At 59.0% G+C, this 57,671-nt stretch carries 46 protein-coding genes and 1 rRNA gene (1 of these 47 running past the window's edge); 23 read left to right on the top strand and 24 right to left on the bottom strand.

Annotated elements, in window-relative coordinates; all coding sequences use genetic code 11:
• Together QW379_06010 and QW379_06015 are read left to right on the top strand one after the other, a co-directional pair.
• Positions 1-531 (top strand): zinc ribbon domain-containing protein (locus QW379_06010; GenBank protein ID MEM2869956.1); only part of this gene is annotated, 531 nt, incomplete at its 5' end.
• 65 nt (positions 532-596) lie between these two features.
• Positions 597-1,202: an NTP transferase domain-containing protein gene (locus QW379_06015; protein MEM2869957.1), complete on the top strand. Its 606-nt coding sequence runs from the start codon at positions 597-599 to the stop codon at positions 1,200-1,202.
• A gap of 18 nt (positions 1,203-1,220) precedes the next feature.
• Here the strand turns inward: QW379_06015 and QW379_06020 are convergent, their stop codons facing one another.
• Both QW379_06020 and QW379_06025 read right to left on the bottom strand, forming a co-directional pair.
• Positions 1,221-4,913 (bottom strand): chitobiase/beta-hexosaminidase C-terminal domain-containing protein, encoded by a 3,693-nt coding sequence (locus tag QW379_06020; protein MEM2869958.1) that lies wholly within the window; start codon positions 4,911-4,913, stop codon positions 1,221-1,223.
• A gap of 68 nt (positions 4,914-4,981) precedes the next feature.
• Entirely contained in the window at positions 4,982-5,989 is a 1,008-nt protein-coding gene (locus QW379_06025) for a phosphate uptake regulator PhoU (protein ID MEM2869959.1), read from the bottom strand.
• Positions 5,990-6,356: 367 nt separating this feature from the next.
• Between QW379_06025 and QW379_06030 the strand changes: the two genes are divergently transcribed.
• Genes QW379_06030 through QW379_06050 form a run of 5 tightly spaced genes read left to right on the top strand, consistent with a single transcriptional unit; the run spans position 6,357 to position 11,364 of the window.
• Positions 6,357-7,202: a phosphate ABC transporter substrate-binding protein gene (locus tag QW379_06030; protein ID MEM2869960.1), complete on the top strand. Its 846-nt coding sequence runs from the start codon at positions 6,357-6,359 to the stop codon at positions 7,200-7,202.
• Positions 7,199-9,262 (top strand): phosphate ABC transporter permease PstA, encoded by a 2,064-nt coding sequence (pstA, locus tag QW379_06035; protein ID MEM2869961.1) that lies wholly within the window; start codon positions 7,199-7,201, stop codon positions 9,260-9,262. Before QW379_06030 ends, pstA begins: the two co-directional genes overlap by 4 nt.
• A gap of 6 nt (positions 9,263-9,268) precedes the next feature.
• Complete coding sequence (gene pstB, locus QW379_06040) at positions 9,269-10,105, top strand: phosphate ABC transporter ATP-binding protein PstB (GenBank protein ID MEM2869962.1); 837 nt, start codon at positions 9,269-9,271, stop codon at positions 10,103-10,105.
• 24 nt (positions 10,106-10,129) lie between these two features.
• Positions 10,130-10,780: a phosphate signaling complex protein PhoU gene (phoU, locus tag QW379_06045; GenBank protein MEM2869963.1), complete on the top strand. Its 651-nt coding sequence runs from the start codon at positions 10,130-10,132 to the stop codon at positions 10,778-10,780.
• 35 nt (positions 10,781-10,815) lie between these two features.
• Positions 10,816-11,364 (top strand): arsenate reductase ArsC, encoded by a 549-nt coding sequence (locus tag QW379_06050; GenBank protein MEM2869964.1) that lies wholly within the window; start codon positions 10,816-10,818, stop codon positions 11,362-11,364.
• 127 nt (positions 11,365-11,491) lie between these two features.
• Here QW379_06050 and QW379_06055 read toward each other — a convergent pair.
• From QW379_06055 to QW379_06070, 4 genes are all read right to left on the bottom strand, one after another.
• Positions 11,492-14,418: ribosomal RNA gene (locus QW379_06055) — 23S ribosomal RNA — on the bottom strand.
• 262 nt (positions 14,419-14,680) lie between these two features.
• Positions 14,681-16,564 carry a glycine--tRNA ligase gene (glyS, locus tag QW379_06060; GenBank protein ID MEM2869965.1) on the bottom strand — a complete coding sequence of 628 codons (1,884 nt, stop codon included), beginning with the start codon at positions 16,562-16,564 and terminating at the stop codon, positions 14,681-14,683.
• Positions 16,565-16,568: 4 nt separating this feature from the next.
• Positions 16,569-17,420 carry a CBS domain-containing protein gene (locus QW379_06065; protein MEM2869966.1) on the bottom strand — a complete coding sequence of 284 codons (852 nt, stop codon included), beginning with the start codon at positions 17,418-17,420 and terminating at the stop codon, positions 16,569-16,571.
• On the bottom strand, positions 17,417-18,526 hold the full coding sequence (locus tag QW379_06070; GenBank protein ID MEM2869967.1) for an amidohydrolase family protein: 1,110 nt from the start codon (positions 18,524-18,526) through the stop codon (positions 17,417-17,419). Before QW379_06070 ends, QW379_06065 begins: the two co-directional genes overlap by 4 nt.
• A gap of 179 nt (positions 18,527-18,705) precedes the next feature.
• Between QW379_06070 and QW379_06075 the strand changes: the two genes are divergently transcribed.
• Both QW379_06075 and meaB read left to right on the top strand, forming a co-directional pair.
• A complete protein-coding gene (locus QW379_06075) occupies positions 18,706-19,119 on the top strand; it encodes a cobalamin B12-binding domain-containing protein (protein MEM2869968.1) in 414 nt (137 codons plus the stop codon).
• Position 19,120: 1 nt separating this feature from the next.
• On the top strand, positions 19,121-20,068 hold the full coding sequence (meaB, locus tag QW379_06080) for a methylmalonyl Co-A mutase-associated GTPase MeaB (protein ID MEM2869969.1): 948 nt from the start codon (positions 19,121-19,123) through the stop codon (positions 20,066-20,068).
• 128 nt (positions 20,069-20,196) lie between these two features.
• On the opposite strand, the gene QW379_06085 is transcribed toward meaB, so the two are convergent.
• The 4 genes from QW379_06085 to QW379_06100 all read right to left on the bottom strand — a co-directional run bounded on the left by QW379_06085 (position 20,197) and on the right by QW379_06100 (position 27,667).
• Positions 20,197-21,156: a site-specific DNA-methyltransferase gene (locus QW379_06085; GenBank protein ID MEM2869970.1), complete on the bottom strand. Its 960-nt coding sequence runs from the start codon at positions 21,154-21,156 to the stop codon at positions 20,197-20,199.
• A gap of 43 nt (positions 21,157-21,199) precedes the next feature.
• Complete coding sequence (locus QW379_06090; GenBank protein MEM2869971.1) at positions 21,200-23,476, bottom strand: hypothetical protein; 2,277 nt, start codon at positions 23,474-23,476, stop codon at positions 21,200-21,202.
• A 4-nt stretch (positions 23,477-23,480) separates the two neighbouring features.
• A complete protein-coding gene (locus QW379_06095; GenBank protein MEM2869972.1) occupies positions 23,481-26,234 on the bottom strand; it encodes a tandem-95 repeat protein in 2,754 nt (917 codons plus the stop codon).
• A 248-nt stretch (positions 26,235-26,482) separates the two neighbouring features.
• A complete protein-coding gene (locus tag QW379_06100; protein MEM2869973.1) occupies positions 26,483-27,667 on the bottom strand; it encodes a DUF973 family protein in 1,185 nt (394 codons plus the stop codon).
• A 230-nt stretch (positions 27,668-27,897) separates the two neighbouring features.
• On the opposite strand from QW379_06100, the gene QW379_06105 reads away from it, so the two are divergent.
• The 4 genes from QW379_06105 to QW379_06120 all read left to right on the top strand — a co-directional run bounded on the left by QW379_06105 (position 27,898) and on the right by QW379_06120 (position 30,473).
• Positions 27,898-28,326: a hypothetical protein gene (locus tag QW379_06105; protein ID MEM2869974.1), complete on the top strand. Its 429-nt coding sequence runs from the start codon at positions 27,898-27,900 to the stop codon at positions 28,324-28,326.
• 205 nt (positions 28,327-28,531) lie between these two features.
• The gene (locus QW379_06110) at positions 28,532-28,942 is read left to right on the top strand and encodes a zinc ribbon domain-containing protein (protein MEM2869975.1); all 411 of its coding nucleotides are present in this window, start codon (positions 28,532-28,534) and stop codon (positions 28,940-28,942) included.
• 150 nt (positions 28,943-29,092) lie between these two features.
• Positions 29,093-29,404: a hypothetical protein gene (locus QW379_06115; GenBank protein ID MEM2869976.1), complete on the top strand. Its 312-nt coding sequence runs from the start codon at positions 29,093-29,095 to the stop codon at positions 29,402-29,404.
• A 1-nt stretch (position 29,405) separates the two neighbouring features.
• Positions 29,406-30,473, top strand: a complete 1,068-nt coding sequence (locus QW379_06120; GenBank protein MEM2869977.1) for a radical SAM protein — start codon at positions 29,406-29,408, stop codon at positions 30,471-30,473.
• A gap of 110 nt (positions 30,474-30,583) precedes the next feature.
• On the opposite strand, the gene QW379_06125 is transcribed toward QW379_06120, so the two are convergent.
• Positions 30,584-33,856 carry a TIGR03790 family protein gene (locus tag QW379_06125; GenBank protein ID MEM2869978.1) on the bottom strand — a complete coding sequence of 1,091 codons (3,273 nt, stop codon included), beginning with the start codon at positions 33,854-33,856 and terminating at the stop codon, positions 30,584-30,586.
• Positions 33,857-34,153: 297 nt separating this feature from the next.
• Positions 34,154-34,525 (bottom strand): hypothetical protein, encoded by a 372-nt coding sequence (locus QW379_06130; GenBank protein ID MEM2869979.1) that lies wholly within the window; start codon positions 34,523-34,525, stop codon positions 34,154-34,156.
• Between the two features lie 16 nt (positions 34,526-34,541).
• Between QW379_06130 and QW379_06135 the strand changes: the two genes are divergently transcribed.
• Positions 34,542-34,721 (top strand): hypothetical protein, encoded by a 180-nt coding sequence (locus tag QW379_06135; GenBank protein ID MEM2869980.1) that lies wholly within the window; start codon positions 34,542-34,544, stop codon positions 34,719-34,721.
• A 228-nt stretch (positions 34,722-34,949) separates the two neighbouring features.
• On the opposite strand, the gene QW379_06140 is transcribed toward QW379_06135, so the two are convergent.
• The 3 genes from QW379_06140 to QW379_06150 are packed head-to-tail and all read right to left on the bottom strand — an operon-like array spanning position 34,950 to position 38,350.
• Positions 34,950-35,855, bottom strand: a complete 906-nt coding sequence (locus QW379_06140) for a hypothetical protein (GenBank protein ID MEM2869981.1) — start codon at positions 35,853-35,855, stop codon at positions 34,950-34,952.
• A gap of 50 nt (positions 35,856-35,905) precedes the next feature.
• Positions 35,906-36,406 (bottom strand): nitroreductase family protein, encoded by a 501-nt coding sequence (locus tag QW379_06145; GenBank protein ID MEM2869982.1) that lies wholly within the window; start codon positions 36,404-36,406, stop codon positions 35,906-35,908.
• Positions 36,407-36,457: 51 nt separating this feature from the next.
• A complete protein-coding gene (locus QW379_06150) occupies positions 36,458-38,350 on the bottom strand; it encodes a PKD domain-containing protein (GenBank protein ID MEM2869983.1) in 1,893 nt (630 codons plus the stop codon).
• 99 nt (positions 38,351-38,449) lie between these two features.
• Here QW379_06150 and QW379_06155 point away from each other — a divergent pair, with 99 nt between their 5' ends.
• Positions 38,450-39,145, top strand: coding sequence for a hypothetical protein (locus tag QW379_06155; GenBank protein ID MEM2869984.1), 696 nt, complete (start codon positions 38,450-38,452; stop codon positions 39,143-39,145).
• Positions 39,146-39,150: 5 nt separating this feature from the next.
• On the opposite strand, the gene pheT is transcribed toward QW379_06155, so the two are convergent.
• The gene (pheT, locus tag QW379_06160; protein ID MEM2869985.1) at positions 39,151-40,785 is read right to left on the bottom strand and encodes a phenylalanine--tRNA ligase subunit beta; all 1,635 of its coding nucleotides are present in this window, start codon (positions 40,783-40,785) and stop codon (positions 39,151-39,153) included.
• 229 nt (positions 40,786-41,014) lie between these two features.
• Between pheT and QW379_06165 the strand changes: the two genes are divergently transcribed.
• From QW379_06165 to QW379_06180, 4 genes are read left to right on the top strand one after another with little or no spacing between them, the layout of a single operon-like run.
• Entirely contained in the window at positions 41,015-43,114 is a 2,100-nt protein-coding gene (locus tag QW379_06165) for a phosphoadenosine phosphosulfate reductase family protein (protein ID MEM2869986.1), read from the top strand.
• 33 nt (positions 43,115-43,147) lie between these two features.
• Positions 43,148-44,359, top strand: coding sequence for a sugar phosphate nucleotidyltransferase (locus QW379_06170; GenBank protein ID MEM2869987.1), 1,212 nt, complete (start codon positions 43,148-43,150; stop codon positions 44,357-44,359).
• A gap of 2 nt (positions 44,360-44,361) precedes the next feature.
• The gene (gene glmS / locus QW379_06175) at positions 44,362-46,164 is read left to right on the top strand and encodes a glutamine--fructose-6-phosphate transaminase (isomerizing) (GenBank protein MEM2869988.1); all 1,803 of its coding nucleotides are present in this window, start codon (positions 44,362-44,364) and stop codon (positions 46,162-46,164) included.
• Between the two features lie 41 nt (positions 46,165-46,205).
• Entirely contained in the window at positions 46,206-46,724 is a 519-nt protein-coding gene (locus tag QW379_06180; GenBank protein ID MEM2869989.1) for a hypothetical protein, read from the top strand.
• A gap of 17 nt (positions 46,725-46,741) precedes the next feature.
• Here QW379_06180 and QW379_06185 read toward each other — a convergent pair whose 3' ends face one another.
• The 3 genes from QW379_06185 to QW379_06195 all read right to left on the bottom strand — a co-directional run bounded on the left by QW379_06185 (position 46,742) and on the right by QW379_06195 (position 48,238).
• Positions 46,742-47,272, bottom strand: coding sequence for a hypothetical protein (locus QW379_06185; protein ID MEM2869990.1), 531 nt, complete (start codon positions 47,270-47,272; stop codon positions 46,742-46,744).
• Positions 47,273-47,442: 170 nt separating this feature from the next.
• On the bottom strand, positions 47,443-47,574 hold the full coding sequence (locus QW379_06190; GenBank protein ID MEM2869991.1) for a hypothetical protein: 132 nt from the start codon (positions 47,572-47,574) through the stop codon (positions 47,443-47,445).
• Between the two features lie 121 nt (positions 47,575-47,695).
• Positions 47,696-48,238, bottom strand: a complete 543-nt coding sequence (locus QW379_06195) for a hypothetical protein (protein MEM2869992.1) — start codon at positions 48,236-48,238, stop codon at positions 47,696-47,698.
• Positions 48,239-48,296: 58 nt separating this feature from the next.
• On the opposite strand from QW379_06195, the gene QW379_06200 reads away from it, so the two are divergent.
• The 3 genes from QW379_06200 to QW379_06210 all read left to right on the top strand — a co-directional run bounded on the left by QW379_06200 (position 48,297) and on the right by QW379_06210 (position 51,792).
• Positions 48,297-49,607: an acyl-CoA dehydrogenase family protein gene (locus QW379_06200; protein MEM2869993.1), complete on the top strand. Its 1,311-nt coding sequence runs from the start codon at positions 48,297-48,299 to the stop codon at positions 49,605-49,607.
• Between the two features lie 186 nt (positions 49,608-49,793).
• The gene (locus QW379_06205) at positions 49,794-50,582 is read left to right on the top strand and encodes an electron transfer flavoprotein subunit beta/FixA family protein (protein ID MEM2869994.1); all 789 of its coding nucleotides are present in this window, start codon (positions 49,794-49,796) and stop codon (positions 50,580-50,582) included.
• A gap of 13 nt (positions 50,583-50,595) precedes the next feature.
• Positions 50,596-51,792, top strand: a complete 1,197-nt coding sequence (locus QW379_06210) for an FAD-binding protein (protein MEM2869995.1) — start codon at positions 50,596-50,598, stop codon at positions 51,790-51,792.
• Between the two features lie 35 nt (positions 51,793-51,827).
• Here the strand turns inward: QW379_06210 and QW379_06215 are convergent, their stop codons facing one another.
• Positions 51,828-52,373 carry a V4R domain-containing protein gene (locus tag QW379_06215; GenBank protein ID MEM2869996.1) on the bottom strand — a complete coding sequence of 182 codons (546 nt, stop codon included), beginning with the start codon at positions 52,371-52,373 and terminating at the stop codon, positions 51,828-51,830.
• A 58-nt stretch (positions 52,374-52,431) separates the two neighbouring features.
• A complete protein-coding gene (locus QW379_06220; GenBank protein MEM2869997.1) occupies positions 52,432-53,736 on the bottom strand; it encodes a DUF116 domain-containing protein in 1,305 nt (434 codons plus the stop codon).
• A 195-nt stretch (positions 53,737-53,931) separates the two neighbouring features.
• On the opposite strand from QW379_06220, the gene thiD reads away from it, so the two are divergent.
• Positions 53,932-55,293 (top strand): bifunctional hydroxymethylpyrimidine kinase/phosphomethylpyrimidine kinase, encoded by a 1,362-nt coding sequence (gene thiD / locus QW379_06225; GenBank protein ID MEM2869998.1) that lies wholly within the window; start codon positions 53,932-53,934, stop codon positions 55,291-55,293.
• A gap of 58 nt (positions 55,294-55,351) precedes the next feature.
• Here thiD and QW379_06230 read toward each other — a convergent pair whose 3' ends face one another.
• The 3 genes from QW379_06230 to rnz form a co-directional block, all read right to left on the bottom strand.
• A complete protein-coding gene (locus tag QW379_06230) occupies positions 55,352-55,849 on the bottom strand; it encodes a DUF4443 domain-containing protein (protein ID MEM2869999.1) in 498 nt (165 codons plus the stop codon).
• Between the two features lie 97 nt (positions 55,850-55,946).
• Positions 55,947-56,801 (bottom strand): DNA integrity scanning protein DisA nucleotide-binding domain protein, encoded by an 855-nt coding sequence (locus QW379_06235; protein MEM2870000.1) that lies wholly within the window; start codon positions 56,799-56,801, stop codon positions 55,947-55,949.
• A gap of 44 nt (positions 56,802-56,845) precedes the next feature.
• A protein-coding gene (gene rnz / locus QW379_06240) for a ribonuclease Z (protein MEM2870001.1) crosses the window boundary here: on the bottom strand, positions 56,846-57,671 show its 3' portion. It continues 113 nt past the right edge of the window; the window shows 826 of its 939 coding nt (coding positions 114-939); its start codon lies beyond the right edge, outside the window; its stop codon occupies positions 56,846-56,848.

A 57,671-nucleotide genomic window follows, 5' to 3' on the forward strand; every position in this document is an offset into this window, starting at 1 on the left:
GGCATCGTTATCCTGCTGGTCGTTCTTGCCGCTGTCTTTGTGGCGGTCTCGAGGAGGCGCAGGAGGGCTGGCGAGGAGGCGGGCGCGGCCGGGGCCGGTGCCGCGGGAGCCGCTGCGGCCGCTGCAGGGATTGCGGCGGCTGCGGGCGCCGCTGCGGGGGCCGGTGCAGCTGTGGCAGCCGCGAGGCCTTCTGAAAGGGATGAGGTCCTTGAAGACGCGAAGAAGCTCGTCGCTGAGGTCGAGGACGCGCTTGCGGAGCATCTCGAGAGGCATCCAGAGGGTGCAGCGCAGGTCTCGGCCGCAATGGAGAAGCTCGAGCTTGCGCGCGATTTCATAAAGGAGGGGGATGGAGAGGCTGCGCTCCAGTTTGCGATAGAGGCAAGGGCTGCCCTGGGCGTCTCGAGGGCCGCACCCCCCATGGCTGAAAAAAGGCCTGTGGAGCAGCCCGGCGGCCTGAAGTGCCCCTCGTGCGGGGAAGCTCTGGAGCCAGAGTGGCCCATGTGCCCAGCGTGCGGGCATGGGACGCGATGACGAGCTCCCGGCCCATCCAGTCTCCCGGGAACCATTATTAACCCTCACAGTAATTACATCAAGGAATGAATCTCTCTATGGTTATTCTCGCTGGCGGCACCCTCAGGAAGCCCGGTTCAGTGAGGCTCAGGGCGCTGCTCCCGCTCAAAGAGAAGCCCATCATTCTCTGGACTCTGGAGGCGCTCTCCAGATTCCCGGACGAAATTATTGTAGCGACCGCCCATGGATGGGTTGATGAACTCAAACGCAGGCTGCCCCGGCGCGTCAGGGTAGTCGAGGACGAGCTCGTCGGCTTCGGAGCCCTCGGAGGGATGCACGTAGGCGCTAGGGCAGCGCGGGGCCGGTGGATGGCGGTATCTCCTTCAGAGGCACCCTTCTCATCTCCCGAAATTTACAAGCTTCTGCTCAGGGAGGCCCGAGGAAAAAAGGGCGCTGTGCCTCATTCCGGGGGGGTCAGGAGATACCTACACGCTGTCTATGCCCGCGACGCTCTCTTAGCCCGAATTGAGAAGGCATTTCTAAAGGGCGAGAGCGAGGTGTCGGCCGCTCTCAAAGGTATGGGCTTAGCGGTTGTCGGACCCCGCAAGCTCGCCAGAGTTGACAATTGGGCAAGGAGCTTTGTTGTTCTTAAATCAATGGATGCGATAAGAGCCGTGGAGGCCCGTTTATGAAAGTAGCGCTCCTCTAGCCTACTTTCCTTCCCGAATTTTTCTCAGAACGGCCTCTAGCTCGTCGTAGCCATCACCGGGCGCGCTGCGAGCGGCTGCGTCCACCTCGGGTCTAGTGCGACCGGCCGGAGATGGGAGCCTAGCTTCAGCGGGGTCCGGAGGAGCAGGGTGGTGTGTTGCGGCGGGAGCGGCTCGCGTATGAACGGATGCCTGTGCCGGCTGACGGGGGCTCCAGCCGATGGGCTGGAGGGCTGGGATGCTCGGCCTCCGGTCCTCCAAAGAGACCCACGCGGGGCCCTGTGTACGAACCTGAGGAGGAGGAGTGGGCTGGCGCGGCGCTGCCACCGGCCAGGGCTCTATTGGCTCTGCAGGAGCTTCGGGAATCTCTTCATCGAGCAGGCTCCGAGGCCGGCTTTGCGCCCCTGTTGTGGGTCTGGGGATGCGGCCCGCCGGGCCTCTGGCCTCGTGAGCAGGGACAGTGGTCATCTGGCCCCAGAGCTTCACCCCCCTGAAGTCCGGCTCCGTGGAATACTCCGGTTCGGGGCGCGGGGGCGGGGCGCTCTCCTCCCACCTAACGACGGCTCCTCCGGGCGCGATATCATATGTGTAGGCTACCGACCCGGGTGGTCCAGCCGGAGCGCCGAATGGGTCGGCGGCGATCTCCTTCCTCAGGCTGGTCGCCTCGAGCTCGTCGAGTTCCATCGTGTGCCTGCGCTCCCTCTCCTCCTCTGCCCTCTCCACCTCTTTGTAGAGCCTCCTGCGGCGTCTCTCCTTAAGAACCCTTCTCACGAGAATTCCGGCGATCACGAGCGCCACTAGCCCGGCTATTAAATAGTAAAGCGCCGGGGGCAGTCCTGATAGGAAGCCGAGAATGTCGGGACCCCCTGTGCCAGGAGAGCGCGCGGGGGGAGCTGTGATGGTGAGCTCGAGCTCCTTCGAGACACTCTCGAGCCCGGAGCCATCCCTGACCCTGACCTTGATCAAGTACGTACCGGGATATGGGAAGCGCTGGATCCGTCTGCTCTCGTTTGTCCAGCCGCTCGTGCTTCCGTCGCCGAAATCGTACATATACTCCTGAATTCCATTGTCGTCTTCGGCTGTGACCGATATTTCAATATAGTCAAGCGTTGTCGCCCTTGTCCTGCTGATATTAAACAGCAAGATCGCGGGCGGGAGCGTGTCTACTCTGAAAGTCCGTTCGGAGCGCGGCTCCACATTCCCTGCAGCGTCAGTCGCAAAGAATGAGAGGGTGTGCCTGCCCTCAGGAATCTCGATAGGCTTCATGTAGCGGAGGAGTGCCCCGCTGTCCAAGCTGTACTGAATCACAGCCCCTTCCTCGGAAGAGAGAGTCACCTTCGGCCTCACATGGAACCAACCCGTACCGACGTCCCTCGGCACCACACTCGCGACCGTCAGTGGAGGGACGGAATCGAGCCTGAAGGCCCTCGAGAAATCAGGCCCTTTGTTGCCAGCCTCGTCTATCCCGTACCAGCCCAATGTGTGGGTGCCCTCGGGCATTGGGAAGGGCTCTGCGTACTGAACCATCGGGCCGCCATCCCATCTGTAAAATATCGTCACATTTCCGGTCTCATTTGCAATGAGTGTGATGTTGAAGGGAGTGATGTACCAGCCGTTGAGCCCATCGGGCTCCGAAATATCGGGCAGGGCCTCGACACCCGGAGGGCTTCCATCAACTTTTATGACGGTCGAAAACGCAGGTCCGCGATTGCCCGCGGCGTCAACGGCGTAATATGTCAGCGTGTGGGCACCGGCGGGGGCTTTCAAATCCCTCGCGTACTGCTCTAGAGGGCCATCGTCCCAGCGATAATAGATTCGGGGGTCCGCAGGGTCGCTGGAGCTCAGGTTTATCCAGGGAGTCCTAAGGTACCAGCCCATTAGTCCGTCGGGCTTCTCTGGCCTAACAATGATGTCAACGGTCGGTGGAGTGGTATCCATTCTTGTCTCGAGAGTCCTCACGGTCTCGAGGTTCCCTGCCTGGTCCTCCGAGCGATAGTTGAATCTATGGTATCCCTCAAGTATCTCCACCGGGCCGTCGTAGCTACTGAATGGTTCATTGTCCCAGGACCAAAGGGTCCTGGCTTCTGGGGTGTCGCAGGTGAGCGATACTGCGGCGGAGCTATTGTACCAGCCATTCTGCCCAGTGGGCTCGGGGGGATTTATCGACGCGGTGGTCACGGGCGCGATTGTGTCGACGAGGAAGCACTTGCTCTTCTCCTGCTCGACGTTTCCCGCTCTGTCTACTGAGTGATATCGAAGTGTGTGGTTGCCTTCGGGCGGTCTGAGGCTCTTGTTGTACCTCTCAAAAGGGCTCGCGTCCCAGGCAAAGTATATCGCAGAGCCGGGTTCGTTGACGCTCAGAGTTATGGTGGGCGGTGTTGTGTACCACCCATTCTTGCCGTTAGGCGATGATGGAACCACAGATATTCTCGTCGAGGGTGGTGTAATGTCCACGACCCGGGCCTCGTATGTGTAGCCCACCGGACCCGAGAGCCCGCTGATGGCGATGCACGCGACAGCGTAGTCGCCCCCGAGATTCGGGACGAGCGCTGTGGCCCTACCTCCGGAGATCGCGGGCACCTCGACTCTGTCGGGCACGCTCCCGCCCACCTTCCCCACCATCGCCACGGCGCAGTACCCCGTCCCACCTGTGAATGTGAGGTTAATCTCGAGGTCGCCCATCAGCTGGTTCCAGACCGTGGGCTCGAATCGGATGTAGTCCGCGCTCCACCCCTCCTCCACTCGAGAGGAGCAGAAGAGCGGATAGCTCTTTTCAAGGAACGTGTGGCCCACGTAATTGAACACTCCCCTGTAGCCCCACTCCCCACTGTCCACGCTGGCGTTGTTGAGCCAATTGGCCATTACCCATTTCTTAAACACCGACTCGAAGCTCTCTCCCTTCGGAGCCAGACGGTTGTTGTAGCTCTGAACTCCATCCGCGGTGTCGGCAACGAGGGCCCGGGTGAAGTCATTGCCACCGAAGCGCTCGTAGCAATAAATCGTGTAGAGCGCTGCACCGCCGTAGTCGCTGACGGTGTTCCAATCGATAAAGGAGTTGTCGGTGCCGGAGCCATATGCCGAGAAATGTGATGTTAGGCCGGGCCTCCCTCCGCCGTAGCAAACGTAGATACCGCACTCGGAGCACCCCTCGTTCAGCCATATCGCCTCGCTCGGGTCTTTAGAGTAGTGAATTAGGTGCTGGAACTCGTGGGCCGTTACGTCGAGGTCGACGTGTAGGTCATCGTAATCGAGGTATATCGCGTCCGGGTCGGATGAGCTGAAGTAGCCCGCAACGCCGCCCATGCCATCGTGGGACACAATGATGATGTCGATTTTCGAGAAGGGGGGGGTGCCGAAGGCCGCGGTGTCGTTTGGCCAGATGGTCTGAGTGAAGTTCTCATCTAGGCTGCGCACGGTCTCATAAGGGATGTTTCGGCCGCTGTTGTTTATTATATTGCAGTAGGGGCCACGGGCCAGATTCGATTTCTCCGCGCTGGAGAGCTCTGGCAACGAAAAGTCCACAGGTGTGGAGTACAGAGCACCATCCGGGGAAAACCTGAGGGCGCAAGAGAAACCTGGCGATGGCTCATCAACCGGGGCGGCCGGAAACACCGGCATGGCGGCTAGGAGCAGGATACCGAGCACTGAAAGGGCGGCAGGCCTCAGCCCCCGTCCATCACCATCGACTGCTCCCATATGAATTAATTCATTGCATTTTAAAATATATAATTATTGGTCTTTTTGGCGCTAAGGCGCGCTATCGCTCACTTCTCCTTTAGCACCAGGTTGTTTATCACGAGCTCGGCGATGTCGGCAGCGTACTCGCCAGTCCTTCTGACGCTCTCGCCTATATCCGTTACCGGAATGGAGGTGGCGCTCTTAACATGCTGCGCCGCCTGATTGAGTTGCTCCACTTTCGAAATTAGGACCGGCAGGAGGTCGAGGCTCTCGTTTGCCCTCCGGATGTCCTGGGCAAACCAGCTCTCCAGGCTCGAGTTGAGTAGCTCGAGAGAATCTTTGCTGGCCTGCTTCAGGGACCCATAAAGCTCCTTCTCAAGCTTTTTGTCGAGGAGTTGGGTTACTGCGCGGGAGATTCTCACGCCATGGTCGCCGATGCGCTCCAGTATGCGGGCAATGAGGAAGTAGTGGGAGGCGTCCTCGAGCGTTATTCCCATCCGGCGCGCTAGTGTAACGTCAGATAGCATAATGCTGTGCTGGCGGGCTGCCAGCCAGTTCAACCGGTTGATTTCCATATCCCGGCGTTGTACGTCCTCCGCTAGGGCCCGTTCCCGCTTCTCAAGAGCTGTGAAGGCGTCCTCGTGCATGGTGCGGACAAGGATGTACATCCTCCGGATGGTCTTGTCAAAAGGCATTTCGGCGGGGTTGAGAAGATCCTTTATTGTGATGGATGATGGGCTCTCTTCCATGACCTCCGGACCGATTGTCATCTGAGAGAACTTCATTACTGTTTCGCGCACCTGTGCTGGCATGCGCCCGGAGGAGCGCAAAGTGATTGTTGTGTAGCCCATGATATAGGCAGCAATGAGTACGCGGAAAAGGTGTGTCTGGTCCCGGAGCTCCTCGACCTTTATGTCCTTGTTCCTCTGGGGACGGACCTCGGTTGTGCGCGTCGTCACGAGCAGCGTGCCGTCAGGCTGGGTGATGAGGCCAAGAGGATCGTTCTTCTTGACGTTAAGGGCTTTGATCCACTCTTTGGGGAGCGTGAGCACATAGGACGAGCCTCCCGTGAGCTGGACCTTGCGTATCTCCATATTGTTCCCTGAATGACCTATTGCTATTGTGTTTAATATTATTTTCTATAGTATATAAGTTGTCATATATATCGCTATATTCATATTGTATCTTACTATATTCCATATATATTTGAGCGGCAGGACCGCCGGTCTTTATCGGGATGCCATCTGAATGAAAAACGGGTCAATCTTTTATCGTCCACGGTTCTGAGCGGGAGCCCGCGCCCTGCGCCTGCGTGCCGTCGATAGGAGATGGAGGGTGCCAATAGATATGATAGATATTATAGAGGCCTATGTATACACCATTTCTCCAGATATATGACAATAGTTTCTTTCGGACAGGTTAATCAGCCGGAGCGCCGGTCGGGCCCATGGTGAAATCAATATGGTGGGTGAAAAAATGAGAATCGGGGGCGCGGCGGCGGCCCTTGTGCTTGCGGCCGTGCTGCTCGGGGGGTGCGTGAGCCAGCCATCGGACGGAAAGAGAGAGACGCTGAGGATAGAGGGTTCAACGACCGTGTTCCCGATAGCCCAGAAGGCTGCCGAGGCCTACATGAACAAGAACAGGAACGCGGACATTCAGGTGAGCGCAACGGGCTCGGGCGCCGGGATAACCGCGGTCGGGCAGGGCCGGGCGGGGATAGGGATGTCCTCCCGGGACATCAAGAGTTCCGAGATGACGACATATCCCGACCTGCGGCCGGTGACCGTGGCGAAGGACGGCATCGCGCTCATCGTGCACAAGAGCAACCCCGTGTCGGCGCTGAACCTGTCCCAGATACGCGGCATTTACAACGGCACGATAAAGAACTGGAATCAGGTCGGCGGGGCCGACGCATCCATCGTGGTCATCGGCCGGGACGCGGCGTCCGGGACGCGGGAGTTCTTCTGGGAGCACGTGATGGCCAAGGAGAACTTCACGGAGGGCATGCTGGAGAAAAACTCCAACGCCGCCATCAAGGAGTCGGTGATCTCGACGCCGGGTGCGATAGGCTATGTCGGCCTGGGGTACGTTGACAGCTCGGTCAAGGCGCTGAAGATATCCACCTCAGCCGGGGATGTCGAGGCCAGCGTGGCCAACGTGCTGAACGGGACCTACCCGATCTCGAGAAGCCTCTATTTCATAACGAAGGGCGAGCCCAAGGGCCTCGCGAAGAAGTTCATAGACTTCCTGCTGAGCGCGCAGGGGCAGAAGATAGTGCAGGACGAGGGCTTCGTACCGATAAAGTGAGGAAGGCTGAGAGGAAAGGAAGCTGTACGAGCGGAAGCAGAAAAAGAAACGAGAATAAGAGCCGGGGCCCCCTCATCAGGGGGTCCCGGACCAGATGGGGCGAGCTCGGCATCCGCTCCGCCCTTTTTGTTTCGGCAATTCTGGCCATCGTCATCGTGTTCTTCATCATCGTGTTTCTTTTCCGGGAGGCCTATCCGGCCTTCACCGGCATAGGAGCGGGCGAGGTTGTCGCGGGTGACAAGTGGAACCCGACCGGTGAGCCACCGGCATACGGCGCCCGCCCGCTCATCGCCGGCACACTCCTGGTCACGCTGGGGGCAATGGTCTTCTCCGTGCCAATAGGAATCGGCTCGGCCATATTTATCGCGGAGCTGGCCCCGCCGCGCCTCCGCCAAGTCCTGAAATCCGTCTCCGAGATACTCTCGGGGATACCGTCTGTGGTTTATGGCTTCTTTGGGCTCGTGGTGCTCACGGACTTTTTACGCGTGAGCTCTGGCCAGCCGACGGGGGAGAGCTGGCTGGCCGGCTCCCTTATTCTGGGCATCATGGCTCTGCCCATGATAGTGAGCGTCTCGGAGGATGCGATAAGCTCCGTGCCGAGGGAATATGTGGAGGCGTCGCTCGCGTCTGGCGCCACGCGCTGGCAGACCGTGAGCCGCGTCGTTCTCCCGGCCGCGATGTCCGGCATCGCCGCGGCCATCATACTGGGTATGGGCCGCGCGATAGGCGAGACCATGGCGGTCATGATGGTGTGCGGCAACTCGCCCCTCATCCCCCAGCCCATCACCAATGTCTTTTCACCCATACGGACCATAACCAGCACGCTGGGAATCGAGATGGGCGAGGTCGCCTGGGGCGGCGACCACTACAGCGCCCTTTTCGCGCTGGCGGTCATCCTGTTCATCATTACGATAGTGATGAACAGCATCGCCAACTACATACTAGGCCGGCTCAAGCAGAAGTTCAGACCGTCGGCGCGCACCGGCGCCCGCGGAACCGCTTTCTGGCGGCCCCGCCTTCCCGTCCTGGCCCGGACGGTTGACCGCGTCTGGAAGAAACTGGCGCCGCGCCTCCCGACCCTCAGACTGTGGGCCGGCCGGGCGTTCAAGGCGCTGGGGGCGCTCGTCCTTGCGTGGCTCCTCGTCTCATGGTTCGGCTGGCTCTACGCCCCCGGGCTCATCGCCCTTCTGGTGCTCATGACCTTCCTCTGGAGGAGGGCAAGCGAGAGGCTCAAGCAGCTGGTGGCATTCGGCATGGTCACGGCGGCGGTTCTGACGCTCCTCTTCCTTCTTGGCATTATCTTGTGTTATATAATTATCAACGGCGCCCCGGCGCTGAGCGCGGAGTTCCTGACGACGCCGCCGCGCGACATCGGCCGCGCGGGAGGCATATTCCCAGCCATAGTCGGGACACTGTACCTGGTTGCTGGGGCCCTTCTCCTCGCGGTCCCTGTGGGCATCGGGGCTGGAATCTACCTTAACGAATACGCCCAAACCGGAAAGCTCACAAAGTTCATCCGGGCCGGAATAGACAACCTCAACGGCACGCCTTCCATCGTGTTCGGGCTTTTCGGCCTGTCCTTCCTGGTGCTCTACCTGAAGCTCGGCGTGTCCATGCTCGCCGGCCAGCTCACGCTAGGCTTCATGATTCTCCCCACCGTAATACGAACCACGGAAGAGGCGCTCAAGACGGTCCCTCAGCCCATACGCGAGGGGAGCCTCGCAACGGGCGCGACCAAGTGGCAGACCATCCGTAAGGTAGTGCTGCCCAACTCGGCCCCGGGCATCCTGACGGGCATTGTGCTCGCGATGGGTCGCGCCGCCGGCGAGACGGCTCCTATAATGTTCACGGCGGTGGTGTTCAGCACCCGCTTCCTTCCCGAGTCTCTGCTGGACCCGGTGATGGCCCTTCCGTATCACCTCTTCGCGCTGGCCACCAGCGTGCCCGGCGCAAAAACCAACGCCTACGGTACGGCGCTCGTGCTGCTCCTGGTGGTGCTGCCGATGTACGCAGCAGCCACAATTCTCAGGCTAAAATATGTGAAGAATGTCAGGTGGTGAGAGGAGATGGGCGAAGCTGGGGTTGACGGTCGGGGGGGGCTGGTGGGCGCAGCCGGTGTCGCGAGAAGAAAGAGGGGCTGCGGCACCAACGGCGTGGCCATCGAGTGCCGGAAGGTGAATCTGTGGTACGGGGACACGCAGGCGCTGTTCGACATAGACCTCAAGATTGTGAGGAACGCCGTTACGGCGCTCATAGGCCCCTCGGGATGCGGAAAGTCCACGCTCATCAGGACCCTGAACCGGATGAACGACGTAATCGAGGGCTGCAGGACCACGGGAGAGATTCTGTTCTGCGGTGCCAATATACTGGACAGGGAGACCGAAGTCACGGAACTCAGGAGGAGAATAGGCATGGTATTCCAGAAGCCCAACCCCTTCCCGATGTCGGTCTACGACAACGTGGCCTATGGACCGCGCGTCCACGGCCTCCGGAACCGGAAAGAGCTTGACGCCGTCGTGGAGAGGAGCCTGAAAGAGGCCGCGCTGTGGGAGGAGGTCAGGGACAGGCTCAACGAGAGCGCACTCGGCCTCTCCGGAGGCCAGCAGCAGCGCCTCTGCATCGCCAGAGCGCTAGCGGTTGGCCCCGAGGTCATCCTGATGGACGAGCCCTGCTCCGCCCTGGACCCGATCGCCACCGGCAAAATCGAGGACCTCATTGACACCCTGAGGGAGAGGCTCACGGTGGTCATCGTGACCCACAACATGCAGCAGGCGGCGAGAATCAGCGACTTCACGGGCTTCATGTACATGGGCAGGCTGATAGAGTATGGTGAGACGGAACGGATGTTCAAGAGCCCGAAGGAGGAGCTGACCGAGAGGTATATAACGGGGAGGTTCGGATAGGAGGCCGAGAGGACCGGTGAGAACATGACCGAGAAGTTTCATACGGAGCTTGATGCGCTCAAAAGGGACATGATGGAGATGGGGCGCCTCGCAACGGGAATGCTGAGGGACGCCATTCGAGCCCTGAAGGAGAGGGACGCGGGACTGGCGCGCGATGTGCAGGCCAGGAAAAAGGAGCTGGCCGAGTGGGACGACAGAATAGAGGACAGGGCGCTGAAGCTGATCGCGCTCCACCAGCCGGTCGCGAGCGACCTGAGGACCCTCGCCTGCATCCTGAAGATGGACACCTATCTGGCCCGCGTTGGCAGGTACGGCAAGGACATCGCCCAGGTGGCGGAGGAGCTTGCAGAAAAGCCGCATCTCGCGAAGCTGGTCAGCATACCGCACATGAGCGAGGTGGCTGCCGGCATGGTCGAGGACGCGCTCAAGGCATTCGAGAGTTGCGACCTGTCGCTCCTGAAGGACTTCAGCGAGAAGGACGACGCCCTCGACGCCCAGAGGTGGGCGATATTCAGGGAGTGCGTGACCTACATGATGGAGGACCCGAAGAACATAACCCAGTGCGCCCACTACATCATGGTTGCAAAGTACCTCGAGCGCGTGGCCGACCACGCCTGCAAGATGGCCGAGAAAATTCATTACATGGTCACGGGAGAGAGAATAGAGATAAAATGAGCGGCAGCGCAAAAGGGTGAGCGGGTGATGGGGAAATGTCTGGTGGGAGGCAGGGGGAGCTGAGCCCCGATGAAGGGGTGCCCAGAGACGACCGCGCGAAAGGAGAAGCGGGAGAGCAGGGAAGCGGGAGGAAGAGCGTTCTGTTCATATGCACCCACAACTCCGCCCGCTCGCAGATGGCGGAGGGCCTTCTCAGGGCGCTTCACGGGGACCGCTACGAGGCCTTCAGCGCCGGGACGGAGCCTGCCCGGGTCCACCCCCTCGCTATCAGGGTGATGGCTGAGGTCGGGGTAGACATCTCCGGCCAGCGCTCCAAGAGCCTCGAGGAGTTCAGGGGGCGGGAGTTCGATTGGGTCGTGACGGTCTGCGACCGCGCCCATCAGACGTGCCCCTTCTTCCCCGGAGGGAAAATCCAACTCCACCGGGGCTTCGATGACCCGGCCGGAGCCGGCGGCAGCGAAGAGGAGAGGCTGGCCGCCTTCAGGCGCGTCAGGGATGAGCTCAGGGACTGGATTGACTCCACCTTTGGAAAGACCCCCTCTGGAGAGCGCAGGAGGACCCGCCTCCCCGAGTTCCGTATCTGAGGGGCCCCGCCGGCCATCAGGCCCTCCTCGTGTTTATCCTGTCAGCGCTACGTAGCTCGAGCTAATCGGGTCCGTCTGGAGGTGGAAAAAAGGTACATCATACGCAAAGCTTTTAGACTGCCGGACCGACAGAGCGACCCCGGACTGTTAGTTGCTGCGGGCTGAACCGGTCGCCGTGGCTCCCGGCTTACACCCCAGCTCTATCAAACCCATCTTCTATGGGGGTCCTCAGAGGTGCCTCGTTTCAGGGGCGGTTTCAGGCTTAGATGCTTTCAGCCTTTATCCGCTGCGGCGTGGCTGCTCTGCAATGCCCTATCGGACAACAGATGCACTAGTGGCCACGAAGCCTCGTTCCTCTCGTACTAAAGGCTCCTTCCCCTCAGGCACCATCGCACTTCCTTCAAAAAGCAACAAACCTGTCTCACGACGGTCTAAACCCATCTCACGATCCCTTTTAATGGGCGAACAACCCCACCCTTGGCAGCTGCTGCACCGCCAGGATAGGAAGAGACGACATCGAAGTAGCAAGCCGCCAGGTCGATATGGGCTCTTGCTGGCGACGACTCAGTTATCCCCGAGGTAACTTTTCTGTTATCACTGGCCCCCACGAATAGGGCTCAGTGGTTCGCTAGGCCCTGCTTTCGCATCGCGGTTCCTCGTTGAGCAGAACCGCGTCAAGCCGGCTTTTCCCCTTGCAGTCAACGGTAGATTTCTGACCTACCTGAGCCGACCTTTGGGCGCCCTTGTTATCTTTTTGAGGGCGTGGCGCCCCACCCAAACTGCCTACCTACCGGTGTCCCGCCGAGGCGGTTAGTGATACAACCCCGAAAGGGCGGTGTTTCATCGTCCCCTCGGAACGCGCCTAGCGACGCGCCCTGGTAGCGGGTCCCGCCTACACTACACAATCGGAATCGTACCACAGCGACAGGCTGCAGTAAAGCTCTACGGGGTCTTCGCTTTCAGAAGGAAGGTACAGGATTGTACGCCTGTATATCAGTTTCACTGGATTCTTCGCGGGGACAGTAGAGCTCTCGTTGGGCCTTCATGCAAGCCGCCAATTAAGCGGCAAGGTATTACGCTACCTTAAGAGGGTCATAGTTACCCCCGCCGTTTAACGGTCCTTCGTCCGGTTGAACCCGGTTTTCAGATACCGTCACTGGGCAGGCTTCAGCCAGCATACTCACCGTTTCCGGCTTGCGCTGACCTGCGTTTTTATTAAACAGACGGAGCTCCCCTGTCAGTGCCACCAGCCGCTTGCGCGGCTGGCACCCCTTCTTCCGAAGGTACGGGGCGATTTTGCCGAATTCCCTCGCGAAGATTATATCCAACACGCCTTGGGCTTCTCACCCAGGGGCACCTGTGTCGGTTCTAGGTACGGTCACGCGGGTGGCTCCGGCCCCCTTTTCACGGGCACCAGGAATAGGCCACTTGAAGTGCATCTTCAGTCGCGCCTTCGCCACCTTCTCGCCATTACGGCTCTCCAGCGACTATTGCGCTCCCGCAGGGCGATGGCCCTGCTAGGCTTATCCCGATGCGTCAGGAGCCGGACGGAAACCGCGTGGTGCAGGAATATTAACCTGCTTCCCTTTCGAGCTCCTCGATTAAGGGAGCCCTTAGGACCGACTAACCCTCGGCTGACGAACATTGCCGAGGAACCCTTGCCCTTTCGGCGGATGGGATTCTAACACCATCTTTGCTGTTACTCCTACCAGGATCCGCATTCGAACGCGGTCCACGGGACCTCACGGCCCCGCTTTAACCCGCGCACGACGCCTCCCTACCAGATCACCTTGCGGTGCTCCGGAGTATCGGTGGCTGGCTTAGCCCCGCCCATTTTAGGGGCCCGCGATCTCGACTAGTGAGCTGTTACGCACTCTTTAAAGGATGGCTGCTTCTAAGCCCACCTCCTAGTTGTTTCGGACCGTGGACGCCCTTTTATGATTAACACTGAGCCAGCACTTTGGGACCTTAACTCCGGGCTGGGTTGTTTCCCTTGCGGACACCAAGCTTACCCCAGATGCCCTCACTCCCGGCTTCTAAGGTGGCGGCAAATTCGGAGTTCGACAGGATGCCGCAACCTTTCGGTCGCTGAGCACCCAATCGGTGGCTCTACCTCACCGCCGGCCTCCACCGAGACCTACCTGCGGGTAGTTTCGGGAGGAACCAGCTATTCCCAACCTCGATTGGACTTTCACCCCTATGCCCGCCTAATCCGAACGATTTGCACATCAGTACCGGTTCGGTCCTCCACCCTGGTTTCCCAGGGCTTCAACCTAGGCAGGTATAGATCGACTGGCTTCGGGTCTCCCGCCAATGACTAGGGGCGAACCCACCCCGTCCCTCACCCTTGCGGGCTGCGGACGTTCGGTTTCCCTGCGGCTAGGCGGATGATACCGCTTAACCTCGCCATTGACCAGAACTCCCTGGCCCGTTTTTCAACACGGATAGCATGACACCGGTCCGGCCTTACGGCCATCGTCCCTTTCGTGCCATGCACGCCTGTTATCGTCTGGTTTCAGGCTCTTTTCACTGCCCGTCAAGTTTACTTTTCAGTTTTCGCTCACGCTACTACTGCGCTATCGGTCTCAGGGTGTATTTAGAGTTGGAAGTTCATGCCTCCCGTATTCCCGCGCGATATCCAGCGCACGGTACTCGGGATACCCGGAATTCCCCACGGCTTACCTCTACGGGGCTGTCACCCTCTTCGGCCGGCCGTTCCAGGCGGAGTTCGAGTTCGCCATTACGGGATGCCCGGGTCCACACTCCACATCTTCCCCGTCTTTCGACGGGGAATTCGGTTTGCTCTGCGCCGCTTTCGATCGCCTTTACTCACGGCATCTCGGTTGATTTCTTCTCCTCCCCTTACTAAGATGCTTCAATTCAGGGGGTTCCCGACCCTTACGGGACGCACGGGGTTACCCGTGCCGGAAGTCCTATTCGGTGATCCTCGTATCAAAGGCTCCTTGCGCCTACACGAGGCTTATCGCAGCTTGGCACGACCTTCATCGGCACCTGAGCCAAGCCATTCCCCAGACGACTACGGATCGCCAAGGCGTCGATTCGACAGACGTCCAGCTTTGCGTATGATTCGGTGGTCATCGACCTCCCGGGCAAGGGCCCGGAAGCCTGTGTCTCCACCACTTCCCCGGCGAGCCTATGTACCCTCGGCCTCTTCGTCGGGTGCATGATACCTCCTTTCGGAGGTACAAATGGCTTATGTAAGAACTTATATATAAAATTATCATTTAAATTTATTAAGATTTTTATCTTAATCATTTTATAATTCCCACATCCGGTCGCACCGGTGTCTGGCGTCCTACTCTATTCTCTCTCGCCCCGCGATTAAAAGGTGAATGAAGTCGGCGAGTCCATCCTTTCCCTTCCTCACCTGCTTTGTTGTGTCCCTGTCCCTGACAGTCACGGTTCCGTTTTGGAGGGTGTCAAAGTCCACCGTGACGCAGAAAGGTGTCCCGACCTCGTCCATGCGAGCATAGCGGCGGCCGATTGAGTCGGTTGCGTCTGTGTGGGTCCGGAGCCCGGCAGACCTGAGCCCTTTCTCGATTTCATTCGCCAATTCGACTAGCTCGGCCCTGTTGATGAGAGGAAAGACCGCAACCTGAATTGGCGCCACGGCCGGTTTGAGTTTGAGAACCACATAACTATCCTTTCCCGAAACACCCTCTCCAGTCTCCCCACCACCGCCCACTCCCCCATTCCTTCGATTGCCATCCCTCTCCGCCCGCCCCGCCATATCCATTCTCCCATCCCCCTCGCCCGCGTCCGCTCCTTCGCCCCTTTCCTTTTTCCTTCCTCCCCTCCCATCGAAATTTTCTCTATCCGTCGCCTTTCCTTCGGTATAGGCGTGCTCGAGAATTGTGTAGATGATGCGGTCTATTCCATAAGAGGGCTCGATAACGTGGGGGGTGATCCACCGACCGCTCTCCGTGACCGTGACTTTTTTTATCGTGAAGCAGTCGCTTGCCACCCTCAGCTTCCTCCCCTCAACCTCCAGCTCCACCTCATCCCTGCCATCCACGGAGGCGGGCTCGAGTGCCTCAAGAGCCGCCGCTATCGCCTTCGCATCCTTTCTGTAGCGCGGCCCGAGCACCGCGTGGTTGGGCGCCACGACTCTCTTCTCGACGGTCCTAGGCTTCTCGTACCTCGCGAACGCGCGCAGGTCTACTCCGGAGTGCCTCATATGGGCCTCAAGGTCATAGCAGGTCCTGTCCGCTATCCCCACGAGTTCTGTCCAGCCGAAGGAGAGGAGAGCCTCGGCGTCCCAGCAGTCCGCGGCGTAGTGGGCCATCTCGCTTCTGGCGTGCTGCCTGAACCTTAGCCTTCCGGGGTCCACTCCCGCGTCGAGGAGGAACTGGGCCGTCAAGCCCATGTAGTACGCCACCCACTCACTCCCGATGAGACCCGACGCTACAGCCTCACCGAGGCGGATCAGCATCTCCTCGCGTCCGTCGGGCAGGAGCCTGAGCCCCATGTCCCTGACCTCTGAGAAGCGCGGGTGGTGGGCCTTCTCCTCCGGGTCCAAAAATATCTCGGCCTCGGCCATGTTGAACTCGCGTAGGCGGATGAGCCCTTGGCGTGGCGCGATCTCATTCCTGTAGCCGCGACCGAGCTGCACCACGCCGAACGGCAGCTTCTCCCTGAAGTAGCGGTAGAGTAGTCCGAAATCGAGGAACATCGCCTGGGCCGTCTCGGGTCTGAGGTAGCCCGTTCTTTTCACACCCGGGCCTATTGATGTGCGGAACATCAGGTTGAATGGAAAGGGCTCCGACAGGGCTCCACCGCACTCCGGACAGCGCGCCCCGCTTTCTTTCAGCGCTCTCGAGATCTCCTCGAGCTCCGCCGGGGGCATGCCCCCCGACGTCTCTCGAAGAAGGTGGTCCGCCCTGAAGGCTTCGCCACATTTAGAGCACTCAACCATTATATCGGAGAACTTGTCCAGATGGCCGGAGGCCCTGAAAACGATTTCTGGCGCTATCGCGGGCGCGGAGAGCTCCGCGAAGCCCTCGCCCCTGACATAATATTCACGCCAGAGCTCCTCCACGCAGCTCTTGAGCCTACAGCCCAAGGGGCCGTAGTCATAAAAGCCCCCAGCCCCGCCATATATCTCGAAAGAGGGCCAGAGGAAGCCCCGGCGCTTGGCGAGCGCCATCACTCTGGAGAAGAGGTCCCCGGGCGCGCTCATCCCCTCACCGCAGCAGCACTTGTATCAGGTCCATGTCGAAGAGCATCGCCTGTAGTTTCTCCTGAGAGTCCTTCACTGGCAGCTGGCGGAAGTTATGCTCCCGCATCTTGCGCGCGGCGAGGCTCACGCCGGTCTTTTTCGTCACCGTCAAAGGGTTCTTGACCATCACCTTCTTGACAGGAATTGGGGGGAGTTCCTGCTCGGATATCTCATAATATAGCCTCATCAGGTTCCTCACGCCCTCATAGTTCCACTGGTCCTCATCCTCGCCGAGGCCCATCGACGAGAGAACGCGCTTCGAGTCTATCTTGCTCATCCCGTATAGATCCTGGTCGGTTACGATGCCCACGATTCTGGCCTTCTCGTCCAGAACGGGGAGGGCGTAGGCTCCGGAGAGATGGAATACGGTCGCGACGACGGGGAGGGGCGTTCCCTCGAAGACCGGAACGCACGGGCCCTTCAGAAATGGCTCTATCGGTAGCTCGAGGTCCATTTTGTCTATTATCTTGAGAATGTCCATGCAGGTCAGGATGCCGGTGAGCCTTCCTCCCCGGACCACAGGGAGACGCCGGAGACGCTTCTCCACCATCGTTCTCACCGCTTCCTTCAGATCCGTCTCTGGGCTCACCACCACTGGCTCCCTGGTCATCACGATCGCAAGCTGGTCCTCGTGTGGGTGGTTGAAAATGTCCCTGCGCGTCACGATGCCGACAAGCTCTCTAGTTCCCTTCCTCACGACAGGAAGGCCCGAGATTCCATGCCTCATCATGAGCCTCAGGGCCTCGGCCTTCTTTCCGGGCGCTTCGGCATAGATGACCTCCTCGGTCATCGCCTCCCTCACCTTCATCTCTCTCATGGCCTCACCACTTTCCCTGCCCAGAGACGGTCTCCGAGCACTGCCAGCAGTACTCTCGCCCTCTCTCCTTTCGAGACCAGGGCCCTCGCGGGGTCCCTCGCCGCGTATAGTTCCTTACCTCCCGCAACGAAGAACCGGGCGGGCTCCCCCGGTCTCAAGGAAATGTCCCCTGCGCCATTTATAACTTTCCGAAAGCCTAGTATGGCACACCTGAGTAGTTCGAGCGGCTTGGCGCCCTCCTGGCTTGAGAGTTCCCAGGCGCTCTGAAGGGTGGGGAGGAGCGAGGGGTGGGAGAGCATGGCGTTGTCCGTGCCCAATGCCACGTCTATTCCGAACGAGAGCATTCTTGGGATCTGGGGCCGGAGGCCGAAGAAAGCGTTAGCGCGCGGGCAGACGACCACCGGAATACCAGCCTCGGCGACCTTCTCAAAGTCGTAGCCCTCTGCCTTTATCATGTGGACGAGGAAATCCGGCCTTAGGTCGAGAACCATGTCGATGTTCTCCCTCACCACCTCACTTGCATGGAGCGCAAAGAGCTTTCCCCGGGAGTGAACGTGGGCCGAGAGGCTGCGGAGCTCTCCATAGTCCCAGTCCGCCGCCGCGCTGACCCCGATCCCATCGCAGAGCCGGAGAATTGCGTCGACTTCCTCTTTATTGTAGCTGAGACCCGTGGGACGACCGAGCACGAGACCGTTGAGGGGGAGCCCCGCCCGGGCCCGTTTCATTACAGCGACCCCCCGCACCCCACCTTCCCTGAAGTCGCAGAACGCCCTCACGCCACTCCGGAGCATTTCCACTATCGAGCTCCGGATGCCGCGCTCGAGCGTGCGAGCGGGGACACGGGAGAGCTCTCTGTGCTTGAATCCAGTCGGAGGCGCGAGGAGGGCCTCCACGGTCCTCTCTCCCCGGTACCTCCACAGTCGGGGCCTGAGGCACGAATCCCCCAGATGGGTATGGGCGTTGACAAGCGAGGGAATGATAAGGCCCTTTGCCAGTGCGCCTTCCTTCTGCCCCCTCCCGACCTCCTTTATCACGCCATCCTCGAAACCGACGTGCCCGGAGACAAAGCCCTCCTCGGTCAGGAGCTTGCCTGTGACGTATTTCACGGGCCCCTAATCCACGAGCCTCTTATATCTCTTGTTGTGCCCCCGTAGCTGAAATCGGGCTCCGGTTTACTGCCATGCCCTCCCGCCCCAATCTACGCGCTGCGGCCCCTGCATTTCCGTTATACCGTTCGACCCGCTCCCGGCAAAAATATTATTATCGGTTCCTATTATCTCCTCAGGTGGAAAGTTTGCCGATAAGGGTACTAATAGCGAAGCCCGGTCTCGATGGCCACGACCGCGGGGCTAAGGTCGTCGCGAAGGCGCTCCGGGACGCGGGCATGGAGGTCATCTACACGGGCCTGAGGCAGACACCGGAGCAGATAGTCGAAACCGCCATTCAGGAGGACGTGGACGTCGTCGGCCTGTCGTGCCTGTCCGGTGCCCATCTGACCCTATTCCCGCGGGTCGTGGAGCTTCTCAAGGAGAGGGGGGCCGGGGATATCCTTGTTGTTGGCGGCGGAATAATTCCTCCCGAGGACGTCCCGAAGCTGAAGAAGTCGGGCATAGCCATGGTCTTCGGGCCGGGAACTCCCTCCGAGGAGATTATCAGCTTCATAATGAAGAGCGTGGGGCCCGGTCAGAGCGAGGGCTGACATGGGACTGGCGGAGAGGGTGGCCTCGGGCGACCGCAGGGCGGCGGCTCGCCTCATCTCATTAATCGAGGATGGCGACGAGAGCGCCTGCATCGAGCTCGCCGAGCTGCACAGGCGTGGCGGCAGGGCCCATGTGATAGGCGTGACCGGCTCCCCAGGGGCCGGGAAGAGCACCTTGATTCACAGAATGGCGAAAATCTGGAGGGGGAGGGGGAGAACGGTTGGTATCGTTGCGGTCGACCCGAGCAGTCCATTCTCGGGTGGAGCACTTCTTGGGGACAGAATTCGGATGCAAGAGCTCAGCACAGACCCCGGCGTCTTCATCAGGAGCATGAGTTCCCGAGGGTGCCCCGGAGGGGTGGCGCGGGCCAGCTCTGACGCGATACGCGTTCTGGACGCACTCGGCATGGACAAAGTAATCGTCGAGACCGTCGGCGCCGGCCAGAGCGAGGTTGCGGTGATGGATGTCGCCCAGACAGTCGTGGTTGTGGTTGTTCCCGGATTGGGCGACGACATTCAGGCGATCAAAGCCGGAATTCTGGAGATTGGGGATATTTTTGTTATAAACAAGGCTGACAGGGAGGGCGCTGACCAGACCCAAAGGGAGCTGGAGGTAATGCTGGAGCTGGGGGGTAACCAGAGGTGCTGGAGGCCACCAATACTGAGGACAGTCGCCCGGACCGGAGAGGGGGTTTCTGAGCTGGTGGACAAAATAGAGGAGCACAGGGAGGCTCTGAAGAGGGAGGGAGTGCTTGAGGAGGCGGAGAGGAGGCGATGCCGAAGGGAGGTTCTCGAGCTCCTGAAGCACAAGGCCGCGCTCTCGCTCATATCGGAGTATGGCCCGGAGAACTTCGAGGCCCTGATTCGCGACGTGGCTGAGAGACGAATCCACCCACACGAGGCCGTGGAAAGGGTGCTGAAGAGGGGAATTAGGAAGAACCGGTGGTGAAGGGAGGGTTGGAGCCCCACCCACTTTTCAGGCTCGCTCCGCCTTCTTCCCTCTCTCCACTATCCAGCCCTGCTAGCCCCTTGCCCCTTCGTCCCTCTCCCGCTCTCATTTCTCCCGCTCCCTCCGGCTCAGCGGCCCAGCGCCGCTCCGGTGCCGGCCCCGTCGCCCCCGTCGAAATCGGAGAGCTTCGGCGCGCGGAACTCCAGCAAAAACTCCCTTATCCTCCCTTTCGCCAGCCGCACATAATCCTCGCGGATTTCATAGCCGACGTAATGCCGCTTGCACTTTATCGCCGCAATCGCGGTCTGGCCGCTCCCCATGAAGGGGTCAAGAACCACCTCGCCTTCGTATGTGTAAAGCTGTATCAACCTCCGGGGCAGCTCGATGGGAAATGGGGCCGGATGGCCGACCTTCCTCGCAGGCTCGGCGGGAAATGTCCATACGCTCTTCGTTAGTTCGAGGAACTCCTCCCTCGTCAGCGTGCTCTTTCGATTCTCCGGCTTCTTCCTCGAGAAAGTGCCTTTGGAGAATATGAGAATGTACTCGTGTATGTCCCGGAGAATGGGGTTCTTTGGCGAGAGCCAGCTCCCCCACGCCGTCGAGGGGCTCCCGCTCGAGCCCTTGTTCCAGATCAGCTCGCCCCTCATCAGGAAGCCCTGATTCAGCATGTCCTCAATGATGTAAGCGTGAAGTGGTATGTACGGCCTCCTACCTAGGTTAGCTATATTGATGCAGACCCTCCCACCCGGCACTAGCACCCTCCCGACCTCGGCCCAGACCCTCCTCAGGAAAGCCCTGTACTCGCCCAGCGTCAGGTCCTGGTCGTATTCCTTTCCCGCGTTGTAAGGGGGCGAGGTTACCACCAAGTGCACGCTATCATCGGGCAGCTCCTCCATTCTCTCGCTCGATTTGCATATAATTTTATCGAGGATGTCGGGTGGGACCGGCCTTTCGGAGTATTCGATGTCACCATCACCCGGCTGCCCTTCATAGAGTCTGCTCGCATAGAACCTAGTTGAATCGTGGCTGATTCGGCCCGGAGATCCGAAAGCGCTCGAGCTTGTGCCGGTCTTTCCACGTCTCGTCACGTCTGCTCACCAATGGAGCATTCACCACCGCCGTCCGGAGGGCTCATCTTCTCCCACCTCTCCTCTCCCTCCCTTGCTTTCTGGCGCGTCTGGACTTTTCTTTTATCTTCCTCAGCGCCCTCTTGCGCTCGACCATTCTTCGTATGAGGAGGGCGGTAATGAGAACCACCACGGTTGTGGCGGCGAGCGCGAGTGCCACCGGACCCCACTCCACACCCGGCCCTCCATTTTCTACAACCCTCAAGGTGACAGACGCCTGGGCGCTCCTCATAGGGTCGTCGCGCTTCATAGCCTGCACCGTTACCCTGATTTTTCCAGCTGGCAGCTCGGTGGTGTTGAACGAGTTGAGCTCGGAGAGGACCCTGCCGTCGAGGTACCACGTGAATAAGTAGTCCCGCTGCTGGGCGGAGGGTAGGCCCGGTATCATGGCATAGAAGCTCACGGTCTCCCCCCGCCTGACTATAGTGTTGTTCAGGGGGGTGATTATCGTCACCCGGAGGGGCGGTGGCGGGGTACAGGTCACGTTCCATTGTGCCGTGGTCGAGGTCTGGCCGTTGGAGACGATGACGGATATCCGGACCACTCCGCTCTCCGCCGGAACCCTCCACACAATCGACGCCGTGGTATTGAGGAGCTCCCTTGCGCCCTCGAACCACCGGTATGTCAGGGGCAGGTGCTCGGGGTCAGTCGCCTCAACGACGAAGTTGATTTCGATGCCGCAGGAGGCGGTTAGGTTCTCAGCCTCTGGAATCCGGGAGGTTATCTCCGGGGGCAGCGCCACCCTCCTTACAGTAATATCGACCCATGCGGTCACACGGGCGTCATAGGGGTCGGTCGCGGTCAGGGTGATGTTCTCGCTTCCGTACCAGTTCCGCGAGGGAATGAGAGTGGCGGTGTTCTGCTCGCTAAAAAGGACTCGCACTTTCACAGCCCCTGAGGCAGAGTAGCTCAGCCTGTCCCCGTCCGGGTCTCTGAAGAGAGTCGTCAGGTTGAGAATATACTCAGTGTTCCGATCGAACTCCACACTGATGCCTGGCACCAGCGCCTCTGGGGGCCGGTTGGCCGGAGGCGGGGGGTGCATGGAGAACTCTATGCTCAGCACATAGTCACTACGCGCATTCCTGTCTGAGAGGTCGGCAGGGTTTGACTTCAGGCCGACCTTGGCCATCACAACAATATAATAGGTGCCGCCAGAGATAAGAGTCTTGGAAATGGTGATTACGGGTGCGAGAGAGGGAGGATTTCCGCTGACGAAGTTAGTCCGGCTCTCCACTGTGCTTAGGTCTGAGGAAAGGATGGACAGTGAGAACATATCCACGGGCTGGGGCTCAAGCCTCAGCGAGGCCCTGAGCTCTTCGCCGGCGCCTACCTCGACTACGTACCAGTCGTAGTGGTCGAGGGACTGGTCGACTGTTCCGCGGTAGCTACTGTTCCAGCCAACCTGTTTCGCCGACCCCGGCTCGCTGTCCCCGTCGCCTGTTCCGGGTGCTATCAGGACCCTCAGAACATAATTGCCGTAGCCCGCGTATGCATTCACCTGCAGATAGTACCAGCCCGTGTAGGTCGCCACGGCCTCCACTCTCTCCTCCGGGTCCCCCCACCAGGAAATGTCGTACCAGAAAGAATAGCCGTTCCAGAGGTCCATGAAGTAGAGATCGAAAAAGGCCGTGCTGTCCTCCTCCATCGTCGCCACAAAGCGGTCCGGGTTGACCCCGCCGGTTAGATTCACTCTGTACCAGTCGGAGTTACGGTTCCCGCTGTCCGTCAGATATCCATGAATCTCCTGGCCGTCTTCGACAATCTGCGCCTCGCCCACACCGTAGTCCATCGTGTAGCCGCTTGCCCCGCTCCCGGGAGCGAGCTCCACTCTGAGGTAGTAGATTCCTCCGGAAACAGCGAGAGCCCTGAACGACTCGTATCGGTAGCTGCTCCTAGACGCCACGATTTCCCTCTGCTTAGAGTCAAGCAGAACAAGGCTCAGGTTTGCCCTATCGGGGCTGGAGGAGTTGTAATCGATTATGTAAATCGATGCACTGATTATCTTCCCACTCTCAGCTTCCAGTCTGAAAATATCGACTGGGTCGTCTAGGGGGTCGAGGCTGTCAGTCACGAATCCCGCTCTCGCGAGCGGGGTGGCAGTGTCGACGGAGTTGTTCGAGTCGGCCGCCCGGCCGCCATCGCCGGCTTGGGGTGATGCCGTAGCAGGAGGGATGATAGAAAGTAGGATGGGAATGGTGAGCAAAAGGGCGTGCTTTTGGAAGAGCGCCCTGAGGGTAACGGGTCCGAAAGGCGCCGTTTTGGCGCGCCATGGCAGGGCCATTGCCCTATTCCTCCTCTTCCGTCCAACTCCATCTCGGCGGCGAGAATGCAAGAGCAAGGGCCACCACAATCACGATCAGAATTCCGAGGCTCAAGTAGAGGAGCGTGTTGTCGGCGCTCCCGGGCCCGACCTTAAGCTCGTAGCTCTTTGTGGCTGTGCCAGCAATCCCGTCGCTCGCGAGGAAATAGTAGGTGTTCTCGCCCTCACGTAGGGTCGTACTGACCTGAAAGACCGCACCGGACGCGAGGCTGCCCGAGGCTCTCTCCATTGGGATGGACCGGCGCCCGATGACCAGGCTGACCGAGACCGCCTCGCTGTCGATGTCGCTGCAGAGAACCTTAAATGTGAATCTTGTTCTGATGTCTCCTTTCGACGGAGAGACCGAGGGCTCGGCGAGCACCGGCGGATCGTTGACGGGCTCAACAGTGAGGTTGAAGTCAATATACGCCCGGAGGCCTGTGGAATCTTCGGCGAGGAAGCGGAGAGCCTCGGTGCCGCTCCAGTTCGCTTCGGGTGTGAATGTCACCCATCCCTCTGCCGAGATATTTACCTGAATTCTCACCTGACCGGCGGCGCTGAAGCTCAGGTTATCGCCGTCCGGGTCCCTGAAATAACTGTTGAGGTTGAAAAGGGTGGTGGGCTGGTCCTCCTTGATAGACTGGTCCGGGAGGCGCCTCCACACCTGAGGTGGGTCTTCGACGGGGGTGGCTGTGATGTTGAGCGAGAAGCTCGCGCTCGTTCCCGATGGATCGCGCGCAAAAAAGGTGATTTCTTCTGTCCCGAACCAATCGGGGTAAAAGCTCCGAATCGCGGCCACCCCATCGTGAATTACCACCCACAATGCCATTCCGCCAGCGGAGCTGTAGTTGAGGGTGTCCCCGTCCGGGTCGTAAAAGAAACGGCCAATCTCGAGAGAGGTTGAGGTATCCTCAGGGAAAGATATGTCCTCCGGTGTCTGTGCAACGCGGGGTGCATCATTCACAGGGGTGATGGTCATAGTCACTCTCACGCGAGCCTGCGCACCCGACGGGTCCTCAGCGACGATGGTGAAGTTCTCCATACCCCACCAGTCCTCCATCGGAACCACGCGGACCCTGGCCTCGTCGAGGAAGCTGACAGTGAGGTTTTTGGCCCCCTCCGAAGCGAAGCTGAGCTCATCGCCGTCAACGTCGGTGAACAGGGTGTGTGCGCTCATCTGTAGTTCGAATGGCTCGTCTTCCGGTGAGGAGAATCTGAGCTCCGGGTGGAGTGCTACTGGGGGGTCGTTGATTGGCCTTACGGTGACTCCCACCTCGGCTCTGGCGGTCTTTTCCTCTATATTAGTTGCACTCACCGTAAATGATTGCCTCCCGTTCCAGTTCGGAAGGGGTTCTATGTTCAGAACACTGCCTTCCAGAGATATACATAGGAACTGAGGGGGCTCAAAGCCGAAGGAGAGCGGTCTGGAGAAGGGGTCCCTGAAGATTGTGTGCAAGTCCAGCTGGGCGGAGGTATCCTCGTCCAGTATCACCTCGGGGGTCGGGTTAAGGACCTCCGGCGGCTGGATTGTGGATAGCTCTAGTGTATAGTTCCCAGCACTGTTCCTCCCCGCCCCCACTTTTATGTAATACCAGCCGGCGACCGTGCTCAAGTGACCGACCCTCTCTTTAGGGTCAAAGGATGTTGAGGAGTTTACCACGGTCCCCTCTGGCTCGAACAGCCAGAGGTTCAGATTGGGGAGGCCGAAATCTGAGTCGTAATCCATCGAGGTGAGGAGAACGCTCAGGGTGGTCTCCGGTCTGAGGTAGATTTTATAATAGTCGCTGTCGTCGTAGCCCTGGGCGACGCCTCCGCTCAGGGAGAGGTTCTTCCCCACGTCCGTTGCGTTTTTAATATCGTTGTCGGTATCAGCGATGGCCCTGTAAAGCCTGAAGACGATTAGGTAATCGCCGGAGCCGCGCTCGGCCCAGACCCGAACTATATAGTCCCCGCTCTCCGCAGGGATGAAGTGGATGGTCTCATCGGCTCCATAGTCGGGATTGAATATGTCGCCGGCGTCGGAATAGGCGATGTGGGAGCTCTCGCCCAGTCTGAAGAGCTCGAGCATGTAATCACCGGTATCCGGCGTCGCGAGCGAGACTGTGAGGACGTCCCTGCTTTCCTGTAGTACATCCAGCCGGACAGCGTAGTAGTCCGCTGCGTCGAGGAGAGAGTCGAGGCCGGAAGTGTTTCTGTATCCCTGGAGCGCCCGGATCGCCTTTCCGGGAGAGTTGTTTTCGTCGAGCTCTCCCGGCTGAATCGTGCGGTTCTCCTTTTTAACATCGAGGGTGTATTCGAGAGCCGGGCTTCCTGGGCCAATGAGGACAGAGAGAAAAACATATCCAGTGAAGGGCGCTGCGGCTTCAACCCATATCGCGTTTGTTCCCACGGTGGCGTTCCACGCGAGTCGATACCCGAGGGAGTCATACACATACACTCTTATCTGCCCGGCCTCCTCCGTCTTGTTGAGGCGGGCCCGGACCAACTCTATGGAGTTCTCTGTCCTATTTAGCATGAGCTTGTAGATATCTGCGCTGTCCGTAGTGTCGAGGGTGTCAAGGAACACCCCGCCCTCTCCTGGGATTTCCGTAGCGTTGCCGAAGTCGTTGTTGGGCTCGCCTAGGAGAAGACCCAGGTTCCCCCGCACAGGAGCGGTTGCTGGGCTCCCTGCGCTACCAGCGCCGTTGGTGACCAGCAGAAGAACGATTCCTACGACCCAGGCTTTCCCATCGCATCTCAAGAGCAGGCGCTTCCCTCCTTTATACGGCCGGATTGGACGCGGCCATTCTCTGTTAAATCTGAAGAACTGTGGGATATATTAAGGATTGTGTAATAGCCCACTACCACGGATACAGGTCGAATAGAAAAGGGCTTCTCTCTCCCCACGCAGCTCTCAACATGCAGTAAATGATGGAACGCAAGCGCGGAGCGGTTGCGGGAGGGGGCTCTAGATCTGTGTGATTGCTATTATTGGTGGGATGCGGGACCCTACTGGGGCGGCCTATATTGAGGTGTCTGGCCGGGTGGGGGATACTGAGCTGGCTGCTGGGGCGGCGGGTAGGGGTATGGCTGGGGCGGCTGCTGATATGAAGGGGCTGAGCCCGGGGGCTGGTAGGGTTGGAGGGGCGGCTGGGAGGGCTGGGTGGGGTACTGGGGTGGCGCTGGTTGGGGCGGGGCGGTCGAGGGCGGCGTAGTGGGTGGCTGGGGTTGCGGAGACACAGGCGGCGGGGCTGGAGCACCAAACTGGGGCTGGGCTGGCGCGAATGGCGGGCCGGGGGGCAGATGGGCGCCCGGGGGTAGAGGAACTATCTGATTGGTGCTCATCTTACCGAGTATGCTCTTGTAGCCCTGATAGAATAGGAAATATCCGCCTGTGCTCACGATGTAGCCGACCTGGGGCGCCAATGAGATCGCACCCCAGGCGTTCCAGAGGTCTTCGGGCTTTATGCCTTTCGGCGTGCTCATCGTCAGGGCGACGACGGCGATGAGGCCAACTATGGGTCCGACCACAATCAGAATCTGGCCGAGTTTGAATTTGGAGGCCTCCTCACGGGTGAAGGCCTTAACGAAGTACATCAGGGAGAGCGTCATGAATATGGCCCCGACAATCGCCAACGCGCAGGAGATAATCATCGATGTCCTTATGGTGGCGTAGTAATTCTCGAGGCTGGTGCCGAAGCTGTAGCCGGGCGAGAAGGCACCACCTATCCACGGGATTACAATGCCGAGAATCAGGAATAGTATGGCCATCTGGAAGTTCTTTGCATGGACAGGGCCAAACTCGTCCTTGCCCTGGTAGAACTTGATCAGACCGATTATGAAAAGTATAAAGGCGATTAGTCCGACGAGAGCGATGAGCATCGCCACACCGGCCAGAGCAAGGAGACTGCCGAGGGAGCCCTCGATGTTCCCGCTGACTAAGCTGGAGAACAGCGCAATGGCGACTAGTGCGAGCAGGAAGCCGAGAAGAGCCGCTATCACCTGAAGAAGCAGGCCGTAGCTGAAGAACTTCACCCCTTCCCTCGTGTGGAACGCCGGCGGGGGCGGTGGGGGTGGCGGGTAGTATGCGGGCGCGGGCCCGAAGGCCGGCGGGGGCCCCGGGGGCGGGGTCGCCTGGGGTGGGGGAGCCGGATATCCATAGGCTGGAGGCGGATACTGCGGTTGAGGCTGCATGGGTCCCGAATTCGCACCTTCCTAATAATAATTTATCTCCTCTGGCATGCAGGTTCTCCCTTATTCAATTCGCGCGTCAATTGAATGCGCACGCGCGCATACGATTGAGCACTGATTCGCAGGGCCATTCTTCAGGGGTCAATCGCCTAGTTTTTTATGCCAGAAATCTTTTTAAACGCTTGTTAATATTCGCACCCGAGGTAGGTCCCATGGGTGGGTTTACAGGGTTAGTGATAAGAGCCTTAGCCGCACCGGGAACGCCAGCGACGCCTCCTCAGGCTGCACCGCCTCCGCCCCCTGCAACGGTCCAGCCTGTGCCGGCCTCCAAGCCCGCAAGGCCGCTCGGGGTAACGATTCTTGCGGTGCTCTACATAATCCAGGCGATATTGTGGTTCGCTGGCTCCGTAATGATGGGAATGTTTCTTGGCCCGATTCTGGCGTTCTTACCCGTACTGGGCGCCTGTGTCTACATCACCATCATCTTCGGGGTAATATATCTCCTTGTGGGCATCGGGCTGTTCACACTGAAGAAGTGGGCCCGCATACTGGCCATAATTTTCGCCATCATCGGCCTGCTGAACCTACCCATCGGCACAATCATCAGCATTATCATCCTATGGTATCTGTTCAGGGCGGATGTGAAGGCTGCGTTCACGTAAGGCCAGAACCCCTGCCCTCCCCGATTTCTAATGCAGGGGAGGGCGGGGTCCGGAGAACAGCCGAAGGGGTTCCTCCTCCATCAGCCCGGCCTATTGACTTTCATCATTGCCTGTGAGACCGCTTTACCACTAGCAGTTACGCCAGCAGGTTGCAAGCGCCATATAACATTCAAATATTGAAGAGACGTATCCGGATGCCGGTGATGTGTTGCTGGAAAATGTGGCTGGCCCTCCGTTTTTGTCCGTCAGCCCGGAGCTTCTCCGGGCGCAGGCCGAGTTTCTTCTGTTGGGAGGGTTCTGCCTCATACCCATTATCCTACTCATCATCTCAATCCTAATAGCGATATGGGTCTACAAGGACGCCGAGAGCCGCGGGATGAGCGGGGTTCTCTGGCTTATAGTCGTGCTCCTCGCCGGAATCATCGGCCTCATTATATATCTGGTCGTTAGAAAGCCCAAGGTCGCTCCGATACCGGCCTATGGAGCACACCCTCCGGTCTACGCACCCCCTCCGTCCTACGGCGGCCCGCCACCAATGGGCACCAACTGCCGCTACTGCGGCGCCCCGCTGGCTGCTGGCTCACCGGTATGCCCAAATTGCGGCGGGAGGTTCTGAGCGATTTCCGCCCCAACGGCTCCCGCTACGGCGTCGCCGCTCTTTACTCCATGTCCCGGTCCATTCTCAGGGAGTTCTCCTCTTCTGGAACCAACGAACTTCCCCTCCACAGCAACCCTTATTAGACAGACCGCTAAATCCCGCGGTTGGATGTCGAGCTTATCATTAGCGCTCCGCGCTGCTGGCGTGCTGACCTCGGTTCTCGGAGCTCTCCTCCTCGTCCTCTTCTGGGGCCTGAACCTGAAGTTCTGGACACTCATCGGCATTGTGCTCGTGATTATGGCCCTCGCATCGGCCTACTATATAGCGCGTAAAGATTACATTGGTGGAGCCGTGCCCTCCGGCCTCGCCGGCGTCCTGATACTGTTCATCGCTCTTCCGCCACTTGGGTGGATACTGCTGGCCGCTGTTCTTTTATTCATCTCCAGCGGCCTCGCCTTCGTTCTGTATGAGGTGGAGTGAGTTGGGAGCAGGTGCCCTTAAGGCCCGCCTTCTCTCGTGGGGGAGAATTTATATTCCACCTGGTGCCCTTCCTCCTTTCTCTCTGTCGCTTTCGACGGCAGGGCCGGGCGCCGGCTCGATTTCCGTATTTCTGGAGGTCAGAGGGAGTCTGGTCAGGCTGGATGCAGTGAGGGTTCCCGGAGCAAGTGGGGACATCTCGCTCAGACCTAGTAAAAGGGGATGCCACGACCCCCCGGTTCTGGAAAGAAAAACGGGAAAATTCAGGCTGATTCAGGGAGGAGCTGTGCTCGCCGGCGATGTTAGAGTCCTACCCCCGGGTCTTCATGCGCCCCGTCAGGCGTTCATTAGCATCCATAATGTGTGCAGATACCGATGCGCGTTCTGTGCCTTGCCACATATCCCCCGGAAACCTAGAACCTCCCTCAATAGGTGGCTCGAAATCGTCTTGGATGCCGTGAGTCGCAAGCGCGTGGATGCGATAGCGCTGACCACAGGAATTCCGGCGAGCCCTGCCGCGGCCTCACTGGAACTCGCACGCTTCGTTCGGAGCCTTCGCGCCTCCCTGCCGGAAATACCAATAGGTGTCGAGCCCTATACGACCTCAAGAAAGGATATTGAAATGCTGTACTCGGCAGGGGCCACCGAGTTGAAGCTGAACATCCAGTGCGCAACGGAACGCCTGATGAAAAGGATTTGCCCCGGACTCGACTGGAAGGGGGTCTGGAGGGCTCTGGAGGTGGGTACGGCGACATTCGGAAAAAACAGGGTTTGCTCCAATCTAATTCTCGGCCTTGGAGAGACCGACCAAGAGGTGACGGAAGCCGCCGAGCGGCTCGCCGGAATGGGAGCCCTAGTCAATCTAAGGCCGCTAAGAATCAATCCTCTTAACATTCGGCCCCTGAGAAATGCTCTTGGACGTAAGCCCGCGCCGGTTCCTGCCCAGAGGATTCTCAGATTGGCCGCGGTCCAGAAGGGAATCTTCTCAGAGCACTCCCTCAGGCCCTCTCTCTTCCGGACTATGTGCCACCGTTGTACCGCTTGCGAACTAGAGCCGTTCCGGGATGTCTGAAGCTCCTAAGCATTGAGTGGGTTTCTCTCCGACTGACTGGTCGAGAGGGGAGAGCGTCCACCCTGATGCCCGGGTTGCGGTGCTCCTCGGTCGCTGGCCCCGGGCCAACCTCATCCCTCTCCCCCGCCCTCCCTCCTCCGTCTTCTCAATATGAATAGAGCCATCGCAGCTGCGGCGATAATTGCCATCGATGCTCCGGCGATTACCAACCCACAGGATGGACACTCTGTTGTGGGGGGCTGCGGGGGAACCGGTCTTTGCATCACCGTCAGAGAGAAGTCGACGCGGTTGTCTTGAAGGTTGAGCTCCATCCTCTCGGGCTCCGCTAGGAGCTGGAGCTCGTGGTGGCCAGCGCGCGGCGTCCAGCGCAGGACCGCCTGAGTTTCCTCGCCGGAGCTCAGCTCCTCAACAGTGGTGTAGGTTAGAACCGCCCCCCTCTCAATCAGCGTGAGGGTCACGCGCCCCGAGTGACCGGGACCGTGATTGGCGAGCCTGAGGCTGATGCAGACCTCGCTCCCCTCGACCGGCGACGGAGGCGTGACAACGACGCTCCCGTTCACCACCTTGATATCAGGCCTGAGTATGTCGACTACTAGCTCGAGCACCAGTGAGATACCGCTCCCGCTCGTTATATATATCTGTAGGTCAGTCGTCGTCTCGGAGAATCTCACAGGCGCTCGGACGCGCAGGGTTGCGCGGCTTGAGGAGTAGGGCTCTAGCTCGAGCTCAGGCGGGAGAAGCTCGACCAAGAGGCCGCTCTGCGATACTGTGAGACTCACCCGCTCCACCCCATTCCCGGTGTTGCTGATCCCAACAGTTACTTCTGAGGTCTCCCCTAGCTCGAGAGCGATTCGCTTCTCGGAAAGAGAGGCGTCTAGGCCCGTCACGCGAATGACCTCGACCTCCACGGTGGTGGAGAAACGGGAGCCGTCGCCCGCGACCGCAATTATATCTACGACACCCACGTCCCCCGCAAGCGCCCTCTGGGGTGGAGCGACCTGGAGCCGGAGCTCAGTCGCGCACGCGTGAGGTAGCTCGAGGGTCTCACGCTCCAGTTCTGTAATCCAGCCAGCGGGCGCCTCGCACATCACGCTCACGCGGTCGGGCCCGTTGCCGAGGTTATATATTTTGAAGTTGAAGGAAAACACTTCGCCAGGAGCGGCCGCCCCTTCTGGAGATTCACAGACGACTCTCAGGGAGTGAATCTGGGTCACATTGAGGGAGACCGACACACCCCTCCTAAGTCCGCTGGTGACACCCTCGGCGATTACTGCCAGCTCGCAGCTCTCACTGACTAGGGCGCCGGGCGGCAGTGAGATGGTCATGGTGCAGTTGATTGTGCTCCCAGGCTCGAGCGTGGCGCTATCTGGTTCTAGGGCACATTCCCAGAAATGCGGCAGACCAGAGACCCTGAACACGACGGTCTCGGGCGTGTTCGAAAAGGACTCGAGCGTCAGATTGAGGACAGCCGAGCCGCCGGGAGCGCAGGATAGCGCGGAGGCGCTGGTTCTGAGCTCGAAGCCAAACACCCTGACGAATAGCCAGATGGAGAGCTCGTTGTTGCTCAGGTTTGCCTCCAGCTCCACGGGTGCGACCCGGAGCGTCAGGCGCCTGGCACCGGCGCGGCCGGTGCTATTCCACAGAAAGCTCTCAGTTGAGAATTCCTTTTCTCCGAGTTTTAATGGACGCGACACGTCAGAAACCCCGTCGGTCAGGAGCTCGAGCAAAGTCTCGGCCTCCGATTCTCCAGCGTTCGCGACCATCACCTCGACCCTGACCTGCACACCTTCGACAGGCGAGAGGTCGGAGACTTTCAAAGATTCGGGCCTGAGCACAAGCTCAGGCCTCCCAAGCACAAGGACCTCGGTGGAGGCTTCGTCATTTCCCTCCCAGAGCTGGGGCCTATCCTTCGAGGGAGTCAGCCTTACGTATATCTTCCTAATACCGGCGAGGCCTGCGGTGTTCCAGGGCATCCTGACCTCTGCCCTCCCGCCAGGCCCGAGGCGCTCAACGGTCACATCGGGCCCGAGCCGGGTTCCCCCTGAGGCTGGATTGCCGAGGTAGAAGGAAATGCTCGTGTTCAGGGCGTCCGAGCCACCCTCATTGGTGACGACCGCACTGATGTTGACGACCATCCCCTCGACCACCCGAGCGGGCTCAATTGTTAGGTTCTCCGGGAGGATGGATGGGTCCGGGTTGTCGGCGTAGGGTCGAATCTTCGGGTCGCCCACAATGCAGTTCTGCCAGGAGGAGGTGGCCATGGATGCGGAGAAGGACTCCGCAAGATTCCAGCCGCGTGTGTAGCGCTCGAGAAGTATGTGGGGCCTCGCGCAGGCGGTCAGGTAAGGCTCGTAGACGTTACCGTGGATGCCGGTTATCCCCTCTCTGATATTGTCCGCAATCAGGGACTGGCCGTAGGATGGGGGGTAGGAAAAGGAGCGAGCGCTTGTTGATACGTATGTTGTGCCGACCGCTCCCGGCACCCACGTGAAATTGGTGATGGCGTTGTTGGGGGCGTTGCCGTCATTTGATCCCCAGGACGCGTAACCTGCCACGTCCTTCAGGTTCTGGAGATAGAGGCTAGTGGATTCCAGAATCACATTATAGCCCCTCCGGGTCAGGGTTCGGTTCGCCTCCCTGCACCAGTCGTTTCCGGCCTGATAGCCGCTGCCGTCCTTGTTTGGATTCATGTCAAGCACGAATGTCCCCCTCGCGCCCGTGCTGTTGAGGGCGTTGTCAACGAGCCTGAGGCAATCAGTAAGGTCATACCCGATGAGTCGCGTGGTGATGAAAACACCAAATGTTTTCCGCGAGAATCGCTGCTCGCTCCCAAAGAAAGGGTTGGTGAACCAGTAATTACCGCCGATGTACCCAGCGTAGGGTCCGAGAATCAGCGATATCTCGTCATCGAAGGAGGCGTAGTACTCCGCGGCTCCGGAAACTCTATGCGGAACGCCCTTCGTGGTGACTATGTAGTTAAGCGAATCATTCAAGCCGCGCTCAATTATAAACCTCTCAACCTCGCTTCTGATCGCGCTGAACTGCGAGAAAGAGATGGTCTCTGTGGTCGGCATTGATATATTGCAGACGTTTGTATCCGGAATTCGTCTCTTTTCCTTGAAATACCTCCCTATCTCCATCGAGAGCGAAGACTGGTTGTTGATGAGGAGGAGCACGTCCGAGTAGTTCATCTCATCTCCTGACTGACGGGGAATAGTGAGAAGGAAATTCACGCTCGCGCAACTTATCGCCTGTGCTCCCCCGTCCGCTTCCATATTCAGTGCCATGCCGGAAGAGGCAACATCGCCAGCCCCTCCCAGCACGGGCGGGGTTACCGAAATCAGGAGGGCAAGCGGGAACGCTAAAATTCGGGCGCAGCGCATGTGCGACTTATAGCTCTGAGGAATTAAATAGAGGTTTTGGTATGAGCGCGTGGGGTTAAGCTTTATCCTGTTGGGATGGGGCTACTGTCTGTGGGGTTGGGACGGAGGGTGCTATGGAGGATGAGGGGAGGGTGAGGCCTGTGGTGGCGGGGCCGGATAAAAAGGCGGGGGATGCGCGGGCTGATAGCAGGGGGCGGGCGGCAGAAGGTAAATATATGGCTACTGGGGGGAGGGCTGCGGGTCCATCGGCGCGGGCAGGTTGGCTGTCCCATCCGACGGTGGGGTACCAGCTTGTTTTTACATCTGATTTTCCTTCCTTGTACGCGTCAGTTCCAGCGAACGAGGAATATAGGTGGGAGTAGTTGAACTGGGAGCTCCCCCATCCACTGACCAGTCGTCTCTGAAGGCTCTGGGGTGCATTCCGAGGTAGACAAAGGGCGACAGCGCGCTGAAGACGAACGCCAGAATTCTAAATATCAGAGCGATGAATTTGGTGAAACCGACGATAATGATTATCGCACCCAAAACCACGAGTATGTTTATAATGAGCGCTAGCCAGAGCAGCGCACCGGTGGTCCCGTAGAGGTCCTTCACCTTGTGGGTGTTCGGAGCGAGCCAGCTCCGGGACTCCTGTTGCCCGTCTGTGTTGGTGCCGCGGCCATAGCTCATTGTCTACTTCATCTCGATGCCAGAAAAGTCCTCGCTCCATTCCATTCAGGAGGTCCCAAAGGATTTCCCCTCTCCGCTGCTCGATTCCTCTACCATCAGGTACCATGAAAGGACCCTTGAGACAGCGATTAAAACGATGGCCACAATCGCCGTTATCATCGAAATAGAGGGCGTATTCGGAATTCTCAGGGGCTGACCAGGGGGCTGGTAGGGCGGGGCCTGAGCAAAGGGCTGCTGATACATCTACTGCGGAGGTCCGAGGTGGGGCTGGGCGGGGGCAGAGCGTATCCTATTAAAGCCCGTTTCATTTTTAAACCTCTTCAGACGAGTAATGTGATGTGGACATAACTAATCGTGCTTCGTGGCTGGAAGAGGCGCTGCGGCTGGGAGCCTTCCGCTGCGCAACCCGGCGGCCTTCCTAGCTCTAGCTTCGTCCGGTGTCTGGGCCATCGACATTGCCTGCTGAGTCGGGGACTTGTCCGGCGTGAGCTGCTTCGCTTGCGCGCTCGCCCGAGCCCTCCTCCGGCGACCGTACGGTGCTCTCGGGCTCCCAGCTCAGGACAGGGGCTGGGAGCTGAGGAGACACGGCTGGCTGGGGGGTAGGGGCTTGAGGCGGGGGTGAGGGGCCGGGTGCGGCACTGGATGGAGGAGGGGCAAAATTCGCAGCTGGGGCGCGGGACCGAAGAGCCGCTCTTACCGCCGCAAAACTCCAGCCGAGTTCGTGGGCGGCCCAGCTAAGGAATGAGGAGAATAGAAGAAAAAAAGCCACGAGGGCCAAGACCCACCCCGCGCCCGGTCCCCAGCTCGACCTCTCGCCTCTTTCGGCCGACGAGCCCCAGAAGGAAAGCTGCATTCCGGAGGGCGGTGTTGAGTCGGCTTTGAAGGCGCCGGGGAGGAGGGCAGCAAAGACAACTGGGGCCAGGAAAAGGAGGAGGCAGGCGATTGAGCCGAGCGCGAGGGGGGCCCATCGCCTACCCGGGCCGCATAGATATCCTGCGCCGGCGCCGAAGAGGAAGCTTAGAACAATGCCAGAGAGCGAGAAAGCGAGAGCCATCTGGAAAACAACCCTCGCGTTCTCGGCCCGGCTCACACTTTCCCATCCCGTGAAGGTCGAGACGGTGGATATACCATCGCCGGTCCAGCTCTCGAGCCTAGTACTGAGCCCCCAGAGGGTCCAGGACCTCTCCACCGTGGTCCTCGGTGCCACCGTGCCCGACGAGAACCATGGGGTCCCGAGAGAGGCGAGGGCAGTAACTAGGGCAAGAGCGAGGAGGAAAAAGGGCAGGAGCCGGCGCCATTCCGTCTGCCGTTTCTCCGTCTGGGTGCTCATGCCAACCTCGCAACCCTCCGAGAATCCTTCGTCCGCACCGCGCCTCGCCCCTACTCATATTTCTCGTAGCAAACAATCTCGGAGAGATTCTTCCTTCCATCCGGCTCTTCAAACTCCTCGGGTGTTCCGACCGCCAAGAGGAAGCAGACCTTGATGTCGGGAGGAATTCCGAGAACCTCCTGCACCTTCTCGCTGTGGAATTGATACACCCAGTGCGTGCCAAGCCCCTCCGAAATTGCAGTCAGCTCGCCGCAATTGAGGGCCATGGCGAGGTCCATTGGATAGGAGCTCATGAACATGCCGAGGTAGGGGTAGGCCTCGGCGATATTGGCGCAGCCCACGACGAGCACGGGGGCTTCGGTAATGAACTTCTGGCCACCGCACACAGCGGCGAGTTTTTGCTTAACCGCCTCGTCCCTAACCACAATGAACTTCCAGGGCTGGGTGTTGGCGGCGCTTGGGGCCAGCCTCATCGCGTTAAGCACCTGGGTCAGCTTCTCATCAGGAATCGGCGCCCTCCTGAATCTCTTAACCGGGCGTCTCTTCTTCATCGCTTCTAGAACATCCATGGGCTTCACCCTATTGGCGTATTCTTCGTTCCATCAGCCATTGAACATGATTTTTTTGCAGTCAGCGCACTTCACATGACCGTCTGGAAATCCAATCAGATTCGTCGAGCCGCAGCGGGTGCATGCGGTGATTGCCGCTCGGGGCTTAGGTTGTGGGGGAGGGGAGTAAGTCAGCTGATACGGCGCGGGCCCGGGCGCGGGTGCTCCACTATAGGGCGGTGCCGGTGTGCCGGGCTGGGGAGCGGTCCTTCTCGCTATCGCTCTCGCAGCGAACACTATTAGGGCGATTATAATAAGTAAAAGGCATATTATGTTAATTATATTAGATATCAGGCCGGCGTCGAACTGCTCCTTCTCGATGATGTCTATTTCTCTTATGAGGGTCAGGTTGGAGTAGCTGTCGGATACGGCGACAGTAACACGGTAATTACCGGCGGATCTGTAGATGTGATAAGGGCTCTTTTCACTGCTGAAGGCTCCGTCGCCAAAGTCCCAGCGGTAAGAAAGTCTATCGCCGTCGGGATCAGTCGCGTCCACATCGAAGTGGATCGCCTCCCCCACATAGGCTTGCCGGGGGGAGATTATCCCCGCTCCTTTTGCAGGGGGAGAGTTGAGAATAATAACCGCTTTTTGGTATGTAGCGCTCGCATCCTCCCAGTCAGTGACAGTGCAGGTCACGGTGTATTCCCCGGGCGCGCGGTACCTGTGGGTCAGCTCGAAGCCCTCGGCCGTGGCTCCATCTCCAAAGTCCCAGTTGTATGTGAGCAAATTGTCATCGGGGTCGGTGGCACAGGCCCTGAAGCTCACCTCGCGACCCCTGACCTCAATTATAATCCCTGATATCACCGGGGGATGGTTGACCTTCAGCAGCGATTTTATGGTGGTCGTGGCCCCGTTGTCATCAGTGATATTCAGAATAATATAATAGTATCCGTGGGAGGAGTAGCTGTGAGTCACGTTCACACCCTCGGCCCGGTTGCCATCACCGAAGTCCCAGAGGTACAATACTATCTCTCCGTCCGGGTCTGAGCACTCGCATGTGAAGTTCACGGGAGTTTGGATGTTTACTATCAAGGGATGGTAAATGATTCCGCTCGGTGGCTGGTTGGGAAGTACGGTGACGAGAATTCTATCACTGTCCTCAAAGTATTTCCAGCGAATGCGCAGCGTCACATTATGGATTCCGGGGCAATTGAAAAGCGCTTCAACAACCCTTCCGGACAATTTTGTCATGCATCCGTCTGGGGCCTCCAGCTCCCACTCATAAGTGGTCTCCTCCGGCGCGATGGATAGCGATGCCGAGCCATTCAGGATGGTGGTCCTGTTGACGCTCACGAGCAGGTTCTGCCCTGCGTCCGCCACCAGTGGGCGTGAGTAGGGGACCCAGAGGGTGCTAGAGTTTGTCATCCTTCCGCAACACACCCTGAGCCAGCCGTCGAGCTCATCCGTTCTGATGATGCGAAGCCTGATGGAACCACCCTTAATGTCGGAGAGATCCCCCGGCAACTCCTGAGCTCCCCTCTGGACTCTCTCCGGCACGATGGGCTGCTCGCTGGTGTAGTTCTCGAAATGGACCATGGCATCGTCGGTCCCGTCCCCAGTCAAGTCGAGGAAAAGCTCAAAGGCGACGGTGACGCCACTGATGTTCAGGGATATGAAGACGAGGTCGAGACCGAAGCCCTCCGATTGGACCAGGAGCCCGTAGAATTCCCGAGCCACGAACTCAGCGGCCTCACTTTTATAAATATCAACATAACCTTCACTAACCGGGACAAGGGGCGTCAGATTGTGCGGGCTGGAGGCATTGGCCTCAAGGAAGAGCCCTGTTGGCGTGAGGGGTGGGGCCCGTTGAGACACGCTCGCCCCAGGCTGAGCCCCCCAACTCATCAGCAGAACCACCAGCGCCAGAAGCGCTCGAGCCCTCATGTCGACGAAAGAGTAAACGATTAGCCAGTATAAAACCTTTCCAACCCCGCTCCACAATTGTTATAAACTCATGGACCTGATAGAAGCCCGGGTTGCGAGTTGCGGATTCATAGGGAGCTCAGGTGCCCATCGTGCGGGCGGCTGAGCCCGCTCAGCAGTAAGACATGCCCCGGCTGCGGCCGTTCTCTGGTCAGGGAAAGGGACGCTGTCGAGGTCGAGAGCATTTTTTCCGAGATTAGGGAACTGATTCAGATAATTGAGGCGGAGGGGAGGCAAGAAGGCGCTGAGGGTGGGGGGAGCGACGAGGGTTTGGTGGCGGATGGATGGGGTGGAAAGGGCGCCGCCGGAGCGGGACGGGAGGGGGGCGAGGGGAAGGGCTGCGAGGGGCTCCGGGCACGCACAGGCGAGAACACTGCTGGATTTCGTGCTGACTTGTCCGTAAGCCCGGACGCCCCAGTCCAAACGGTCAAGGACGAGGAAATGTTCAGATGTGCCATCTGCGGGAGCAGGGTCGCCGCCGAGGCCACCGTCTGTAAGATATGCGGCACGGTGCTCGATATACAGCCCGTGCCCAGACTCGTGATTAAGAGGATTGGAAGGACTGCGGGAGAAATAGCTCCCGGAGAGGTGGAGCTCGCTCAGGGACCGGGTCATCCGGATGGAAGGGGCCCGAACAGGCCGCTTGACGAGGCGCGAGCACCGCCCACCGTCCAGACCCACACCCCCGACACACCTTTCGCAAGGGGGCCTGTCATGAAGAAAAGGGTGGTCAGGAGGGTCCTGAAGGGAGGATAGAGCTCCTACCACCCGCCTAGTTCGAGCTCCATGGCGACGACAGGGCTAGAGAGCTCGAATGCTGTTATCACCTCAGGGTGGAGCTCTCCGAACCACCCGATTTCGGTTCCGCTCTCTTCGAGATGGAGCGTGGCGCACCGTCCTTTTATGAATCCGGGTCTTTCCGCAGGCTGGAGCCTGTACCGCTCCCAGAGGCCGAACTCCCTCAACACAGCCAGAGCTATACTCTTCGCTTCCGTGAAGCTTGCCCTAGGGTGGGTCAGGACCGCTGCGAGGCGCTTCCTGTTGCGATGGCTGAGCACGATCTCACCAACCTCGAATACCCTCTGGGGGAGGTCATGGTGCCTGTTTATTCTCAGAACCTCGAGGAGCGACGGGACAAGCTCTGTCCTGAGAATCGTTTGCTCCTCCGTGACGGGGTTGAGAAGCTCGGTCATCTCCTGCCCCAAAGCCCGGTTGAGCTGCTTTGAAGGGGAGGTGAGGGTGAAGGTCATGACTTCGATGAAGCCCAAACCAATCATAGTCTGGCGGGCCCTCTCGACCCTGAGCTCCGACTTCAGCTCCCGGCCAAATGTCATTGCATACGGGAGCTCGCCCTTGAACTTAGAATAGGAGTAGCCAATGGCGACATCCTCGACGAGGTCAATCTCGTGCAGAATGTCTCCCCTGAATGCGGGCGTTCCGACATCGATTCTGTCGCCGGATGGGGAGGCGTCATGCATCATTTTACGTAGGCTCTCCACCATTTCTCCGATGGAGAGCTCCGTGCCGAGTAGCGCGTTAGCGTAGGAAGGGTTGAGCGACCTCTTCCTCGACACGAGGCTAGGGGTGCGGAAGGGCGCCTTGTCAGGGTAGCGCATCACCACAGTCTCCAGCCTTCCTCCCCTCTCGGCCAGAGCCGAGGCTATGATTGTCAGGGCCCATGAGATTCCGCTATAGTCGGTCCCTGTGACATCGATGAAGACGCTCCGGGTGTCCTCTGTGAGCTGGGTCAGGGTACCGTTTATTATTGGGGGAAATGAGAGCACGCTCCCCTCCCTGTCCACAATCAGGGGATAGCGGGGCTTGCCACGAACGAGACGTCCGTACTCGATACCCTTCTCGTGCCTCTCAATAATTTCCTCAAGGTCCATCTCCTCGCTGTGGCCCAGAGGTACAAAGCGAACGCTACGAGGTTCAACGGCCCTGTATACGAAAGGGGGTTTGACATTGTCGAGGTCGTGGAGGCCTATTGATACTTTGCTCCTCCGTCTTCCGATGGTCGTGTGGAGCTTCTCCTGAAGGTCCATCAGGGAACGAATAATGGTGCTCGAGAGCTCGAGGTCCCTCGCAACTCCGCATACCACGAAGGGCCTGATGTCCTGCACACTCTCCTCAACTGTCATTTCAATGTTGGAGTCATTCAGCTCGTACCTGGGCATTCCTGGATTGAGTCCCATGAAGGCCCTCATCGCCCTCGCCAGCCCTTCGACGCTGTACAGATCCGGCCTATTGGGGAAGAACTCGAGAGAGACTTCGTCTCCATCGACACGCTCGAGACTGCATCCGAGCATGGGGGCGGTCTCTAAAAGCGTCTCCAGACCGACGTCCCTGCCCAGCAGACGAACGAAATCGGAGTAACTGAACGACACCACCGGCATTGGACGCTGAATAGCCTTCCGGTATTAATGAGTTTGCCGAGGTGGTGGGGTGGGGGTGGATGTCCGGGGATATATCTCTTTATATTTACTCCCAGATTGAGGGTCTATGGACACGAGCCCAGGGGGGATTAGGGAGCGGTGCGAGGGGAAATAATGGATACGATGGCGAGGATACAATGGCGGGCGCCGGTGGCCACCGAGACGGTGGGATAGTGCCAGGAGGCGAGGTATGGAGGGAAAGAGACGGTTAAAAGCCTGGCATGAGCGGATGCCATCTCAAGGCATCTTCTGGTGCCGTCGCTGCGTTCTTCCCCTGCTGGGCAGGCGCTGCGGAATCTGTGGAATGCCGGGGTGCTTCATCCCGCTATCACCCCCCGGAGACATCAGACCCGCGATGCGGGAGGGAAGGGCTCTTGTGGACAGGCTCCTGCGCCGCGATTTCGGCATAGGGCTGCCTCCTGGAATTCTACTGTTTAACAAGCTGTCGGGACTGGACAGGAGGGATCAGCTGATATTTAATGGTTATATTATCGGGACGCTGGCCTTCGACCCAGTCTCACGACAACATGGGCTGCGTCTCACCGCAGCCGGCGCATCCATGCTGATAAAGGCAGGAGCGGCCCATCTCGTGATTGCCGAGAGGCACGCCCGGAGCCACATAAAGGGCAAAGTACTCCCGTTCTCTGAATTCAGTGGGCCTTGCGGGGGGGAATTGAAAGGAATTCCCCAAAGCGGCGATGGAGGAGGGTCTCCGGAACCACTGCCGGGTCGACAGAGCTACCTATGGGAAGGGACCGGCGAAGTCTTGATCGCGGGACGCGCCCTCGCCGCTGTGGGAGAGCTTCGGCCGGACAGGGGCGGAGTGAGGATACGGGACGCTTGCGCCCCGGGACCGAGCTTCAGTGGAAGAGCTGCCACAATCGAAGAAGCTGTCAGGGCCAATCTAAGCGAGCTCCGGAAGCTGGAGGCGGCGGCGGTCCGTGAGATTCGGTCGGCAGTTTCAGAGAGACGAGGGTTGCCACTCGCGGTCTCCTTCTCCGGAGGAAAGGACAGCCTGGCCGCACTGGTACTGGCCGTGACCGCCCTAAAATCTTTTGACGATAGAGAAGACTCCACCGGAGTGGATAATCGGAGAGAGAGCCACACGCCGAGCGATGGAATCGGTGGTGGGGAAAATAAGACCGCCAGAGTGGAGGGCGGCTCAATGGGGCGCCGCCCCGTGATTATTTTCTCTAACACCGGCATCGAGTTTCCCGAGACAGTAGAGTATGTGCGCGGAATCGCCCGGAAGCTCGGCCTTCCTCTTCTCGAGAAAGACGCAGGCGATGCCTTCTGGGAGAACCTGCCCCGATTCGGAATTCCTGCAAAGGATTTCCGCTGGTGCTGCAAGGTGTGTAAGCTTGCGCCGATGAGCGCCCTCCTATCCGAATACTTTCCCGCGGGCGTTCTAACTGTCGAGGGAAGGAGGAGGAGGGAATCCTTCGCACGCCAGAGAATAGGCCTCGTGGAGGAGAGCCCCTTTGTGCCGAGGCAGGTCAATCTGGAGCCAATACGAGATTGGAGGTCGCTTGATGTCTGGCTCTATAACACATGGAAAGGGCTTCCGCACAACCCGCTCTACGACGAGGATTTGGAGAGGGTCGGGTGCTGGATGTGCCCCTCGAGCCTAGAGGCAGAGCTAGAAGTGCTGAGGCGGCTCCATCCAGAACTCCACGCGCGCTGGAGCGCCGCTCTGGAAGTCGAAAGTAAGAGAAGGGGCTGGGACGCAAGGGCTGTGCGGGCGGGTGCGTGGCGCTGGCGGGTTCCGCCCCCGAAAATATTGGAGCTGGCTCGGGCCAAGGGGTGGACACTTCCCGGCATGGCGGGGGGCGAAGCCTCGCTTGAGGTGTCTGAGGGGCCGCAACCATGCGCTAGCGGCGGCCACTCACTCGAGGCAGTGATAAAGATGCCGGCTCCAACGCCGATGGACAGGATTGCGAACCTCCTGAATACGGTCGGAGAAGTCAGATGGTCCGGGGAGCTGGGGGTGGCAATGGTGAGGCGGGGTGTCGCGTCTGCGAGGTTTTTCGAGAGTGGGCACCTCTCTGTTAACGCACCTGACCCTACTAAAGCCCGCAAGTTCCTGCGCCACGTCGTTGGCGCGCTCCTGAGGTCCTCCCGCTGTTCCGCCTGCGGAGTGTGCGAGAGGGGCTGCCCCAGGAAAGCAATCAGGGTGGGCGATTTCCCGGTTGTGGACCTACGCAGATGCACGCACTGCATGAAGTGCGCCGCCGGGTGTGTGGTGGTTCACTATGCCGAGAGGCTGATTCACGGGCGCGGCCTCCCCTAAACCCTTATATCCGGAGATGTCCTTTTTCGCTTGGTGAGCCCATTGAAGGCTGTGGTCCTTGCGGCCGGCGAGGGGCTGAGGCTGAGGCCTCTCACGCTGTACAAGCCAAAAGTAATGATAAAAGTCGCAAACAGACCCATTCTCGAGTATGTGGTCAGGGCGCTCGCCGGGTGCAGGGTTCGCGAGATAGTGATGGTCGTCGGCTACAGGCGCGAGCGCATAATGACCTATTTTGAGGAGGGCTCCAGATTCGGCGTGAACATAGAGTACAGGGTGCAGGAGAAGCAGCTCGGCACCGCTCACGCTCTCTCGCTCGCCGAGGGCGCCACGGGCGAGAGCTTTCTCGTGCTTCCGGGTGACAACATAATGGACCCCTCGCTCATTAGGGAGCTCCTTTCCCTCGAGCAGCATGAAGCGCCATACGCAATCGTGGTAACGGAATCACAGCAGCCGTCCAGATACGGTGTGGTCCTGCTCCGTGGCAGGGAGGTCACACGCATCGTGGAGAAGCCAGAGACCCCCATAGGCAATCTGATAAGCACGGGCATATGTAGACTCTCGGACGATGTATTCAGCTCCATTCGGAGCTGCGCTGCAAAGGAGATACACGACCTCACGGCCGTCCTTCAATCGCTCATAGACAGAGGGGAACGGGTCGAGGCTGTGAAGACATCAGCAAAATGGCACGACGTAGTCTTCCCATGGGATCTCCTCGACGTAAACGCACAGGTGCTCAAGGAGGCCACTGAAGCCCTCTCTGGCACGGTGGAGCCTGGGGTCCACATCAAGGGCCGTGTCGAGGTCGGGGAGGGCTCATTGATTCGGTCGGGCACTTATATTGAGGGGCCGGTGAGAATCGGCAGGGGATGCGACATCGGCCCGAACGTGTGTATCCTCCCGGCGACCGCCATTGGCGATAATGTGACGATTCAGTCCGGGACGGAGGTTCGCAACTCAATTCTGATGAGCGATGTCAGCATCGGCCCGAGCAGCTTAATATCGCACTCCGTCGTCGGCGACGGCTCTAGGCTAGGCGCCCACTTCGTGGCGGCTGCTGAAAAAGCCCAGGTTTTTCTTGAGCGGGAGCTTCACACCGTCCCCTGTCTTGGTGTGATCATGGGCGAGGACACCATTGTGGGGAACTGTGTGAATGTGGAGCCGGGGGTTCTGATTGGAACCAACTGCAGAATCGGTTCCCTCAAGAACATTTCAAAGGCTGTCCCGGACAACACGAGCGTGGTCTAGCCATGTGTGGGGTAGTGGGATATATAGGCTGGCGGGAAGCACTCCCGGTGCTGCTCGACTCCCTCAAGAGGCTTGAGTACCGGGGGTACGATTCTGCAGGGGTATCTGTAATCGATATCAAGAGGGAGCTCTTCAGCTCCAAGGTTGCGGGACGCATAGGCGAACTGGAGAAGAGGCTGCCGAACGTGGTGGGTAATGTTGGAATCGCACACACTAGGTGGGCGACCCACGGCCGGCCTGAGGACCGCAACGCCCACCCTTTCGTCGACTGTAGAGGGGAGCTCGCCCTCGCCCACAATGGGATAATAGAGAACCACAGGGAGCTCAGGGAAGCGCTGGAGAGGGAGGGCCACAAATTCTCCTCCGACACGGACACAGAGACCCTAGTTCACCTCATCGAGAGGAATTACAAGGGGGATCTGAAGGCCGCTGTGGCCGAATCGCTCAAGAAGGTCAGCGGGTCTCTCGCGATAGTGGTGATTCATAGGTCCGAGCCCGACAAGGTTGTCGCGGCAAGGGACGAGAGCCCACTGGTCGTGGGTCTCGGGCAAGGGGAGAACTTTGTTGCCTCCGACCTCCCCGCCATTCTCAAGTATACCCGACGCGTGGTATATCTCGAGAACAAGGAGCTGGCGGTCCTGACGCGGGAAGGGGTGAGCATCGAGAGATTCACCGGTGAGAGAGTGGAGAGGAATCCCACAGCAGTGGATTGGACGCCCGAGGATACTGAGAAGGGGGGATACCCCCATTTCATGCTGAAGGAGATTCATGAGCAGCCCAGAGCGATTTTGGAGTCACTCATCGGAAGAATTCCGGACCTCAACCTCGATATTGGAGGCATTGAGAAAGAAGAGTTCGACTCGATAAAAATCGTGGCCTGTGGGACCTCCTATCACGCTGGCCTTGCGGGGAAGTACATTCTCGAGGAGCTCACTGGGGTCCCAGTGATGGTCGAGCCCGCCTCGGAATACCGGTATTCGTCCCCCTCCCGCCAGCTTCCCCTGATGATTCTAATATCCCAGAGCGGCGAGAGCGCCGACACTCTTCAGGCGGCCAGAGAGGCACGAAGACGTGGATGCAGAACCCTAGCCATAACCAACGTCGTCGGGAGCAGCATAACCCGGGAGGTTGACACAACTTTCTTCACCCGTGCGGGGCCTGAGATAGGAGTTGCGGCGACAAAAACCTTTGTCACCCAGCTCGTCGCCCTGGTACTTCTAGGTGCCGCGATGGGGAAGCACAAGGGCACTTTGCTTCCGAACAGAATATCGGAACTCATCGAGGGCCTCCGGCGCCTCCCGAGAGATGTACAGGCGGTGCTGAACAACAGCGGGGCGATCAAGCTGACCGCCGAATGGATGTCTAATGCAAAGGACGTCTTTTTCATAGGCCGTAATATCAACTATCCCATCGCTCTCGAGGGCGCGCTGAAGCTCAAGGAGATATCCTATCTGCATGCGGAGGGCTTTGCCGCCGGAGAGCTCAAGCACGGGCCCAACGCCCTTCTCACAAAGGACACACCGGTGGTGGCCATCGCCGTCCGCGACCACACATACGAGAAGCTCCTTTCAAACATCGGTGAGGTCAGCGCCCGTAACGCTCCTGTTGTGGCTATAGGATTCGAGAACGACAGGGAGCTCAAGAAGGCCGCGGACCTGACGCTGTTCATTCCAGAGGTTTTGCCCATACTCTCTCCAGTCCCTGTCATCGTGACCCTCCAGCTCCTAGCCTACTATGTCGCCCTGGCCCGCGGTTGCGAAATAGACAAACCCCGCAATCTGGCCAAGAGCGTGACGGTGGAGTGAATTCTGGAAGTGAGGAGAGGAACATCAAAGGTGGGATGGAAATGACTCCTGATAGCGGGGAGCAGAGTTTTGGGCCCACAGGTCCAGCTGGCTCATGTCAGGACCAGTCGCCCTCCACGCCCTCCACCCGGGAGCTTCCCCCGGAGCTCAGGGGTGTGGTTGAGGACGTGGGTTTCTTTATCAGATTAGGCATTCTCCTATTTCTTATAGCGGCCGGCGTCTACTTTCTCGCCGCTCTTATCAGCTTCGCCTCAGCTCTCGGAAGCGCTTTTCTTTTCTGGCGAGTCGGAAAAGCCATAGAAGCAGCGGTCGGGGGTGTGGTGCTTCTCATCCTATCGACCGGGTCCCTGTTCTGCTTCTCTCTTGGCCGGAGTAAGCTAATTGTCGCTCATACGGAAGGAGATTTCCCAGCGCTCCGGAGGAGACTGCTACCAGCCATCTTCGCAGGCCTCCTCTTCGGTTTCGTGCTTGGAGGCCTTTTCTTTCTCCTGAGCTTTCTGAAGCTGGAGGAGCTTCCCGAGCGGTACAGAAAAGAAGGGGGGGGCTTGGGAGGGCGCTGACGCGGTCCCCTCAGCCCTCAGAGATATATTCTACAATTTGCGCAGTAGTACTTCTTATACTGGGCGTTCCACTCGACCTTCTGCCTGCATCTCTCGCACACCGGCACAGGCGGTGGAAGGGTACGGAGGTAGAAGGGATGGGTGCGCATTTTTTTGCTTATCTGGAAGAGCAGAACCCCGGAGATGCCTAGGCCGAATATGAACCCCGGTATCCCAATCAGAACAGAGCTGTCCACGGCGGTGTCCCATTTGTCGGCCTTCATAGCGCCCCGGACCTTCCAGAGAACAACCAGCGCCAGAATCACCGCGAGCGTGCCGAAAACATACAGTGTCGAGATGAAACCCCACATTGCCGACTCGTCCACGGGCTTGTTGGAACTCAAGGCGTCTTGGAGAATCATCAACAGATAACTCCCGATGGCAAAGAATATCGCAGCGGAGACGATGAACCAGATAATAGCGACATTGGCGTTTTTCTCGGCCTGCTTGGGGAGGGCGTCGAGCTTGGCGACGACAGATGGTGGTTGTGGAACCCTGGGTCTGGGCACCGGCACGACGCCCGGAGGCCCAGAGGGCGCTCTGGCGACGGGCGGGGGGGCCGGGGGCCGGCCGGCGGGTGGGGGGGCCCGTGGCTGCGAAGTAGGTGGAGAGGGTGTTTCTTGGGATGTGGGCTGCTGTTTAGGTGGGGGGGGTGGGGGCGTAGGTGCGGGGGAGCTCTCTAGTTGCGGACTTTCACTCGCGGGCTGATGCGCGGGGCTCCCGACTGGTTCGGAGGAATTCCCTCCCTGGCCAGAATGAGGACCTCCCTCTGCTTCCTGCGCCACTCGAGCCTCGTGACTTTTTGCTTCACCCTCCTCAGGTTTGGAGAAACTCATCCTTTCTCCCCCCGCTCACCGCGTCTGGATAAGGTTTCGCATAATTATATTTTCCCCAATTCTTATCCTGAAGCTCGGGGTCGTGGGCTGCACAGGTCAGAGGTATCTGGCGCACTGGTCGCACCGCCACCTCTGCGCCCCGTGGATGAACCTGGCGGGGCTTCCACACGTCGGGCAGAGGGGCGTGGCTTCGGCCAGGGGGACCTCGGGTTCTTGGAGAGATGCGGAGACGCGCATGGCATCCTTAAGCCTGACCAAGCTCAGCAGTAGCAGGGCACCTCCTAGGCCGAACCCGAATACCACACCGAGCCCCCCGAAAAGCAGGATATGTCGAGCTGCGAGCTCATATTCCATCTTCAACAGATTCTCAAGAACCCGCCAACGAATTAGGAGAGCGAGTACAAGCGCCACGATCGCAAAAACGATGAAAAGCCCAGCGAGGGTGGCCGCGAGATACATCTGCTCCGAGGGGTTGGTCACGCCGGGCGGCGCCTTCTCGGGATGGTAGAAATAGTCTTCGAAACGGAAGTACTCCGAAATCTGCCATATCCCGAGTAGAATCCAGACCAGCACCGCCACGAGCTGCGTTATCCATCCATAGGACGCAATTTCATAGGCTTGCTTTGAATCAGCCATCATATTGGATGGATAAATGCTCTATTACCAATTTAATCTTTGGCCTCTGGGACACGTCCCGATGCGTCCCGCGCCTCCAGAGCCACGTATGCAGGACAATCCTTTAATATCATCAAACTATACGGGGACAGCTACTAGGGTAGTAGCGAGGTTCCATGGGGGACGGAGAATGCTGGACTACACATTTACGGAAGAGCAGGAAATGTTCAGGCAGAGCCTAAGGGAGTATCTGCAGAAGAAAGTCGTGCCGTACCTTCCGGTGATGGAGGAGAAGCAGGAGATTCCGCCGGAGATTGTGAAGGCCCTGGCGGAGTTCGAGCTCCTCGGACCCTGCGTCACGGAGGAGTACGGGGGCCCTGGCATGGACATGATAATGGCGGGCCTGATCGGCGAAGAACTCGGGCGCGTTGATCCGACCGCCTCCACGGCGGTTTTCTATCTCGTCGACGCATCCTGGAGTCATGTTTTCTGCAGGTATGGGAAGGAGGAGGGGAAGAAGGAGATTCTTCCTGATGTGTGCAAGGGAAAAAAATACTGCGGGATCGCCACGACAGAGCCCGATATTGGATCAGACCTTGCAAATATGAGAACGACGATCAAGAAAGAAGGGGACCATTTCATAGTTAACGGCGATAAGCTCTACATTAGTGGGGTGCGCGAGGCGAGCAAGATGGGCGGAGGCCACGTGACCCTCGCCCGCCAGGACCTCGCCGCGGGGACCAAGGGAATGACCCTTTTCTTCCTGCCCTTAAAGGACAACCCCGGTATCACGATCACTGTGGACAGGGAGCTCGGCAGAGAAGGCATGTCCACGGGCGGATTCAATATGAAAAATGTGATAGTCCCCTCTAAATACATCATAGGCGAGGAGAACAGGGGATTCTACATCGTCCACGAAGGTTACGAGCTCGCGCGAGGAATTATATCACTCGTTTGTTGCGGCGCGGCGATGAAGGCCCTTGAGAACGGGATGAACTACCTCAAGCAGAGGAAGGCCTTCGGAAGGCCAATAGGAAAGTATGAGGCCCTCCAGTTCCAGCTCGCGGAGGACTACACAAAGATTCAGTTTGTCCGCGACTGGGCATACAAAGCGCTCTGGCTATACACGAAGGAGGCGAGAGAGGGCAAGGCCAACAGATTCGAGGTCAGCAAGTGGATAGCGATGGCGAAGATGATGGCGCCGACCTGGGCCTTTGAGGCCATCAACCACTCGATGCAGTGGCAGGGGGCGTTTGGCTATACCTGGGAGTGCCCGGAGGTCAAGGCCTTCAGGGCGATTCGCTCATTCACACTTGCAGAGGGCTCAACCGAGATAATGCACCTCATAATCGCCCGCGAGCTGCTGGGGAGGGAGTTCATAGCGTACAAGTGAGACAGCTCCCGGCTCCTCGCATCCATCATCCGCACCTCATTCCCGCAGGCCTCGCCACGTGACACGAAACAGAGGGATTGGATAGGAGAGGGGTGTCCTGGCCTGTGGGACCAGAAAACCCCGTGGGCTTTTTCGTTATCCTATTATATAAGAAATTCATTCCGGCCATCGAAAGGGGGATGTCCGTTGAGGATAGCGGTCTGCGTCAAGCAGGTGCCCGATACTACCGAGGTGAAGATTGACCCGAAGACCGGCACCCTCATCAGAGAGGGTGTGCCGAGCATCATCAACCCCTTCGATCAATTCGCGGTCGAGGAGGCCGTGAGGCTAAGGGACGCCGCCGGGGGAGGGGAGGTTATAGCAATTTCCATGGGACCCCCACAGGCAAGGTCGGTGCTCGTCCACTCGATGGCGCTGGGCGCCGACCGGGGAGTTCTGCTGTGCGACAGGGGTTTCGCCGGCGCGGACACATGGGCCACTGCCCTCTCGCTCTCGCTTGCCATCAAAAAGTTGGGTGAGTTTGACCTCGTTTTGTGCGGAATGCAGGCAATTGACGGTGACACGGCGCAGGTGGGACCCGAGCTCGCCCAGCTTCTTAGCCTCCCCCAGATCACTTATGTAGACAAAGTTGAAATTGAGGGGAGAAAAGTCGTGGCGCGCAGGCAGCTCGACGAGGGCTACGAGGTTGTTGAGGCAAGGATGCCCGCGCTCCTAACCCTGATGACCCCCTCCGACTTCGTCCCGACCAACCCGCCATTTTCAAAAATAAGCAGGGCCCAGAAGAAGCCGCTAGACACATGGGGAATCTGTGACGTTGGAGGCGACCCCGAGAAATTGGGGCTGAAGGGTTCTTTCACCACCGTCACAAGAGTCTACACACCTCCGAAGAGGGAAAAGGCGGTGATGCTCGAGGGAACTCCGACCGAGATCGCTAGGAAGCTCGCGGACGTTCTGGCAAAAGAGGGCTTTATTTAGGGAGGTGAGGCTGGTGACGGAACCGATTCAGGTCAATTTTGAGAAGTGCACAGGCTGCGGGCTGTGCTCGAAGAGCTGCCCCTTCGGAGCGATCACGATTGTGGAAAAGAAGGCGAGGATAGGCGAGCTCTGCACCCTCTGCTCAGCATGTGTGCAGATCTGCCCGGTCCAGGCGATAACGATAGAGAGGCGTGAGGTCAAGGTGGACCTCTCGCTCTATAGGGACGTCTGGGTCGTGACCGAGGTTGGAGAGGGCTGCATGAAGGGCGTGAGCTTCGAGCTATTGGGGAAAGCTCGGGAGCTAGCCGCCGAGCTAGGCCAAAAGGTCTGCGCCCTTCTGCTAGGCCACGGCGTCAGGCAGTACACCGATTCGCTCGCGGAGTATGGCGCAGATGTGGTCTATTTGGCCGAGAGCGAGGCTCTCGCCCGCTACACCACAGACGCTTATTCGCCAGTTATTTCAGGTCTCATCGCCAAGCATAAGCCCAATATTGTTCTTTTCCCGGCGACCAGGATGGGGAGGGACCTAGCCCCAAGAGTGGCCGCAACGCTCGGGCTGGGCCTCACCGCCGACTGCACCGGTCTTTCTATAAAGGACGGGATGCTGCTCCAGACCAGGCCCGCGTTCGGCGGAAATATTATGGCCGATATTCTCTGCCCCTACACGCGACCTCAGATGGCTACGGTCAGGCCCAACGTGATGCCAAAGCCAGAACCTCAGAGGGGGCGGAGAGCTGAAGTCGTGGAGGTCCCTGTCAAGCTCGACCCGAAGAGCGCACGCGTCCACCTGCGCGAGCAGGTCAGGACCTGCGCTGCGGGAGGGAAGAAAATAGACGAGGCCGACGTCGTTGTGACGGGCGGGCGGGGCGCCTGCGACGCGAATGGTTTCGAGCTTCTCCAGGCTCTCGCCGACGAGCTCGGCGGCGTTGTGGGGGCCTCCCGGGTGGCGATTGATCTGGGGAAGAAGCCGAAATCTGTCCAGGTGGGCCAGAGCGGTATCACCGTTTCTCCGAAGTTATACATCGCGTGTGGTGTTTCGGGGGCCATCCAGCACACCGTGGGAATGAGGGGCTCGAAGCTGGTCATCGCCGTCAACACGGACCCCGGAGCCCCCATATTCGAGTTCGCCCAATACGGTGTTGTGGGCGACCTCTTTCAGATCGTGCCCGCGCTAACCGAGGAGATTCGGAGAAGGAAGGCTTGCAAATAAAGGCCCGGGAGAAAGCGGGTAGGTGACCGGCGGGTTCATCCTTGCGCGCGCCGCTGCTGGCCGTAATATAACCCTGTCTGGCTCTGGCCGTTCCGGGTTAGGCCGTGTAGGCTCATCGGCTGGGGGAACGCGTGGTTGCCCTGGGCGGGCCTCGGCGCTCTGTTATCGACAAAACTCATTTTGAACACGCATCTGGTCTTTCCACAGCTCTCGCATTCAATCTCAGTGCAGTGTGTGACCTTCCCGAAGTAGCCCTCGTATATCTTGGAGAGGAGGCCCCGAAGCATGTTGCAGGTGGTCCTGTCACACTTTTCCGTCTCGATGGAACCAATGGTAAAAACCGTGTCGTTCACGAACTGAATCTCCCTCACCCAGCCCTCGTCCACCAGTATCTTTCGCACCATCTCGAAGTACTGTTGCTTGTAGGGTCGGGCCGCGCGCGCAATTCTGGAGCCAAGTGCCTGCCCCGTTCTAAACTGGAGGGCCGGGGCCGCCTCATGCATCACGCTCTCCTGAAGATTCCGCACAGAGGCGATGTCTGACTTACGAAGCTTGATGAACCTCGCGTCTTCCTCGGCCAAACCAAACCACTCTTTCTCTCCGCCTTGGGTATTCTCGGGGGTGATAAAATAATTTCGGTCACCCCTGCACCATGGTGCTGTCCAGGGGTGAGGAGGCGCTGCCCTCAAAAAGCTCGACGACAAAGGTGGGTCGTCCTGGGTCGAGGTCGTTGACGTCCAGAACTACCGAGCAGGACCAAGTCTGGTTGAGCGCAAGCGGGGAGGGCTGGGAGACCTCGACCGTGTCCCAGGCGGAGTTCCTGTTGAAGGAGGAGTAGCAGCGCAGCACGAGCCTCAGGCTCCCGGGAGGCCTGACGGGCTGCTCATTAAACACCTCGACGGTTACGTTGGCCGCTCTGCCCGATGGAATCATGGTCACGTACTCGGAGAGACGGGCTTCAGCAATGAATACCGAATTCGGGGACCTCACGTATCTTGATGAGACAACTCGGCCGTTTGAAATCACTTCGATAAGCAAGGAGGTGTCGTTTTGGTCGTGGACCCTAACATTGACAAAAGCCTCGGAAGTTTCTCCAGTGCGCAGCGTCATATTGAGCGGCACTTCAACTGCTCCCCCTTCCTCTGGCAGGTAGGGCTGGCCGGTGAAGAAAGCGGTCACCCTGACCCTGATAGATGTCGCTGGAATCTGACCGCTGTTCTGGAGAGCTACCCGGACCTCCGCGGTCGGGCGGCCGTCTGCGTCCTTTATATAACGCACGGATGTCTGTTCTGTAATCAGCAGTGATGCCAATGATTCATGCGAGGACAGGCCAGAGGGAGCGAAAAGCGATGGCGAGAGTAGAAGAGCACAGAGCACTGCGGCGATCGCAATAGCCGAGCCCGCCGTGAATGCAAGCCGCTTCCGGAGAGGGGGACGGGAGCTCTGGACGGGCCCGACCTTTACCGCCGTGGCAGAGGCATCGAGCTCTATGACCTCCTTGACAGCCTCAACATCGACCTGAGTGCCCACACAACCGCTCCTGAGGAGGGCAACGCCTTGGTAGGCAAACCCCAGTGCTCCTTTACTCCCAGCGATTCTCTCGGCCGCTTGGGCGAGCTCGTGCCTACAGGCCACCCCCAGGACGGCCCCGGGACGGTACTTCTCGATGATGTTGAAGACCATCTCTCCTCCCGGCACTACAAAAACCCTATAGCCCCTTGAGCGCGCGTGGGTGGTGAGGCGGTTTATGCTACAGTCCGGCGAGCAGTGCCTGCACACTAGGCCTTCGTCAGTGCTCTCGGCCCTGCATTGTTTTGGATTTCTCAGGCAGTGGGGCAGGAAGAGAATTCTCTCCGATGGGGGGACCCGGCTGAAGTTGTCTCTTTGAAGGAGGTTGAGGAGGGCCAGTTTTGCATCGCTGATGCCCCCTTTTTTCTCCGCCAACGCAAACCTCTCCGGAAAACCTATTCCCTACCTCCCATAAAAGGATATTGGTATGTTGGGATGAGCGAAAATCTCGGATAGAGTTATACAGACAAACCAGTGCCCACTCGTGTAGAGCAATTGGATACATATTGCTGGGGAGTTCCGGTTCTTAGGGCAATATTTATTATCTCCCAACAAGGAGATACACGTTGTGTGACGGGCGAGAGAAGGGAGGAATCGGTCCTCACCATCGCTGGCTCAGACCCTTCGGGGGCTGCGGGAATTCAGATGGACCTCAAGGCCTTCGCAGTCGCCGGAGTCCATGGGTGCTCCGCGGTGACCGCCCTGACTGCCCAGAATACCAAGCGCTTCGTCGAGCTGCACCCCCTGACCCCGGCCCAGGTCAGGTCCCAGCTCGAGGCCCTCTCAGAAGATTTCAATATAAGACACGCTAAAACAGGTATGCTCTATGAGGCCTCGATTGCGGAGATTGTTGCGGACTGGCTTGCCGAGGAGGGCATCAGACCCGTGGTCGACCCAGTTCTGAGGGCAACGGTTGGCGCCAGCCTCTCAAAGGCCGATTTAGTGCAAGTTCTGCGGGAGAGACTTATTCCAAAGGCCGCCCTCGTCACACCCAATATACCAGAGGCGTCAGAGCTCGCGGAGTTCGAAATTCGCGGCATCGAAGGAATGAAACGCGCCGCCGAGGTGATCCACGGAATGGGGTGCGAGAGTGTTCTCATCAAAGGAGGTCACCTCGGGGGGGCGGAGGCTATTGACGTATTCTATAATGGTAGGTTTAAATTACTGAGAGCTCCGAGACTGGAGAAGAGCGTGCGCGGGACGGGCTGTATGTTTTCGGCCTTCGCAACAGCTCTTCTCGCGAAAGGGAACACGGTGCTCCAAGCTGTTGAGACGGCAAAAAGCTACGTTACTGAAGCAATTCGCTTTTCATCAGAACCCGGCAGAGGGGCGGCTGTCGGGAACCCTTTCGCCATACTTCACAATATGGCAGAAAGATACGGGGTGATGGAGGAGGTCCACCGATGGAGCTCTTATCTCGAGGAGCTTCTGCCGCCCTCGCTCGTGCCGGAAGTCGGCACCAACTTGGTTTTCGCCCTCCCCTACGCATCCGGAAGGGAGGATGTGTGCGGCATTGAGGGCAGGCTAATTCGCGCTGGAAGCCGGGTCAGACGCGCGGGCCATCCCGTCTTTGGCGCGTCTAAACACCTCGCCACCGTTGTCCTCACTGCTATGCGGCGGGACAGGAGATTCCGCTGTGCAGTGAACCTGCGGTTCTCGCCTGGGCTCGTTGAAGTATGCAGGGAGTTGGGGCTGAAAATCGGCAGCTTTGACAGATCCCGTGAGCCCCCCCACTCAACCTCTACGATGGAGTGGGGAACAGAAGTGGCAATCAGGGCGCTCGGCTTCGTGCCGGACGTGATTTTCGATGAGGGCGGCCACGGCAAGGAGCCCATGGTCAGGGTCCTGGGCGAGAGCCCTTCAAATGTGGCCGATAAGGTGACAAGAATCGTCAGGGCACTGAAGGGCCTCACTGAAGCGACCGATGGGTAATATTCGGAAGGACACTCCCTTTTCCATGGGCCGACCGTGGTCCCGCTCCCGCGCGCTCCTACTCGCCCTCAATCAGGTCCACTGCCGCGGCGATGGCTCCGTCTTCCGCGGCGCGCCTACTCCTCGCAGAACCGATGACAATGGCGTCGCCCTCCTCCAGCTCAAACGCGGCCCTCACCTCTTTCGCGAGTTCCGGACATGATGACTCGATGTCCGTTTTGGGGGGCATCAACAGTCTCCCACCCCTGAAAACGAGGGTCGTCGCGCCATCCGCTCCTGCCATCACCGCCGCGTCCCTCTGCCTCAGACCATCCTTTACTCTACGCGCTGCACCCCTGACGCGCACCGCAACATCGCACTCTCCCACAGAGAGCTCGCGTGCGTTTACCGAGGCGGTCTTGAGGCCTGTTGCCTCAAGCTCCCGAATTCCCCTTTCATTAAGCCTTACCCCTACTTTGTCGATCACAAGTAGATTCCTCGATCGGAGAAATGAGAGCAGGGTCCTTACGCTCCCCTCCCCCAACCCTAGAACTTCGCTGAGCCTCTGTCGGCCCATCGGACCCTTCGTACCGAGCACTAGCATGGTCTTCCAGAGATGGAAGTTCCTGAACCTCGGCGCGGGACCAAACCTGCTCTGTGGAAACTTCAGATGCTCACCTCACCCTAACCCTGTACGCTGGCTTTCCGTCCATGAAAAGGGTGACCTCCCCCTCCTGAGAGGCACAGACAGCGACCGCTCCGGCCGCGAGGGTAGCGACGATTGCTGCGCTGTGCCTCCCGCCCTCGCCCTGGAGGAGGGTCGCCCAGTGCTCGCTCACATTGACATACCTTCCCGCCGCCACAACGCTCCCCTCGCGGTCTATGACACAGGCCCCGTCCAGGGCCGCGAAGTTCTTTATCGTTCTCCAGTTCCTACGGTCGGCCACGTTTCTGGACCTCGGTGGGTGGCCCTCGAATGGATTGGCGATGCCCTCACGGGTCATGGCCATAACTTTATCTGGCTCACCGATGATGAAAAGGGCCCCAACCGGATAACCCTCCCTCCCCTCCCGGAGAAGCTCAGTGGCAAGGTCAAGAACTGCCTCGACGACGTCGACACGGACCCTCCCATCCAGAATCTCCTCAAGGCGACTCCGGCGGAGTTCACGAGCTTCGAAGAAACCCCAGCCCCAAACGGTTGTGTATATTAAGAAAAGGACCCGGTCGCTTGTGGACATCAGCCTGCTTGCGTGGGCGGACAGTAGCAAGGCCCTCGCCTGTGAGAGAACGCTGAGGTCGGGCTCGAACTCCTCATGGATATGATGGACGCGGACGCCGGCCTTCTTGAGAGAGCTCGCAAAAAGCTCACCTCCAGGCGCGCTTGTCCTGACGGGGACGACGAGAGAAACATCACCGAGAGCCGTCTGGACGGCGCGAACAATCTCAGGGTCCTCACAAATGAGATAGGCCAGCGTCGGCCCGAGTCTTTGCTTCAGCAAGGCGCATACTTCGACGAAGGTCCGGTCCATCGTGGTAGGTAAAGGACCTCCCAAAGATAATCTTTGCCGCCCTATTATTCGGGGAGGGGGACCTCCAGCTCCATTAGGTCAGAGGCCAGAATCGTGGATGGAAAAACGCGCCGTGCCTCTTCAAGGAGGCGGGGCCAGTCTTCCTGTCTGTATCTCGGGCTTATATGCAGCAGAATAAGCGTACCGGCTCCTGCTTTCCTAGCGGTCTCCGCAGCTTGAGCCGCGCTGCTGTGCCCGTACCGGTTGGCCTTCTCCGCAAGGCTATCGTCGGAGGTTGCATCGTGAAGCAGCACATCCGCCCCGCGCGCCAGCTCCTCCACAGCCCGGCAGGGGCTGGTGTCGCCGGTGTAGACGATTTTTCTTCCCCTGCGAGGGGGACCCAGAACCATGTCCGGTGTAAACCTTTTTCCCCTCAACACAACCGTCTCGCCAGATTGAAGCCTGTGATAGATTTTCCCCTCGGGAATTCCAAGAGCCCTTGCCTTCTCTAGATCAAACCGGCCGGGTCTCTCCTTCTCTTCGACAGCGTATGCAAGGGAAGGTACGTTGTGGCTCGCTTCTGCGGCTGTTATTCTGTAGCGTCCGCAATCCACGGTGTCGCCGCCTTTCATGTCACTCAGCGCTATTGGGAAGGAGGCCGAGAAGTAACCGGAGCTGAAGAGCCTTCGGAGCCTCTCTGAGGTACCGGGCGGGCCGTAAATGTGAAGACCCTCCCTCCTATCGTTGAGCGCCATTGTCTCGACAAGACCTGGAAGGCCTAAAAAGTGGTCGCCGTGGAGGTGGGAGAGCAGGATGCGCTGGACCTGCATGAATGAGAGCGACGAGAGCATAAATTGTCTCTGGGTGCCCTCGGCGCAGTCGAACAGAAGG

The sequence above is a fragment of the Thermoplasmata archaeon genome (assembly GCA_038851035.1).
GTDB lineage: Archaea > Thermoplasmatota > DTKX01 > VGTL01 > VGTL01 > JAWCLH01.

Bases quoted from the DNA above. Each gene is read 5' to 3' on its own strand.
- QW379_06015 (MEM2869957.1), top strand. From the start codon at position 597: ATGAATCTCTCTATGGTTATTCTCGCTGGCGGCACCCTCAGGAAGCCC.
- QW379_06020 (MEM2869958.1), bottom strand. From the start codon at position 4,913: ATGGGAGCAGTCGATGGTGATGGACGGGGGCTGAGGCCTGCCGCCCTT.
- QW379_06025 (MEM2869959.1), bottom strand. From the start codon at position 5,989: ATGGAGATACGCAAGGTCCAGCTCACGGGAGGCTCGTCCTATGTGCTC.
- QW379_06030 (MEM2869960.1), top strand. From the start codon at position 6,357: ATGGTGGGTGAAAAAATGAGAATCGGGGGCGCGGCGGCGGCCCTTGTG.
- pstB (MEM2869962.1), top strand. From the start codon at position 9,269: ATGGGCGAAGCTGGGGTTGACGGTCGGGGGGGGCTGGTGGGCGCAGCC.
- phoU (MEM2869963.1), top strand. From the start codon at position 10,130: ATGACCGAGAAGTTTCATACGGAGCTTGATGCGCTCAAAAGGGACATG.
- QW379_06050 (MEM2869964.1), top strand. From the start codon at position 10,816: ATGTCTGGTGGGAGGCAGGGGGAGCTGAGCCCCGATGAAGGGGTGCCC.
- glyS (MEM2869965.1), bottom strand. From the start codon at position 16,564: ATGAGCGCGCCCGGGGACCTCTTCTCCAGAGTGATGGCGCTCGCCAAG.
- QW379_06065 (MEM2869966.1), bottom strand. From the start codon at position 17,420: ATGAGAGAGATGAAGGTGAGGGAGGCGATGACCGAGGAGGTCATCTAT.
- meaB (MEM2869969.1), top strand. From the start codon at position 19,121: ATGGGACTGGCGGAGAGGGTGGCCTCGGGCGACCGCAGGGCGGCGGCT.
- QW379_06090 (MEM2869971.1), bottom strand. From the start codon at position 23,476: ATGGCCCTGCCATGGCGCGCCAAAACGGCGCCTTTCGGACCCGTTACC.
- QW379_06100 (MEM2869973.1), bottom strand. From the start codon at position 27,667: ATGCAGCCTCAACCGCAGTATCCGCCTCCAGCCTATGGATATCCGGCT.
- QW379_06115 (MEM2869976.1), top strand. From the start codon at position 29,093: ATGTCGAGCTTATCATTAGCGCTCCGCGCTGCTGGCGTGCTGACCTCG.
- QW379_06125 (MEM2869978.1), bottom strand. From the start codon at position 33,856: ATGCGCTGCGCCCGAATTTTAGCGTTCCCGCTTGCCCTCCTGATTTCG.
- QW379_06130 (MEM2869979.1), bottom strand. From the start codon at position 34,525: ATGAGCTATGGCCGCGGCACCAACACAGACGGGCAACAGGAGTCCCGG.
- QW379_06135 (MEM2869980.1), top strand. From the start codon at position 34,542: ATGCCAGAAAAGTCCTCGCTCCATTCCATTCAGGAGGTCCCAAAGGAT.
- QW379_06140 (MEM2869981.1), bottom strand. From the start codon at position 35,855: ATGAGCACCCAGACGGAGAAACGGCAGACGGAATGGCGCCGGCTCCTG.
- QW379_06145 (MEM2869982.1), bottom strand. From the start codon at position 36,406: ATGAAGAAGAGACGCCCGGTTAAGAGATTCAGGAGGGCGCCGATTCCT.
- QW379_06150 (MEM2869983.1), bottom strand. From the start codon at position 38,350: ATGAGGGCTCGAGCGCTTCTGGCGCTGGTGGTTCTGCTGATGAGTTGG.
- pheT (MEM2869985.1), bottom strand. From the start codon at position 40,785: ATGCCGGTGGTGTCGTTCAGTTACTCCGATTTCGTTCGTCTGCTGGGC.
- QW379_06165 (MEM2869986.1), top strand. From the start codon at position 41,015: ATGGAGGGAAAGAGACGGTTAAAAGCCTGGCATGAGCGGATGCCATCT.
- glmS (MEM2869988.1), top strand. From the start codon at position 44,362: ATGTGTGGGGTAGTGGGATATATAGGCTGGCGGGAAGCACTCCCGGTG.
- QW379_06180 (MEM2869989.1), top strand. From the start codon at position 46,206: ATGACTCCTGATAGCGGGGAGCAGAGTTTTGGGCCCACAGGTCCAGCT.
- QW379_06195 (MEM2869992.1), bottom strand. From the start codon at position 48,238: ATGATGGCTGATTCAAAGCAAGCCTATGAAATTGCGTCCTATGGATGG.
- QW379_06200 (MEM2869993.1), top strand. From the start codon at position 48,297: ATGCGTCCCGCGCCTCCAGAGCCACGTATGCAGGACAATCCTTTAATA.
- QW379_06230 (MEM2869999.1), bottom strand. From the start codon at position 55,849: ATGGGCCGACAGAGGCTCAGCGAAGTTCTAGGGTTGGGGGAGGGGAGC.
- QW379_06235 (MEM2870000.1), bottom strand. From the start codon at position 56,801: ATGGACCGGACCTTCGTCGAAGTATGCGCCTTGCTGAAGCAAAGACTC.